This is a genomic window from Bradyrhizobium sp. AUGA SZCCT0176 (assembly GCF_018130145.1).
In the GTDB taxonomy this organism is placed as follows: domain Bacteria; phylum Pseudomonadota; class Alphaproteobacteria; order Rhizobiales; family Xanthobacteraceae; genus Bradyrhizobium.
On sequence record NZ_JAFCMB010000001.1, the window covers coordinates 510,800 to 568,470 of the forward strand.

A 57,671-nucleotide genomic window follows, 5' to 3' on the forward strand; every position below is an offset into this window, starting at 1 on the left:
GTCAGATCGAAGATGCCACCCCACATCAGGACGCCGATCAGCGCCAGCGCGCCGATCCACAGCAGCACGAGCTTGCGGCCCCAGAAGCTGGGGCGGGTTGAAAAATAAAACAGCGCGATGAACGTCAGCGTCGCCAGCGCCGGGCGCCACTGCTCATTGAAGGGATAGGTACCGAACAGGATGAAGCGATATTTTTCCGGGATGACGGCCCAGCAGGCGCCGATGCCGCGGAGCGCCCGGCAGGGGCCGGTCTGGTCGCCCGAGACGATCCAGATCGCGTTCACATAGCCCCATTGCACGAGGCTGATCAGCGCCTTGCCGAGCACCGCGATCAGCAGCAGCGAGATGATGGACGAGGGGATCGACGCAAACAGATTGGCGCGCAGCCATCCGATGAGGCGGCCGGCCAGGGTCCTGCGGTGTTGCGGCCGTCCGAGCGGCAGCGGATTTTCCGGGGCTGATGCTACCGACGTCATGGGATCATCGCTCCACCAGCGCGATGCGCGCATTGTACCAGTTCATGAACAGGCTGATGCCGAGGCTGATGGTGAGGAACACCAGCATGATCAGCGCAATCGCCTCGATCGCCTGCCCGGTCTGGTTCAAGGTCGTGTTCGCGATCGACACGATGTCCTGGTAACCGACCGCGACCGCGAGCGAGGAATTTTTGGTCAGGTTCAGATACTGGCTGGTCATCGGCGGGATGATGACGCGCAGCGCCTGTGGCAGCACGATGTGGCGCAGCATGAAGCTGCGGCGCAGGCCAAGCGCCTTTGCCGCATCCCATTGGCCCACATGGACGGCCTGGATGCCGCTGCGCACGATTTCTGCAATAAAGGCCGAGGTATAGGTGACGAGCGCGATCAGCAGCGCGAAATATTCCGGCGCCAGCGTCAAGCCGCCGACGAAATTGAAGCCGCGGAGTTCAGGGAACGTGACGGTCCAGGATGCACCGAGTGTCCATGACAGCAGCGCTGGCAGCCCGACCACCAGCAGCAGCGCGTAGGGCCAGAGAGGGCGTGTCCGGCCGTCGGCCATCTGCTGCGCGATCAGCCGTCGCCGCAGGAAATACGATGCGATCAGCCCAAGCGTCGCGGCGCCGATGACCCAGAGGTTTGCCCCCTCGATCGGAACCGACGGCAACACTAGCCCCCGGTTGGAAAGAAAGACACCGTCGACCGGCTTCCAGGCGGTGCGCGCCGCTGGAAGGCCCTGCATCAGGACGTACCAGAACAATAATTGCAGCAGCAGCGGGACGTCGCGCAGCACCTCGACGTAAACCGCCGCCAGCCGCGACAGCAGCCAGTTCGAGGACAGCCGGGCAATGCCGATCAATGTTCCGAGCACCGTCGCCAGCACGATGCCGATCACAGCGACCCGCAGCGTATTGACGATGCCGGCGAGGAAGGCGCGCGCGTAGGCATCCTTCGGGCTGTAGGCGATCCAACTGTCGGCAATCGGCATTCCCGCCTCACGGCCGAGAAAAGCAAATCCGGTCGAGATGCGGCGGACCGAGAGGTTGTGCAGTGCGTTCGACCACAGCCAGCCGACGCCGGCGATCACAATCCCCACCACCAATAGCTGCCACAACAATCCGTTCAGGCGCCGCCTGTCCTGCAGAAAGCGCCACAGCGCGCGGCGCGGCGATCGGGGCGTCGATATCGTCACGGCATAAGAATCCTTATTGCAGCAGCGATCTTCGGCTATGCGCCGGGTACGTTTCATATGTTGCACTAAATCGTAAAACATGCAACATATGTTTCATGGCCCAACCGCAACTGAAACCTTCCCCGCTGAATGAGCTGTGCAGCGCCTTGCCGTCATTGCCGGCGCGGCTGCAGCAGGTCGGACGCTTCGTCGCGGCCAATGATTATGACGCCACGACGCGTTCGATGCGCGATCTGGCCTCCGAGGCGGGCGCCGATCCTGCCGCCTTCACCCGGCTCGCAAAAGCGCTCGGCTATTCCGGATGGGACGGCCTGCGCGCCGCCTTGACCGAGGCGCGGCGGCCGGAATCGCCGTCACCGTTTTCGGGCCGCGCCAAGGGGCGCCGCCCCGGGCCGAACTCTGATGTATCGTTGATCGCCGACAAGCTGGAAGCCGAAGCGGCAGGTCTTGCGCGCATCGATATCGGGTCTATCGCAGGTGCCGCGCGCGCGTTGCACACGGCGCAACGGATCTGGATTGCCGGCTTCCGAAGCTGCCGCAGCGTAGCCGAGCTGCTCAACTATCAGCTTCGTCTGTTCCGGCCGCACGAGGTGCAGCTGGTCGGCGGCTCCGGCCCTGAAGATCTCGATCTCGGCGCTTTCCGCAAAGGCGATGCGGTCGTCGTTGTCGGCTTTGCACCCTATTCCACCGCGAGCGTGCTGTCGGCGCGCGCGGCGCATCAGTCCGGCGCCACGCTGATCGCGATTGCCGACACCATGTCGGCGCCGATGGCGGAGGGGGCCGAGCATCTGTTGCTGTTCGAAGCGGCGGCGTCGCCGGGATTCTTTCCAAGCCTGACCGGAGCGATCGCCATTGCGCAGTCGCTTGCCGCGGTCACGTTCGCGCTGGGCGGCGCGGCCGCGAAGCGCCGGCTGGAGGAAACCGAAATCCGCCTCGCCGCGATGTCGCAATATGTTGCCGAGAAGGGTTGAAAGCCATGGCCGGTCAAAAGAGCCGCGTGCTTCATCGTAGTTTGCGTGAGACCCCACCCAAGGCCATTGGCGGCGAAGGCATGTGGCTGATCGCCGAAGACGGACGCCGGATTCTGGATGCGTCCGGCGGTGCTGCGGTCTCATGCCTTGGTCATCAACATCCGCGCGTGCTCGAGGCGATGTCCCGTCAGGCCTCGAAGCTTGCTTACGCCCATACGGGTTTCTTCTCCTCCGAGCCGGCGGAGGCGCTGGCCGAGCATCTGGTCGGCGAGGAGCCCGGCGGTCTGGCCTATGCGTACTTCGTCAGTGGCGGATCGGAAGCGATCGAAGCCGGCATCAAGCTGGCGCGGCAATATTTCATCGAGCGCGGCGAGCCGCAGCGCCAGCGCTTCATCGCCCGCCGGCAGAGCTATCACGGCAATACGCTGGGCGCGCTTGCGGCGGGCGGGAACGCCTGGCGGCGCCAACCTTATGCGCCGCTGCTCTCGGATGCCTTCAGCCATGTAACGCCGGCTTTCGCCTATCATGAAAAGCGCGACAATGAATCCGAGCCGGATTTTGTGGCGCGGCTGGTGGCCGAACTGGAGGCCGAATTCCAGCGTCTCGGCCCCGACACGGTGGCCGCGTTCGTTGCCGAACCGGTGGTAGGCGCCACCGCCGGATGCGTGCCGGCGCCGGAGGGATATTTCCGCGCCGTCCGCGACATCTGCAACCGGCACGGCGCGCTGCTCATTCTCGACGAGGTGATGTGCGGCATGGGGCGTACCGGCACGCTGCATGCGTGGGAGCAGGAAGGCATCGCGCCCGACATCCAGGCCGTCGCCAAGGGATTGGGCGGCGGCTATCAGCCGATCGGCGCCATGCTCGCGAGCGGGGCGCTCATCGATACCATCCGGCAGGGCTCGGGTGCGTTCCAGCACGGCCATACCTATCTCGCGCATCCGATGGCCTGTGCCGCGGCGCTCGGGGTGCAGCAGCTGATCAGCGAGGAGCGATTGCTCGACAGGGTGAAAGTCCTTGGCGCGCATCTCGAGCATCGACTGACCGAGCGCTTCGGCAATCACCGGCATGTCGGCGACATCCGCGGGCGTGGCCTGTTCCAGGCCATCGAGCTGGTGGCCGATCGCGCCACGCGCACGCCGTTCGATCCCGCGCTCAAGCTCAATCAGCGGATCAAGGCCGCGGCGTTCGAGGGCGGGCTGGCCTGCTACCCGGCAGGCGGGACCATGGACGGCCGCAGCGGCGATCATGTTCTGCTCGCGCCGCCCTACATCGCAGCGACTGAAGATATCGACATGATCGTCGACAGATTGGGCCACGCCGTCGACAGCGCATTGAAGTCTGTTGGTCATTAGGAGGAGCAGAGATGAAGAGAATTGTCATCGCGACAGGTTTGCTCGCTATTTCGTTTACGGCCGCGCCGGCGGCCACGCTGGACACGGTCAAGCAACGCGGCGCGCTGGTGTGCGGCGTCAGCGCCGGCTTCGCCGGTTTCTCCACGCCGGACTCCCAGGGCAATTATAAAGGCCTCGATGTCGACTACTGCCGTGCGCTCGCCGCGGGCGTGCTCGGTGATCCCAGCAAGGTTCGCTACGTCGCGCTGACCGCGCAGAACCGGTTCACCGCCCTGCAATCCGGCGAAATCGACGTGCTCTATCGCAATTCCACGCAGACCTATCTGCGCGGTGCCACGCTCGGCCTGCGGCAGGGGCCGATCAATTTCTACGACGGGCAGGGTTTTCTCGTGAAGCGCGACAGCGGCGTCAAGGAGCTGAAGGATCTGAAGGGCGCCACGGTTTGCGTCGCACAGGGCACCACCCATGAGGTGACGCTCGGCGATTACGGCCGCTCCAACGGCATCGACTGGAAGCCGCTGGTGTTCGATCGCACCGATACGATGTACCAGACCTTCTTCGGCGGCCGCTGCGATGTCATGACCCAGGACGCTTCGGCGCTGGCGGGTGCGGTGACGACGGCGGCGCCGAATCCCGCCGACTATGTCGTGCTGCCGCAGACGATCAGCAAGGAGCCGCTCGGCCCGTTCACGCGCAACGGCGACGAAGCATGGTCGGACATTATCACCTGGCTTCATTATGGCCTCGTCGAAGCGGAAGAACTCGGCGTGACATCAGCCAATGCCGACGAAATGGCGAAGTCGGGCGCGCCGGCGACGCAGCGCCTGCTCGGCACCGCCGGCGACCTTGGATCGCGGCTCGGCCTCGACAACAAGTGGATGCTGCAGGCGATTAAGGCGGGCGGCAATTATGCCGAAATCTTCGAACGCAACGTCGGCAAGGCAAGCCCGATGAAGCTCGATCGCGGCTTGAACGCAACCTGGAACAAAGGCGGGCTGATGTACGCCCTCCCGTTCAAGTGAAGTATTGCCTTTGAGGCAAGTATTGCCGTTCAAGAGAAGTCTGTCTCTTTAGGTAAGGCATGGCGGCGCACCGGGTTGACACGGATCGCGCCGCCGCCACACTGATCGGCATGCGCATCACCCTCATCCACGCCCTGAAACACTCGATCGTGCCGATCGAGGCCTCATTTGCAAAACTTTGGCCTGACGCGCGGCTGATGAATTTGCTGGACGACAGCCTGTCGGCCGATCTGGCGCGTGATGGCGGGCTCACCGAGGCCATGACCGAGCGCTTCCTGCAACTTGGGCGCTACGCGGCGGGCACTGGTTCGGATGCGATCCTGTTCACCTGTTCCGCCTTCGGTCCGTGCATCGAAGCGGTGGCACGCGCGCATGCGCCGATGCCGGTGCTCAAGCCGAACGAGGCGATGATCGAGCAGGCCGTCACCAGGGGCCGCAAGATCGGCCTGCTGTCCTCGTTCCCGCCGACGCTGGCGTCGATGCCGCGCGAGTTTCCGGCTTCGATCGAGCTGGTGCCGAAACTGGCTGATGGCGCCATGGCCGCGCTCGACCGCGGCGATCGCGCCGCGCATGATCGTCTGGTGGTGGAGGCGTCCAGGGACCTGCGTGATTGCGACCTGATCGCGCTGGCCCAATACAGCATGGCGCCCGCCGCCGAGATGGTCGCGCAAGCCTCAGGCCGCCCGGTCGTCACCACGCCTGACAGCGCGGTGCTGAAGCTGAAGGAAATGCTGCGCGGCTAGCCGCGCTCAGGCCTTTTTCTTGTCAGCTTTCTTGGCCTTCTTCGCGGCCTTCGCAGGCTGTTTCTCGACCTTCTTCTCGGCCTTCGTCTCAGTTTTCTTGGCGAGCTTCATCGCCGCGATCTCTTCCGCGGCGTTCTTGATCGCCCGCGCGTAGCTGTCGGCGGCGTTGTCGGCGGAGTTCTGCAGCCGTTTCGCCGCCGCGGCGCCATGCAGCATCGCGCTCTGGGCGAGCAGCTTGAACCGCGCCTTGGCCTCCTTGTCCTTGGCCGAGGCGGCCTTGGCCATGAACAGGCCCTGCCGCTTTTTGGCGGCGGCCATCAGGCTCTTGTTCTGTGCTTTGGCGAGTTGCCGGATTACGGCGTCTAGATCAGCTTCAGCCATTCCGGGTCACTCATCACTCCGCTGCGTGACCCCCGGGGAACAAGGATATTGGGGTGCACTTTATTGGCGCACCCGACACGATTCGAACGTGTGACCTTTGCCTTCGGAGGGCAACGCTCTATCCAGCTGAGCTACGGGTGCAGTGGGGCTTCATTTAGCCGATTGGTCTGGCATCGGCAACGGCCTTTGGGGGGCTGGTTGGGGAAGGAGCAAGGCTCCGAGGGCAAAGGTCACACGTTCGAATCGTGTCGGGTGCGCCAGGGAAGGGCTGTTCGGGGTGCGCCGGGATTGTGGCGGGTGGATTTTGCCGGGTCATTGGACGAATTCCCATAATCAAAATGACCACGAAAACGTAGGGCGGAGCATTTGAGCTTGCCCTCCATCTGGGGTTGATGAACACTTCAACTAACTGGACCGGCCTGACCTCGCAATCGACATGCCAGATCGGGCGGAACTCAAAGGGAAACGATGTTCGATAGCGGGTTCTGACGCAAGGTAATGAAGATGCAATCGGAAGCGAGAAGAAGCATTGCTTATATAGCCGCCCGTCTAATTAGCGGGCGGCAAGGAAGTTCTATCTATGATTACTCGGGAAAGGCAGGTTCACGGAAGAGCAGATCATCAAGGTGCTGAAGGAACACGCTGCCGGGATGTCGGCGAGCGATCTCTGTCGCAAGCACGGCATCAGCGATGCGACGTTCTACAAGTGGCGATCGCGCTATGGCGGGATGGAGGTCTCCGACGCCCGCAAGCTGAAAGCGCTGGAAGAAGAGAACCGCAAGCTCAAGAAGTTGCTGGCGGAGACGATGCTGGATGCGTCGACGCTGAAGGAGATGCTCGGAAAAAACTTCTGACGCCCGGCTTGCGGAGACGTGCTGTGACCTGGGCGATCGATCAGAAGGGCTACTCGCAGCGGCGGGCCTGCAAGCTGGTTGGCCTGCAGCCGAAGACTTACCGCTATGCCTCGACGCGACCGGACGATGGCGCGTTGCGGGCTCGGCTGAAGGAATTGGCTTCGCAACGCCGCCGCTTCGGCTACCGTCGCCTGGGGCTGCTATTGGCTCGGCAAGGGGTCCGGATCAATCGGAAGAAGCTGTATCGACTCTACAGGGAGGAGCGGCTGACCGTGCGTAAACGTGGTGGTCGCAAACGGGCTCTGGGCACCCGGGCGCCGATGACGATCCCGCGGGATCAGAACCTGGGCTGGTCACTCGACTTTGTGATGGACACGCTCTCCAGTGGCCGGCGCTTCCGTATCCTGACCCTGGTCGACGACTTCACCCGTGAATGCCTGACCCTGGTCGCCGACACCTCGCTTACCAGCCTGCGTGTCGTGCGCGAACTCGACCGCGTCATCGAGACCCGCGGCTGTCCGCGTGATCGTCAGCGACAACGGCACCGAGTTCACTTCAAATGCGATATTGGCCTGGCAGGAGGAGCTCGGGATTGAGTGGCATTACATCGCACCCGGCAAGCCCATGCAGAACGGCTTTGTCGAAAGCTTCAACGGCCGACTGCGCGACGAGTGCTTGAACGAACATCTGTTCGCAAATCTAAACGAAGCTCGCCAGATCATCGAGGAATGGAGGATCGACTACAACACCAACCGACCGCACACGAGCCTCAATGGGCTCACACCGACCGAGTTCGCGACCCGCCCCAACAGGGCCCAAACCCAGAACAGACTCTACTTATAAACGAGGGCAAATTGGGGAGCAGGTCAGATGGTAGCCCGTATTTGAAACGCCAATGAGCCCACTCCCAAGGTTGAAGCGAATAGCTGCCGAGACACTGAGCAGCCTTACGGTTCAAGCCTAGGTTCTGCAATGACCATTACTATCTTCTGCGGCACCTCATATGACGTTCCATGTGACGCGCCATGCAAACTTGGCGCAGGCACAGGAAGGGTCCAATCTGACAAATTGAGCACAGTTATCACTCGATCCATCGTTCTCACGAATACGAATTGGCTTCGATAAAGCGCGCACTTCCTCGGTAGTGGGCTCATTTTTCAACGAGATTTTGAGCCAGGCGCGCTGCTATTGTAGCGACGGACGAAGTTTGCTCGATCTGCATATGGTAGGTCGCAAGCTTGCTTCGAATGTCGATCTTGAGCGCAAATACGGCTTGCAGCACTTTTCACTTTTCTGGTTTGTGGCTGCAAAGTGGGAAGGTTAATGGTAGGTGGTCGGTATTCGGGTGTTGGATTTTTGAAGAGGGAGTTGCCGATTCGGAAGGTCGAGGGGACATGCAGATGCAGAAAAGACTGTTTCGGTAACTCCGGGCGTCATTGCTGGACATACTAGATACAGACGACCAACGAGGGATCAGACGATCATTTCAACAGTAAGCCGTCCGCCAAGACTTGGCCTGGCCCACCGCAGATGCGAATAGTTGGATCTCAGATATCGAACCGGGGCAATCTCCGTCGGCCGGGAGTGGCGGCTCGGAAATCGAAGTGCATCCCACGAGGGTGCAGGCAGGGAACTAACGGCCGGACGACCAATCTGAAGAGAGCATATCAATCGCGATCGACTCGATTGGTAGCTGCCGCTGGTGAGGGATGAGAGCGCATCGCTTCACGTCGTTCGCAACGGTCCAGCTCGACAATGTCGCGGGTGGAGCTGCGACAGCTCCATACGCGCCGACCGAGGCACCCAAGAAAATGCCGACGACTACGCCGATGATGAATTTCGTCATGAACCTCGCTCCCACTTGAACAGTGAGATTATAGCACGCGAAGGGGAGTCGTTTTCTCGGCGATCGCGTTGGGCTAACCTTGGCGCGCCTGTCCAAACGTGGTTGGACCAAACGCGTCAATTCGCATCGGGCCCAAGGGGCTCTGAGAAGCTCGCTGATGAGTCCGACATCTCTTGAGCTAGGTCGCCCGCGGAGATGTTATTTGGACTCACCAGTGAAGACCTGAGCGCCAAGGAGATGCATTCAGATTTCGTTTCTCGCCATTAGTCATCCCTCGACCCGGCGCGGCAAGTTCTCGGTTGGGGGTGGCTGCGGAGCCGCCTTACGACCGCGGGTGTTCTCGGTGTCTGATCCATACTTCCGGTCGATGTATTATCAGCCGCGAGCGAAGCTCGAGCCGGGCCTTGGCCCGGCCTTTCTTTCTTGCGAGGCGGCGCAGCCGCCGAAGCCTTCGATCGCCGCAGAGTTTTTACCCGAGGCAAAAACGTCACCCATCCGACTCTTACTTTCTTCTTCCTTACTTACTTACTTACTTACTTACTTACTTACTTGTGACTCGGTGACACTTTGACTCGGGTAAGGTTCGCGAGAGCCGCCACGGTTGTGAGATCTCGACGGCCTCAGAATGCCGGCGCAAAAGGTCCACCCGTGGCCTCAAGAACGGCCAGCAGGGCTAGTCGTCTTTGCGCCATCTGCCTTGTCATCGGCTGCTTGAAGCGAGCCGCGAACGTATCGGCAAACGCAGCGAGGGTTGGCTCCCGACCATGAAGGCCGACATAGTCTCGGCGAACCACCCAAGCCCGCATGATATCTGCTGACCGACGACGTAGGTTACGTGAACGATGATCGGGCAGCGCCAGCCATCGTTGGAGGCCCGCTAGTCGGTCAGCGAACTGCTCTCTCGTAATGGCGTGGATGACCACCGCTGCGGCTCGTGTCGCGGACTCGGCAGCCCTCGCGCGCTGATCTTGCTTGTTGCGGGCCTTGCGCGCCCGGAGACGCTCTTCACGAGTCTTAGATTTGAGTTCGCGGTCCGAGATCGGAGACCAACCGCGGTTGGGCCTAGCCAATTTGGCAGCGATCTCCCGGAAAATGCGGTCCTGGGCCTTGGACTTAGCTTTCCCGAGTTTCTCACGATCTTGATAGTCTCTAATGCTCTGCATACGGGCATCAGCCAAGGGGGCGGCCAGCTCGATCGTGGCTTCCTCTGACGGAACTAGAGTGGTTGAAAGTTCTGAGTTAGACTCGGATTTAATCGCCCTACTCATTGGCCAAAACCGGGAGCGCGATCATGAGAAGCCAGTAATATCGGAGTAATTTTCATGATGTGAGCCGTCGAAAATGGTCCATGCTTTCGTGCCAGCTCACGAACGTCCGCCATCCATTCCGGGTCTACGACAACGGTATTGGGAACAGTAGTGTCGTCAGACAAGGACACATCCAGCATCGCTATCGCAGCCGAAATGTCTTCGTCGCCATCTCCTTCGGCCCATAGATCAAGATCGGAAAGGATATCGTCCTCAAAAGCATTCCTGCCGTCTGATTCGTCTTTCATCGTCGATATCCTTGCGCCGAGGCCCGGCAAAACCGGTCAAAGGGATTATAGCAAAAAGAACGAAGGCTCCCTCGGGAATGGTTTTCGCCTTTATGGACGGAGAGATCGCTTCGCGGTTGTCATCCGAAGGGTGTCGGCATCACAGCATTCAACACATTCCGAACACTGCGCCTTTATCTGACCACCTTAGGACCGACGTTGGCCTTATTTCCAACACCACGGACTCATTTAGCGCTAGTCCCAAGGATCCGACCTGAAAGCACTCCCGGACACAGGCGGCATAGGAGTAGGGGTCTCGCATTTTTCTAAGACTTCGACTGCCGCAATCAAATGATGCATCAGCGCAATGGTCAATCAGTCGCCGATGTTGCCCGCACCAGGCAACATCGGACTTATCAGTTTTTCTAGAAGGAATACCCAAAGGCCCGACACATGTCGGCAGTTGAGCCAGGGATAGATCCGGAGTCATTGTCGGGGATATACGACACGATCTTCCCGTTCGTTCGCGTAACTCGCCCAATGACAGCTTTATAACCTGTGTATCCGCCATACGAATTTTTCGCATTGACCTCGAAGCAATAAACGGTCCTTGCATCTTTCTGATTATCGGCGAGTGGGATCGACTGCATTCGATACTGAGCGGAACCTGCATCTTTCAGGATTTGGCCATAAGAGTTCGTGATGAGGGAATGCTCAGCCTTGCTGATCGCTCGGGTTTGGGCGTGACAGATGCTCGCGTTGGCCGCAACCAATGTGCCCGCAGCCAGGATTAATCATGGTAATCCTCAGTGCATGTTGAACGTCAGTCGAGGCGACTGACGAGATCCTCTGCCCGCAGATGCGTGTATCGCATCAGCATGCGCAGTTCCTTGTGGCCCGAGATCGCAGAGACCTCTGCGATATTCAGACCCTTTTCAAACAAACGGCTAATGCCCTCGTGTCGGAGATCGTGAATGCGAAAGTCTTCCATCTGAGCCCGGACACGGAGATGCTCAAAGGCGAGGCGGATCGAGTTACCCGTGACCGGAAACACCCGATCGGCGTCCCGATTCTTCTCATCCAAAAGCCCCTTGAGGATCGCTACGGCACGTCGTGACAGCGGAATGTCGCGGGAATCTCCATTCTTGGTCAGCGGCAAGTGCGCGACACAACGGACAAGATCGACGTGTTGCCATTCGAGGGCGAGTATCTCGCCTCGGCGCATCGCGGTCTCGATCGCAAGTATGATCAGAGGCTTCATCAATGGAGTGCGCCCGCTATCACATGCGGCGAGCAGGCGGCCTTCCTCGCCCGCCTTAAGGCGCCGGGTGCGTCCTCGGGGAACCTGCGGGCGCCTGACGAGTTTCACCGGGTTGCGAGGTAGCCAGAGCCCCCACTCGCGTGTCGCGATTTCGATGGCGTGGGACAAGGTGTTGAGCTCGCGAACTACTGTCGCGGGGGCCACGCTCTTGAGACGCTCGTCTCGATACGTCGCAACGTCAGCACTGGTCAACTTGGCGAGCGTTCGATAGCTCATGGGGCAGCGCAATATCGAGCTGATCCGCGATGCCTCGGACACCGCCCCGCGCTTGGTAGGTGTTACCTCAGCGCAGTAGCGCGTCAGAAGCTCTCGGAGTGTCATTTTCTCGGCAAGTCGCGTATCAGCGACCCAGCCGGACCTATTAGCTTCTGCTTCCAGGTCCTGAGCCCAGCGCTGTGCACCAGCTTTCGTATCGAAAGACTTCGCTCGCGGGGCGACGCCCCGACGTCGGACCTGTGCCTGCCAGCGACCGCGTAGCTTTCTGATGGTCGCCATTGTCTGTTGCTCAAATCACTCGTGTTTACTGAGTGAAGGACGCGGCCGGCTCAAAGCCAAGGTCTATCCCTGTTGGCCCGCAACTAAACCATTGTGCCGCTTATGTGCCGCGTTTGAGCCACGGGCAGAGCCAGAACTCGGAATGACCTATGGGATCAAGGAGGCCCGTCTGTCGCCGAGCAACCGAGCGCCTCGGACGCGTTGCCGTGCTGAGGCAACGCTCCATGTTTCATGGATCGAGCCGTTTTGGGCCGACTTGAGCTTAAAGCGCGTTCGAGAATAGTGTCTCTTGGGTTGAAGCCGATGTCACAATGGGGTCAAGGGGTCTAGGGGTCCGCTGCGATCGAGAGAACGTGGGGCACGAAACCATTCGTCCTCAAATGCGTGTCCCGCACAACAGCGACTAAAGCGTTAAACAATCGAAGGTTGCCGTTGCCCTCCGGTTATGATGGACTAGCCCTTTCACCAAGACTTTGAGGGATCCTCAAAATGGCGACGAATGCCGGCGTAAATCCAATTTTCCAAATGGTGATATTTACGCTTGCGGAACGGCAGGCCATCATGCGGCTAGCACGGCACTTCTACATCACGCGGGCTGCAGACAGTATCCAAGTTGGAAACAGCTCGTATCGCGCATTCTTGATGCGTCCGACGGAAGCCATCTCGACCGTGCTCAATGTGGAACGAGAAATTGTCGTTCTATTCTCCGACTACGAGACATTTGAATCACGCACATTGCAAGCAATAGATATGGTCTGCGACCAGTTCGACGACGTTCGAGTCGATCGGTCACTCAGATTCTTGATTAGCCGAGATAAGAATATCGAAAACAGCATTCGCCACTACCTGTCGCAAGATCCAGAATATCCAATCGTGATCCCGTTTCACTTCGACGATTTTCATGCCTCGAACGAAGACTTCATTTTTAATGCCGTCCGAAGAAATTACCTGATCCGAGATCTGTTCGGTTATCAATCCCCACTCAAACACGAATACTTTTTCTTTGGTCGGCGAAAGCTTGTTGAGAACGTCATTGACCTTCATAAGTCTGGGCAAAACAGCGGCCTCTTCGGTTTAAGGAAGAGCGGAAAAACGTCGACGATTTATGCGATCCAGCGGCGTGCAAAAGCCACAGGATGCAGGACAATATTGGTCGATTGTCAGGATCCGGCAATTCACGCTAGACGCTTCGGACCCCTACTACAGTATTTGGTAATGGAAGTTCGACGAGAGCTTAACCTTCGAAAATTGGAAATAGAGTTAGGTGATAGCCCTGATAAAATTTCAGTAAATTTTCGGAGGTGTATGAATGAAGCCCTGTCTGCGGCGGGCACGGATGTTCTAATAATATTCGATGAGATTGAGAACATTTCGCCGCGCACCGCAGCGTCGAGCCACTGGCGCGAGAACAACGATTCTTTACTGTTCTGGCAGACAGCGAGGGCGTTTTTCCAAAGCCCTCAGAAGCATAAGCTCTCCTTTTGCTTTGTCGGAACAAACCCACACTTGTTCGAAATGGCCAAACTACAAGAAGTCGACAACCCGGTGTATTTGTTCGCGCCGAAGACATTCATTCCGATGCTAACGTCGTCTGAGACGAGTGACCTTGTCACTCGTCTTGGTTATTTTATGGGACTGGACTTCGGACCAGCTGTTGTCTCCTACATTCATCAGAGGTTCGGAGGGCACCCATTCTTTATTCGGCAGTTATGCAGCCAAATTCACAGGAAGATCTCGATAAATCGCCCACGAGAGGTTTCGCTATCCGCTTGCAAAGAAGCGGAGCGGGACGCTGCTGCCGATATCCACGGCTACCTCAGCGAGATACTGAGCACGCTAAAAAGATTCTATCCGGATGAGCATGCAATGCTCGAATACTTGGCAAGAGGCGATAGCTCAACATTTCTAGAGATGTATCAATATAATCCAGCCTACGTTGAACATCTGATCGGCTACGGGCTTGTCGTGCGCAGAGGGGACGACTACGAATTTGGATTCGACGCGATTGCCGAGTCTGTAAAAGCAAATTTTAGCAGTTTGAAATCCCCGGGGTTAAGCGACCGTTGGCGTGAAATAGGCGACCGTCGAAACCGCCTTGAAGAGGAAATTAGGACGGCGCTATATCGGTGGTCTCAGCGCCTGGATGCTGAGCAATGGGCACTAGCTTTGAACGCATGTCTCACGGCAAAACGAAAACAAGAGCTGGCCTCCCTTGGTCGCCGCGAAGCGTTTTCAAGAAATGGAAGTCCCCTGTATTTCATCGAAATACTTCAGTTGGTTCAATTTAGTGATGAATATTCTACCGCATCCGTTTCTAAAAGTGAGATTGCTGCTGCAATGAACGAAGTAAACAAACACCGAGCTGATGCACACGCAAAAGATATTGACGCCCTGACGTTTGATAGGCTCTTAAGGTCGTTTGAGTTGCTGGAGGATATCTTCCTGCCGCCAGCTTAGAGACAGGTTTAGGGCTCTGAGAGAGACTAATATTTTCTAACCAAGTAAGGCTTGAGGAGCCTTGAGTCGTTGATTCAGCAGTCAACGCCGTCGGTGCAATAGCCAAAGCCATCGACATGATAGTTAGCAGCTACAAATGGTCGACATGAAGTGTCGGTGACGGGAGTTCAGGCCCTGATATGTCTTTTTGAGAGTGCGCTTGGACTGGGATGGATTGTTGCCGGTTAGCAAGAGGCAGAGCGTTCAAGAGGTTGAAGTTTCAAACCAAATTTAGATTCACACTGAGCGAATGGATCGCCCGGTGTCCAACGATGAGAGAACGTATGTCGATCAATGCCCAAAACCGAACGCTTCCAGATTGGTTCACGCGTATACGCCTGCGCCAAACTGTTCTTCCGCGGTTTCAACGTTTTGAGGCGTGGTCGCATGCGAATGTCACCCAAATGTTCAACACGGCGCTCCAAGGACTTCCGGTAGGTGCAGTGCTTGTATTGGAGATTGGCGATAAAGAGCCATTCATATCGCGGGTTATCCAAGGTGCGCCTCTAACCGGCGAGCGCATCACGGAACATCTCTTAGATGGTCAGCAGCGGCTGACCGGACTTTGGCGGGGCTTGCACAACAACTACGAGGCGCGAACGTTCTTTATCTACTTGAAGCCTGATGAAGAAACGGAAATGCCCTACTACGTGGATTCCATCGCACGTTGGAAGAAAACATCGGACAAGTCATCTCGACCATTTTGGGCGGACTCGCCGAGTGAGTTGTGGAAGCGCAGGATGATTCCACTTCACCTCTGCGCGCCGGGCGATGAAGCTCAAGAGCGATACAAGGATTGGGCTAAAGAGGCTATCCCAGACGCAGATGAGCGCGAGGAGATTTCTTACATACGGGGAGAAATCCGCCAGAAGTTCGCTACCTTTAATCTCCCATTTCTATCGTTGCCGGTGTCCACGAGAAAGGGAACCGCCCTCGATGTCTTCATCAAAATGAATACCTCGGCCTCTCCCCTTTCGATTTACGACGTTGTCGTTGCTCAAGTCGAAGCCGCGATGGGCACGTCGCTTCATGACCTTGTTGCGACAATTAAGGAAACTTGCCCAATAATCGCAGAATACTATCCGCCAGAGGAATTGGTCCTATACGCCAGCGCTCTTCTCCAAGGCCGCCCGCCAACCAACGCAACATACATGGGAAGCGATTTCGGGGAGAGGATGCTAAAAGATTGGGACTCTTTGGTCGAGGGTATTCGCCGGGCGGCGATTTTCCTCGAAGAGGAGCGCATCTTTGACGCAACGCGCTTGCCTACAGATGTTGTGGTGCCGGTTCTGTCAGCGTTGTGGGCGATAGCTCCCGATGGCCTTGATGCGGAGGGCCGTGCCCGTTCAATAATGCGCAAATATCTGTGGCGCGCGTTCTTCACCAATCGTTACGAGAAATCAACGAATTCGCGGGCGGCGGTCGATTTCAATGAGTTGAAGCCCTTGATCCTCGGTTCTAGTGCTCCGAATCCGATAGTCTTCGAAGAGGTCCAGCATCCTCTACCGCCGATGCAGGAATTGATCGAAGCAGCGTGGCCAAAGCAGAAGGACCGTGTAGCACGAGCGATTTTAGCTATTGCACTCAAGCACGGTGGTATTGATCTGGCTGACGGCAGCACAGTAAGCCGCGCCAACCTGGCCAAGCGCGAGTATCACCACCTCTTTCCTGACGCCCACCTCAAACGGCGAGGTTATGAAGACCAGCGTATCTACCGCTCGCTAAACTGCGCAGTGGTAACCTGGAAGACTAACCGCAATATCTCAGACAAAGACCCCGAGAAATACCTGGCCGAACGGCGCGAGGGATCTAACCTCGGTGAACCCGAGGTGCGCGCCAGATTAGCCAGCCACCTCATCCCTTTCGACGAATTAGTTGCTGGCGACTACGAGGCGTTTCTAACGGCGCGGGCTGAGCTGGTGCACAATGCGATGAATGAGCTATGTGGCGTGGAAACCTAGTCGTCGCAATGCGATTAGGCGACACTCGGTGAGTTTTGAGCGATCCTGTCGACAGCTACCCCGCAGTCTCTGTGGATTTTGAAGGATGCGCCGCGATATGCCGCGGTAATGAAAGGCCTTGAGGATGAGTGTTGCATTGCTGGCCCCTGTCCCCGAGGAGCATCTCATATCAGGGCAGGAGACCTTGAGGGAGGTGGGCAAGGTTGCATTTGGGAGCAAGAACTGGGAGCTGTTCAACAAGCTGGCCGAGTTCCTGAAGGGCGATGAATGCGACGCTCTCCTCTATGCGTCGGATGCGACACGCTCACTCAATCCACCGACGGTGACTTGGTCGGCAAGATTTGTAGGTTTTAGCGTAGCGCGGAACGGCGCACACAAAGACGGCATGAAATATCGTCCGGCGAGCACGACGAAATATCCCCTAGACAATCAGGGAAGCTGGACGATTTTTTGGGAAGTTACAAACCTGAAGCCCATTTCACCGGGTGTTAAGATCAGCCTACTGCGTGGGTTTCAAAAGCCTCACTCCTATCTCTTGAATTTCATTCCGAGAGGACCAGTCTTGGTTCAAGCTGTGTAATATCGTTTCAATTGTCTAAGTGAGGAGGTAGACGTCCATTTCATTGAACAGCGATCACGCAAGAATCGCTGGTTAAACGAGCGTTCGCGACGAGTTGGGCGTGCGGTAATCCTTAGTAAAATTGGAGCGCATTGTGACATTCACCATCCAAGCACCGTCCGAGTTTTTCAGACACATTGTTACGGTGGACGTGTTGGAGTTCTTGAATAATCAGCCGAACCACCGTGCGGCTTACCATGCTTGCACGTCTCTCCTAAGCTATCGCGACTGGATTCTGACCGCTAACAGGGGGAAGGTATGGTCGAGTGCTGGAGCATCGAATCCAGCATTGAACAAAACGAATGAGTTTCAAGCGGCACTTGAAAGCTATCAGCCCAGTTTTGCTATCGTAACTGACGTTGCCAACGCCTCTAAACACATGTTGTTAGAGACTGGTCGGGCTCGCACTAAGATGCAGGGAAATGCTAGCACTGAAGTTGTGGACGGCCCAGGCGCGTTTAACACAGCTGTCCTCAACAGCGTCGCGTTCAACGAAATTCTACGATGCATTAACGTGAAGGATGGCGACTTAATTCGGGACGTTCGGTCGTGCGTCCGGGACGTATACGACGCGTGGCGCGAACTGAATATCGAGAATGGCTGGTAACGAGACGTATTCTTGGTTGATTTGCAGTAGGATTGCAGGTGGCGGGGTGCGCCGCTTATCGTTACGCATTCATTTCCTCTAACAGTTTCAGTTGATGGGCACGCTGCATCTTCCTGTGCCGTCATTGTGCCGATACGTAATCCCCGCATGTTCTTACTGCACATTATGATTGATACTGCTGCTGATTCCAGAGTGGAGAACTTTGCTCTGCCAGGGCCACGGTCCATTCTTTGGAATGGACACCTTGGAGCAGGTGCGCAAGCACTATAAATCTACATACCCGACCGAACCAGAATGTGAGGGCTGGCTATGGGCGGTGTCGTTCCTCCTTTTCTAACCGGAGCCGCACGTGAAAGCACCGACGAAATCTGACAATCTCATCATGGCAGCTTGGCAAAAGTCACCCGGCTTTGTCTATTTTCTAAAGGGAGGAAACGCCATAAAAATAGGTGTTGCGGCGGTGCCTACGGGGAAGTCCATGGCCCAGGCGATTCAAAGGCGCTTTAACCAAATTCAATCTTCGAATCACGAGCGCCTCGAATTACTTGGCGTGATCAGATTTCAAGAAGGCGAGCGGCCTACATTGCTTGCGGAAAAACGAGAGCGAGAACTCCACATTCAATTCGAATCGTCACTCCGATTCAAGATGCACTCGCTAGCCGCCGAATGGTTCAACTCTTCTGACGAACTGTTGGAGTTTGTGCGGAACAATACTGAGTCTCCAGAGGTTCTCGGTGTGCCACCCTTGATATCGTAGCGAGCTGAGCCAACTAGCCGATCAGGCACGCATGATGTTTGCACTGTCGCGCGCTTGCGGATGAGTCATGCCATCGGAAGAGTGGCTGATTTCATGCAAAAGAAAAATGCTTAAGTCTCTGCTCTTTTACATAGGTCCGCCACGGATGGGCGGACTTTCCTCCGTCGGCGATTAGAGCGCGTTCAGTCAGTTCGGGCGTCCACGACTCGCCCAATCTAAGGCTCAGGGCCTCCACAATCTGACAGAACGCTTCGTAATCCTGGCCCGTATTTACGTTGCTTACGATAGAGTCGACAACTTGTTTTGCTTGGCCATCCCTTACTTGCCATTTTACTTGCTGGTCGAGCTTCACGACTTGCCTGCCTGTCAGCAGATTGACCGAGCAGCCCAGCCACTGATCCATGATGTAGCCCTTGGGAGATCCGGGAGTTCCGGGCGCAAGGAAATAAAGTAGCTTAGTGAGATAGGCGGGGCCCATTCCAGCGATCGGATTGCCGTCGCCATTCGCTCTTAGCGCTGCGAATGAATCGTAGGCTCTGGAGCGGCTTAGCTGATTGCGGCGCACGTGATCGGCGATCGCAATCCAAGGGTCAAGCGGACGTGCGAAGAGGAGGTCTCGGTGATTTCCTCGCATTCCTCCCCAGGCGAAAATGCTTATGCATACTTCCGCGGTCCCGATACCGCCATCTGCCGCCATGGCCAATAGTGAGGTGCGATTTACGGCGAGGGGGAGTGCGCCAATCGTCGACCCGAGCTTCGTCCGGTCTACATTACTGAACCAAGCCGCGGGGCTTTTCCCTTCTTGGTTGTTGCCGTCGACGAAAGCAAGCGGGGACGGAAAACACGCCTTAAATCTCGCAAAATGCTCGATGGCAAACATGTGGAAACCTTTGCTTTGTTGAAACACTAGGCCCATCGCCAAGATGGTCCGGACACAATTGCCCTGTCGCGAACGCCTCGACGAGTGCTCGTAATCTACTGTCCTCTATAGCAATGAACCTGAATTTGAATCCCTGGCGCCGCATAGCGTCCTTCCCATTCAGGAATTTGATTACGACGGAAAGATCGGCCGTGAAGATGGCTGTTGATTCGCTGGTGCAGGCCGCGTTTGCCTCGGCTGGTTCTTCCGACATGTGCTACCCGGCCCTTTGGATCGTAGATTATGTAGACAGCCTGCAGATGAGGGACGGCTAGCATAACGTCTGTTACCGCTGCGTTGAGAAGCACGTCTATGGAATCTATCACCAGCCGCGCGCCCATATCGGAGGGACGGGATGTGTTGATGCTCAGGAGCAGGGCTTCCTCGCGAAGTGGGAGGCAGCTAGCGCGCTGGTCCGGGTGCCACGATAACGTTCCGCTTCTTGGCTTTAACCGATGTCTTTCCTGCAAACACAATTTTCTCCACTTCGACGATTTCGATTTGCGCCCCGCTGTAGCGTAAATTGGGCTCGCCCTTGGTGTGGTGCTTGTTCTTCGTCAGCATTTCGTTTTCCGCTGTAGTAATCGTCACCAAGGGATGTGAGCTCAGTATTTCAATGGCGCTCTCTCTATCTAATCCAATTCTTGAGCTTAGTTGCTCACGAAGTTGTTTTATTGTCATCTGATGCTCAAGGATTGTTCCTGTTTCAAACTCACGTCTTGACGACCTTCCCATTAAATCGGCGGCTGCACGGCTCATGCGCCGGTTGATCGATTTTGCTTTGGTGCTATCACAATATTTCTCCGGCTTCCCATTTTCGCAATATTTGCCGAATGAGAGGGCTTCCGTCACAGTTCTAACAATTCTAGCCATTCGAGAGCCGCCTGTTATCTTTGCTTTAGCCATCGCAATCAACGCATCAACTTCGATCAACGTGATTTCGTCGATAGAATACTTCATCATATAACTTTCGTCGGAAGTCTCTTCGATCAATTTAGCCTCCACTTTGCTCGTGATTGGAGCAGACGAGTTCAATAGACAAACGATTCGAGTAAACGGGAGTGGCTATCCAAGTTTGCTAAAGCCGACTTTTGCATGATTGATGAGGGTGGAAAAGACAGTCAGCGTGAGCGGCATAAGCGAGATGCCACAGCGATCATTGCTTGGGTATCACGACCGCAATAGGCACGGAGTGCTTGGTCAATCACTTGTCGGCGATCCGCGGTAGTGTCCGTTGAAACTGACTCAAGATAAGCCAACTGAGCGGCTTTCCCGTCTCTAACGTCAAGTCCATCATAGTTGAGGCCTGGGTCCACTGTTGGCAGGACAGCCTTAATTGACCAGCTGCCTCGTTGATCGCGATGATACCAGTTAGCTCGAGTGACGGGCAGAAGGTCGACAAGTCGGTCCGCAATTGAACTAAGCTCACCCTTGAGATCTGGAAAATTGGTTGCCAATTCGAGAATGCAGCGCTTTTCAAAACTTGCATTGTAGGCGATCACAGCACCTGTCAGTGGGATCAATTTAACTAGCGCCTCGGCACACGGCCTCCGCGGATCGGCGCCGTCGATACTCAGGAAATCTCCGTGGTCTAGAGCGCCTTCGATTGTCTCTACGTGAGCAGAGAACTGGAAGGGGACCTGCTGATAGGGTCGCGTGCCGATCCAACGCGGAACAGCGAAGGCTATCGTCTCGAAATCGAGCCAAGTTCGTGGATAGGCCCATCCCGCCATCGCCAGTCGGGCGCCCTCGACATCGTGAAATGGTTCGCCAGTTGTCGTTGCTTGATGCACGCGTCGCTGCAATTCATTGGTGAGATCCTCGGGATTAATTGTAAGCAAGTCGGTAACGTTCTGTGCCAACCACCGCTTGCCGCCTCCGTGAGGCAAAACGGTCACGGGCCAGTCAGGCTCGGGCGGCAGCGAGGCGTGGCAATAGCCAACGAATTCGCAGGTGACGGGTGCGTTGCATTGGAACCCTGGCTGCGTGTCCGGCTCAGCGTTAGCAACGACAGAGCGCGCAGCCCTAACAATCTTAATGCGCTTCGCGGCAACTTTCGTAAGGTCGGCTTTTATCTCGGTATCTTTGAACAAACCTATGTATTCACCTTCGCTTTCCAATACGAAGCTGCTGTCGATGTGACGGATCGCTGCGCTTGAAATCGTAAGCTGGGAATTGTCTGCGACCCACAGGATCGTGGCAACATTGCTGAGATAATGGCGTTTCGATCGTGTGGAGCTTTTCACCTCAACTATTCGCCAAGCACCGTTGCCGGTCGGCTCGAGGATATCGATTCGAACAATAACTCCATCATGCTCCAATGCCGCTGCAAAAATGGGACGATCGTAACCATTATCCAGAAGGCCACGCGTCGTTTCTACTGCCGCACGAAGGTCCGGATCTGCCTCAATTCTTTTCCCGCCGGGCATAAGTCTGCGCGTGAGCGCGCGAACCTCGTCATCTGAGTTGAAGGATGGTCCTACGCCTTCATTTTGGTCACCGAGCTCTGGGTGGTGCTCCGACAGCCAGAGCCGCTTGGGGCACTGTTCAAACATCGCGATTTTTGACGGGGACAAATTAGAGCGTTGAGATCTTGTATTCATTTTGGTCAGAAAGCTCCGCAAATGCTACTATTCGCTCGGCGTTAATATCTCACCGGAATCCCTGATAAAGAACAGCGGAGTGACTATCTCGTCAGAAAAAACCGCAGCTGTGAGCGGGCCACCGAAGCACGCGCCGGTATCAATATTTATCCGATTTGGCTTCAGATCGGGCTTCTGATTGCGTGTTGGCGTATGGCCGTGCACCACAAGGATGCCGTGATCTTCTTCGGACGACAGGAACGGCTCTCGAATCCACAGAAGATCTTCACCTGATTGGGATGAAAGTGATATTCCGGGCCGAATCCCAGCATGAACGAACATCCGATGATCGTCGCTTGTCTTCAGGGGCAGGCTACGCAACCAGGCCAGATGTTCAACGGGCAAATCGCTGGGGTCGTCCACACCGTAGCTCTCTAGCGTTGCTTCGCCGCCATTGCCCCACCACGTCATGAGATCGCGATCCGATCGATCCCGATTGGCGGCGCGGATCAGCATCTCCTCGTGGTTGCCGCGAAGGCAAACGAAATCACGATCTCGCCCCCCGCCACCCTTGATCAGCAAATCCAGAACGTCCTTGCTCCGTGGTCCGCGGTCGATGAAATCGCCGAGGAAAATGAACCGGGCGCTCCGACTGCCGCGAACGGTGTCGCACGCAGCCAAAAGTGATTCCAGTTTTTCGAGGCAGCCATGGATGTCCCCGATAGCAAATATCATGGGCTTATTCACGGAGTTTCTTTGGCACGGAGGCTTCGGATTGAGACGTCAAGTTCAGACTGGTGGCGGCGTCGAATTCAGTTCCTTGCCCCAGGTCTTGAGGAGTCCGATGAATTGATCGAGCCGAAGCATGCACGCTTCATGCATTCCGTAACCTGCAAAGCTGGCATTGAAAAAGCGCAAATCAAATTCGACGGGATCTTCGATGGTCTGGAGGATACTAAGGAGCCTTTCACTGCGCGGATTGTGATTGGCCAGAAGCATAACGACTTCCGGCTTGCCGGCCGTGCCGAATGTTGCCCTGTCCCCATTTGCCATGGCTTGTCTTATAGTGGCGTTCGGATTGAATTTGACAAGTTCCAGGTCGACTAGTTGATTGAACTGCGAAGCAATAAGCTCGTTCAGCTTCTGCTTTTTGTCCTCGTCGCCCAAGATCGCCTGCAGGTGCTTGATGTGGCCCTTTATCCCCGAGTCGCCATCATAAGCGTTTATCCCGTATTTCATCTCGATGAAGACGGGTCTGCATCGATCGTTGAACTTGCGGTCCTTGCTGAGCCACTTTAGCCCAAGCATGTCGAGGCGTGTTCCCTGTTCGACATCGGCGAATTCGACGTCCGTGATAAAATATTCGGTGTCGTTGGCAATTGCCGACCTATTGTTCTCCCACGCAACGAGTTGCTGGAACTCGCGCTCGGACTTTCGATTGCCCGCGAAATGGAAGTTCATGGTTTCCTTGAGTGTTGGCAAAAATCTAAGCCAATCCTCGCAATGCTCGATCGTGGATATGGGGGATTCGGGAAGATCCAGCTTCTTGCTTTTCGAGTAATTCTCGTCGAAAGAAACCTTATAAGACTGGCCGCTCTGCGGGGTCAGGTGAAGAATGCGTCCGCCGCGGTAGTAAACATCAATGGATTTCCCACGGATTGCGAGCAGTAGCGTGTCATCCTGACGGACTCTCCTTGTTAGGCCTGCGAGTATCCCGTCCTTCAGGTCTTTGGAAATCTGGTCAGGTATCGATGCGTTCATTCTAGGTCTCCAGTGGTGGCAGGTAGCTTCCGAGAAGCTATACATCCCACCATTCGCCATCGCTGCGTCGCGTGACATTGCTAAAATATTTCGAAAAGCTGTCGCCATCGAACGTGTGAATCGGAATCAGTCTGTCTGGCCGCAAGGCCTTCGCAAACCGCTTGAGATCGAAGATGCTGGCGTGTCCCGAGGTGTGGATGATTTCGAGCGGAACGCCGCGCGTCGCAAGATCGGCCTTCAGCTTCGCTCCCGGGCCTTCCCTCAGGTATCCGTCCCATTGCGACCAGATCGCTCTGGCGTTTCCCCAGAGATTGGCGGCCTCCACGTCGCGCGCCATCGCAGGCCGGAATAACATCACGGTGCGATCGGCAACTTCGGTGATGTGCTCGCGGTAGATCCGCGCGGACTTGTATGGCTCAAGCAGGTCGAAGCGCTTGCTCTTGGCGATCTGTCGCCGCTGATACTCCGGCACATAGACCGAGAGGTTGGGCCAGCCGACATTCGGCAGGTTTGCGTTGCCGGTGGCCCGCAACATCTCCATCGCGTAAATGTCCAGCAACAGCGTTCGGCCGTTGCGTTTGCAGGCACGATAGATGCTGACGATGCGATCGATGTTCTGCGCCGAGGCGGAGATCATGACGAACCCCGGCAGCTTGAAGTTCTCGGCCAGCCGTGCCTCGATCTCCGCTTCCGTCGGGAATTGCGCGTGTTCATCGAGACGCCCAAGGCTCGAACCTTCCATCAACATCGTATTGATGTCTTGTGGCGGGTTGTTCACCAGTCGCTCGAACAGGGCACCCTTGCGGCCATGCGCACGAATGTCGCCGCTGTAGAGGAGACGTCGGCCAGCGGCTTCGATCAACAGCGCATAGGCGTCATAGGCTGAATGATCGACGAGATAGGGCGTAATGCTGAACGAACCGATCTGGATGGTCTTTCGATCGCTCAGCTCAAAAGCAACGTTCGGCACGAAGAAATTGGGCACGAACGGCGCTGCCGCACCCATGATTCGTGCCGTTGCGGCGCCCATGGCGAGAGAGACATTGGGCTTGCACAGAGGCAGCAAACCCCAATGGTCGCCATGTCCATGTGAAATGACGATCGCGCTCAAGGTTGGGTCTTCGATGCGAAGCCCGCTCACGTCCGGGAGAAGATCGTCGGATACGTCGTCGGCGTCAAGCGGAAGCCCGAGGTCGAGAAGTATTCTTTCGCCCGCGGCGTCAAGCTCAATGCACGTGCCACCGATCTGCTGCGTTCCGCGGTGGATGCGCCCGCGAAACGAACCTGTTGTTTCCATCATCAGCGAGTGGCCTTGCTTGCCGGTGCCCTGCGGGCCTGCAGAAGCAAGCGGATTCGGCTTTCGAGTTCTGGTCCCCACGCCAGTTGCTTGAGCCATCGCTGGGGAATGCCGGCCCGGCCATAGAGCGCGCCGGCAAGCTGGCCTGTCACGGCGGCCACCGTGTCGGAGTCGTCGGCGAGGTTGGCCGCCAGAACGATGGCGTCCTCGAATGAAGAGGTGCGATGCACACACCACAGCGCCGCCTCCAGTGTGGAAACCACGTAGCCGGAGGAGGAGATCTCGTCGCGTGTCTTTCCAACCCAGTTTCCTGCAGCGATGGCATTCACGGCGGGATGACTGAACCAGAAGCGTGACCGCAGCACTGTCTCCTTGTCCAAACCCCTCATGGCCTCGACCAAAAGAGTCGCAAAAAACTCGCAAGCACTCGCGGCGAGCTTGTTGGCGTGGGTCAGCATGCTCTGCTGATGAGCCAACCGCACCGCCTCGCCGAGGTCGCGTGCGGCGAAAATGGTCACTGGTGCCAGGCGCATCAGGGATCCGTTGCCTGCATGCCTCTCGTTATGCACTCCATGGCCGGCAGGCGTTCCAAGCCTGACGAATCGCTCCAGCGATTCTCTCGTCGTGATTCCAATATCGAAGCAGTGCCCGTTGACACTATTCTCGCCATTCTCGAACCAGCGGACGAACCGGTTCATGATGTCGATTCCGTCAAAGCATTTTAGCGCGGCGAGCGAGTCTGCAAGGCAGAGAGCCATGCTGGTGTCGTCGGTCCATTCCCCAGGCAGCAGCCCGAACGGGCCGCCGCCGACCATCTCGGACACGTGCGGATGCGTATCGCGCTCTGAAAATTCGAGGGGGACGCCAAGAGCGTCGCCGACCGCCAGCCCAAGCATGGCGCCATAAGCGCGATCGTCGATGAGCGCGCCGAGCTGAGGTTTGGGCTTTTCCTCGGCGGTGGTGGTGAAGGCCACCGCCGCGTCGTAGTCCGCCGCGACAGGCGATCCGATCCGCGCCAGAGCGCGTTCGTCGTTGACGCTAGTCGTTGCTTTTGCGAGGTCCGTGCCAGTTTGGGCGGCAATAACATCCAGAAAGACCGGCGTATTGAGCATAGGATCTATGGAGTAATAGGCGGAACCGTCCTCGCGGCAGCTGACACGGCCGCCCGGGAAATAGGACTGGTCGCGATATCCGATGAAGTCGAAGGCGGCCGCGACCTTGGGCCATACCTCGTCACTGTAGAGCGGGAATTGGTAATAGCCGTCTGGTGACGGCTTCTGATTGGCGGTTTTTTCAGCGAACAAGCCGGCCATGCGAGAAGGCTGCGGTTCAGCTTCTGGTTGGGCAACAAACCAGAAAATGCCGCTTCGAGGTAAGCGAGGGATCATCAAGGCGAAAGCAACTCCGGCGAACGATTATCTATATTCAGGTGAGGGTCCTAGATTCAATTGAGGGCCCGAGAAATTGCGGCCTTTTCGAAAGAAAGATGGGGTGTGGCTTAATTGTAACGGCCGAATGATTCTCCGCTTGCCTGATGAGGTCTGCAAAGGCTCCGACACCAGGCGTCTCGGCTCAAATCGTCAGTGGAGCCAAGGGATATGGCCCGGTCGTGCCTATCCAATCGACGGGGGGCAGCCGTCGTCGAAGGCGTTCGAAACCATTGATTTTCAAGGAGATCCGAGCAGAGCGTGCTCTGCAGGAAGTCCAGCTTCGGAGGGCAGTGGTCCATTATGTTGCGCCGCTACTGTGACGGATTGTGACTCCAAGTGTCTTTCGAGCTAAGTCGCTTTGATCATAAAGGGATATTCAGCGACAGAGCGTTGCCTTGCCGGGGCCCTGGTCTATCTGACGAGGAGCAACGGAGTGGGCATGCCCCGGGGTCAGCGGAGAGCATGCCCGAACTCCTGCCGATGAAATTCATCGGTGCTAGCCAGTGAAAACTCACCGACCTGATGGGCCCCGGACGGGTTCGCCGCCATCCCCATCACCACGATTGATCCGCCCCGGTGTGCGGCTTCTCCCGTGGTCCCCGCGCTTTTGGGTCCGGGTCCCCATTCTCGCGCCGTCAGTCAGCCGGTAGCGTCGAGGTCATCTGCACAATGGTCCGAAATTCGCTCAAAAATTCCGGTTGGCGCTTTTCAAGATATTTGGCGACTTTGGCGTTCCCAACGAGCTTTGCGAGGTAGCCTTTCACGACCGTCAGATGGAGGTGATCTTGACCATAAGTATCTTGGACGGATGTAATTGACTGCTGCAGTCTAGATAACTCGACCTCCATCCGTGCTAACGCTTCTGCGGTCATACCTTTCAAACGTTTCGGCGTCGTAGAATTCGTCAGTTGCGCTTGTGGTGTTCCGGCGAGGATCGCTGTTGCGTAGCTGATCGAATAGTTATTTGCGTTTAGAAGAAGTTCGGCTGCTTCAATCTGGCGAATAGGGTTCATTTTTCGTAGAACATCGAAAACTGCCATCGGGCAGAACTTGTCCTTGAGCAAGCCGACAGCTTCTTCGCAAATGCCATCTATCAAGTTGGCTTTGCGCACGAGGCTTCGGACGTTTATGTCGAGGGCCTTTGCGATCTTTTCCTTGGGAACGTTTCGCGCAATCGCCTTTGCTATCATTCGCTGTTCTTGGATTGCCGACAGGCGACTTATGCGCTTGTTGTAGGTGAATGCTTCGTCGTCGGTCGAAAGTAAGCATTCGACTTCTGATTGGCCCATGTCCTTGAGCGCTTCTATCCTGAGGTGGCCGTCCAGAAGCAGATAGCTTTCCGTCTGCCCGTCTCGGCAAACAACTGGTGGTTCGACTAGTCCTATCTCTGCAATTGAAGAGGCTATTTGCCTATACTTGTGACTCGACTTCACGGTCTTGCCGATGGCCCGCACCGGAAGAATTGCGTCGATTGCGATGATTAGGGTGTCCGAACTAAACGCCTGAATGACGTCATCCAGCGCCTCTGGTTTGACAAACCGGTTCATTGCGATGGTCTCGCAGAAAGTTGCTCTTCTAAGAATGCGGGCATTAAGCCGAGTTCTTCAGCTTGAAGTAGGCGGGCAAATTCGGTGTCCGCCTGCAAAGCCCGCATGGCCTCCACTACAAAGAGAAGCCGATTTTGAGTGACTTCCGCCTTCTTAATTAGCAGGCGTTGGCGGTCCGCTTCTTGGCGATAGACACGGATCATTGATTCGCTCGTTAGCGGCCTCTTAGGAGTATCGCGTCGGCCGTAGATTGCGCCGTGTAGATGCTTACCGCGCCTTCTGCGTTGATCGATCAAGCGCCGAACGGCTACGAGCTTTCTGCCTCGCAATTTCTTTTCAGTATAAGCTTGAGTAAGGGCACGCTGAACCTCATCATCGTCGGACTTCGCGATCTCTATGGCCATGTTGAGAGGCAAAATGCCGATCTCGACGGCATTCACCAAACGCTCCTCGCCCTTGCTGAGCAACGTGCTGATCATACGGATATAGTCCTGGCTAACCCCAATTTTTTCGGCGATCTCTCGGTCGTCGTATCCTCGCTTTCGTAGTGTGCCGATGTCGGCCAAAAGATCTATCGCGCGGTGTTGCCTACGAGCACAATTCTCGACCAGACTCATAACGAGGCAATCGCTCTCTTCTGCTTCTATAACTAAAGCGGGAATTTCCGTTTGGCCAAGTTGGACGAATGCTTCAATGCGACCCTGCCCGCACACCAGGTCGAACTCGAAAGAATCCACCTCAGATGCCCGCGGGCTTACGGTGATCGGGCGCTTCAATCCTACCTGAGCGATACTCTTAACGATCTCACCAAAATTTCGTTGATTTCTGGCACGTGGATTTAGGATACGGATCTTCTCGATCAGGATGCTTCTTAGTTTGCGTTGTTCTGGGGATGCATGCGTTGGGATGTTCATGCTGCGTCTCCGAAAGAACATTGCTGGGCCAGAGAATAGAGAAAATCCAACGTTTCGAACCGGTAAGCGTCCAAAGATAGGGAATTGTTCTCCGCCAACTTTAAGCGCGGAAGCGCCATGTCGATGCTGGGAAAGACGTAGTAGTCGAGCGGCTCACAGTCCGTAGCACGTAGCCGCACCGCAACTGTAATGTCCGGCAATAAGCCGGTATCGAGCCTGATGCGCCATCGCAGAGAACCGCTAACGGTCGTAAAGGCTCGGGCGAGAACCAACGCCACCGTGAACCCGCCATTCACTGTTAGCAGCTGGCTCTCTTCGTTGCGAATGACGTCGCCACCTGCGAGTTTAAGCCCTGAGATGATGTTGCTCAGGACCTCCGGATAAGTTTTGCGGATACGACGATTAATTTCGATGTATCGAAAGTCTCTTTCGGGCGCATAGCCAATCAATTGATAGGCTCGTATCAAGCTGCCAAAGCGATGCCGATATGCACTTGACGAGGGCATGTCAGCTCGCTCGTCGATAATGATGCCGGAAAGGTAACCCTCCTGTTCGAGAGTGGTTTGTAGCATGGAAAGAAGCTGCTCATCAGAGTAGTGATTGCTGCGCGCGTCGATTATCGTTCTGGCTCTCTCGAAGAGCACTTGCGGGACGACTGATGGATAAACGCCTTCAGCGCGGACCCAAGTTTCGCGACTATTAACTACACGTTTTTGCTTAAGTTTGAATGAGACGCGATTGAAGACATTGTTCCCGATGTATTTCTCGTTTGTCAGGATTTGGTGCACAGTTGATCGCGTCCATGGTCGAGCCAGGTCTGTGAGCAACCCAATATCATTAAAGTGCGATGCTATTTGCAGCTCGGAAAGACCGTCATCGACGAACATGCCGTATATCTGACGGACCCGATCGACCTCATCTTGGGGGCCGAGTGTAAGGACCACCCGATCTGTCTGAAGGCTCTTCCGATCACCGCGCTGCAGTTCGCCTTTTGATACGTGGTTCTCGTCAATTAGCTCTCGTCGCAAACCGTAACCGGGGGTGCCACCCTGTCTAAAGCCAAGTTCAACTAAGCGACACTGCCCAGCAAAGACTTTGACGGACAGTTCACGGCTATATTCTCCAGCCATAACTCGCTTTACGCTTTTCAGCAAAATTGAACCGATGCTGCCGTCGTTGTCGAACTGCTCTTCGCAATAATGGACTCGAATACCGGCACGCGAGCAAAGATGCTCGTAGTAGGCAGCCTCATCAGCATCTTGGAAACGACCCCAGCGGCTCACATCGTAGACAAGGATGGCATTAAAATCGCGAACGTTCGACTGCACGTCCTTCATCAGTTGCTGTAACCCGTCCCGGCCGCCGACTGTCAGCCCGCTGCGGCCCGCGTCTTCGTAAATCCGACAGATTTCGAGACCACGTTTGTCGGCGTAGCGCCGGATTGCTTCAAGTTGGTTCTCTGTCGAGTATTTTTGAAGGTCCGTAGACATCCTGACGTAGGCAGCTGCTGGCGCCAGCCTATCGGCGAAGTCGTTGATCGAATATGGGCGACTGATTCGCCTAATCAATTGCGGACGCCTTTTACTAGTGACGATTTTTGCGCTCGGAGTTTCGAACTCTCGTCGCCGCTAGTTTAGGTAATGAAACGGTGGAAAGTCGTTTCCAAATAAGTGCAAGTTCTTTCCGGCAGCAAGGCACATCTCGTGGAGAACAGGGCGAACCGATTCTCGAGGGAGATAGCTGCAGCTCTTCAAAGAGCGGCTGCACGAAGCGGTTTGCAGATTAAGACGGTTGCCGGATGGACCGGAGCAAACGAGCGGACGGTCAAGAACTGGTTTTCTGGACACTACGGTCCGAGCGGCGAGCACTTACTTGTCTTGGCTCGACATAGTCCCGAGGTGTTTGAGACCGTTCTCGGGATAATGCAGCGGCAAGATTTGCTCATAGCTTTAGAGGTCGGTGAGATCGAGCAGCGGATCGCACGATTAGCTACCCTTGTGCAACATCTGCAAACTAAGGGTGGCCCCTAGTCGGGCTGTCCATGTGGATTGCCGTTTCGCTATGGTTCGTGTCGCCCAGAGCGCGCATGGTTATTGACTCTCTCCTACAACTATAAATAGTTTAAGTGGCGCCTGCGGTGCCTGCTAATTGATCCGTGCAGGTTGCCGAGCAGTGGAGGTGGAAGTGGCAAAAACAATCATATTCCTCTTGGATGGAACGGCCAATGACGCAACAGTAGATTCGTTCTCAAACGTTTATGCGATCAATCAACTGATAGACGAAAGTAAGCGAGTAAAGTCTGGCAAGAGCTACAAGCGGCAAGCACAGGTTACATTCTATATGCCCGGGGTTGGCACCAAATTTACCGTAAAGCGGGCGATTGAAAGAGAAAAGAAGGGCATCCTATCTATAGGTGCTCGCACAGACACTGTAAGACAGCAAATATTTGGAGATGATTTAGAGCAACTGATTCTTAGAGCCTACGTCAATTTGTGCGCCAATTACCGCGAAGGCGACGACGTGATCATAGTCGGGTTTTCAAGGGGCGCGGCGGCTGCCCGCATATTTTCAAGACTGATATCTGATTTTGGAATTCTTACATCTGATCTTTTGCTTTTCCTAGACCGGCTTTGGAACGAGTTTGTCGATATATCTAATGCAAGAACGGATGCAGAATATCGACGCTTGATCTCAGAGCTGAAGGCGAAGTTGAATACGGAGGCTGGTCGGGAAGTATTCCACGCAGTTAATAGTAAAGGCGTCGACAGTGTTGGCTCGAAGCAAACGCAAATTAGATTTCTTGGATTGTTTGATACCGTTATTGGTCCATTGGACGCAGACGTTTCCAAAAATTTGAATCTCCGCGATCAGTATCCTGCGTCCTCTGTCAAACACATTGTGCATCTCTTGAGCATGCATGATGTAAGGAGTGAGTATGAACTAAAGAGATTCATAAGGCCGCAGAATCTTCCAGAAACGTTACGCGAGATCTGGCTTCCAGGAGTGCATGCTGACGTCGGCGGCGGATACACGGAAGATCTCCTATCGAGCATAAGCTTGCTCACAATGGCAGATCTTCTCGAGGAGCTGGGTGGGGTCGCCATCAACCGGACCGCTTACAACTCTATTGCAGAGAAAATAATGAGGAGAGTTGCAGACCAAAGATACGTAATCAATAAGGAGCCGTTGGTAGCCAGCCGTAAACCGCGTAGCGTCAAAGATGAAGATGAGCTGCACCCGGCCCATTGGTATCTCGTCGGGAAGCCCGTGTTCTGGAAGCAGCTGGATAAGACGCGTGTTTATGAGAATAGGACGGCACAAAAGCCGGGAGCCGTCGATCGCGTGTTGAGTAAGCAGTTTCAGGCATGGGTAGTAGCTACAAAGAAGAAGGCCTCTAAAAAAAAAAGTTAAAAGCGCAAAACCTAGAAAGCCGTAGCTGGTAGGCCTTCGCGAGCTCGCTGCGCACCAATAGACTAGGCCCTTGCTGTTATGATCGTGCTTGACTCACCGCTTGAGCTTAGCCGTCAGCGCGGTAACGTCTTTGCCATCCCTATTGCCGCCGTCTCGTATCGCTGCCACCACCGTTGCCGCGTCGTTGCAACACGCAAAGCCAATCTCGAATCGTGCGGAATCGAGCGTATCAACTCGCAGGAAGTGATTTTTCCCCAATACCGGCGGCCTGCTATGATGGGTTTCAATCGGAAGGACTTCCAATGCGGCGCATTGCGAGTATCATCGTAGTTTCGGCTTTGAGCGCGTCTGCGCCGAGCGCACTGGCGGCCCCTAAAAACCCGCAGCAAGCTGAATTTGAGAAGAGGTTCGATCGGGAGGCGGTTTTGGTCCGAACCTGCCCAGGGGATCCGGCCTATGCGTCCGGCCCAACATCCAACACACAGCGCGTTTATCGCTTTGAAAAGGAGCTGTGGGTAAGGACCGTCAAGGGCTACCAGCGCGTGGACGGCGCGCCCGATACGGTTTGCGAGCTGCTGATACCAGCCTCGAAGAAGTGACAGGTCGCAGCGCCTTTGCTCTAACGGAGAGATGTAGATGGCCGCGCCGAAGTATGGCGACCTCGTTAAAGGCGAAGAATACCTCACCGTCATTTGCCCAAATGAAGTCTGCAAAAACGTCATCCCGATCGCGCCGGCTGGCGTTGTCCACACTCCCAAAGTCGATCGCGCGATAACGATCGGCTGCCCCTTCTGCGGCAAGTCAGCGGATCACTTTCCGCGCGACGCGGGAATCCGCCCGCTGGATATCCTCCCGCCAACCGCGCAATAACGGCCACTTGGAGCCGAGGATCGTCTTTTGATGATTGGGGTGGGCTCGAACCCTGCGAAACGTGGCCCGGGTGTGCCTTTAACGTGGAAACTGCGCAGCGGTCCCACAAAATGCTTAGTTTTGAAGGGATTGAAAAGGCACCGGTCCAGCTTCGGAGGGCAACGCTCTATCCAGCTGAGCTACGGGTGCAGTGGGGCTTCATTTAGCCGATTGGTCTGGCATCGGCAACGGCCTTTGGGGCACCTTGAGGCGCCCGGCAATACGAAGGTGGCAGGACGGCGGGCCTCATCCCCGTCAAAAATCTGATCCGTTCCGCCGGATTGGTGCTAGTCTTGGTTCGTTGATCTTCTCGACCATCGATGGGGACGTCCGATGTATAAGAAGGTTCTTCTGGCCTATGACGGGTCTGTAGAGGGCCGGCGCGCCCTGCGGGAGGGCGCCAAGCTCGCGCAAATGTGCCGTGCCGAGGTCTTCCTGCTGGCGGTTGTCGAGGTTTCCTCGATCATGACGCCGGAGGCCGGGCTCACCATTCCGATCGAGCTGCAAACCGAAGACTACAAGGCGATCCTGGCCGAAGGCACGGAGCGGCTGAAGGCGGTGGGCTTTACGCCGACCTCGCGGCTGGAGGTGGGAGATGCCGGGCAAAAGATCGCGGAAGTGGCCGAGGAAATCGGCGCGCATCTCGTGGTCGTCGGGCATCGCCCGCAAGGGCCGCTGGCGCGGTGGTTCGGTTCCGTCGGCAGCTATCTGGTCAAGCGGCTGCGCTGCAGCGTGCTGGTCGCCCAGACCGAGATCAGCGACGATGAATTCGAGCGGCTGAAGCCGCCGGCCGAGACCGCAGCCTAGGCTCAGTTTTGCACCGCGCCGGATCGATCGGAGAGATCGTTACGCCGGAACGATGATCTTGCCGATCGGCCATAGCGCGATGCCGGCGAGTTTGAGGTGTGCCCAGGCGAAGGGAATGCCGATGATGGTCACGGCCAGCACAACCGCCGTGACGACATGCGCGAGCGCCAGCCACCATCCCGCCAGCACCAGCCAGATGATGTTGCCGACGACGCCGAGCGGCCCGGTGCCGATATCCTCCTCACCGGTATAGAGGTCGCGCGACACCGCCCTGAACCCGAACGGAAACAGCGTGTAGGCCGCGATATTGAACGCCGCCCGTGCCCAGGGCAGGCCGATGATGGTGATGGCCATGATCACGGCGGCCACCAGCCAGCCGAATGCCATCCACGCGCCGCCAAGCACGATCCAGACAATATTCAGAAGTAGCGAGACCGGTGACATGGCCCATCTCTACCGTGCCGGGGACGCCATTGAAACTCAAAAAGCCCGCTGCGGCAGGAATTGGCTTGTGCGCGTCGGCATCCGGAACTCGATTGCCGCAGGCCGTTCAGGCGCTAAACTGCTTTCCAATACGATCCGAACAACAGGCGTCCTTTAGGGAGAAGCGTCGATGCGTCCGCTCGAATTCGGCTGGTATCTGCCCACGCATGGCGACACCACGGCCTATGGGCTGATGGAGGCGCAGGTCGCAGGTTCCCCTGAACTCTGTGATCGCGTGGTGCAGGCGGCGGAAGCGGCCGGGTTCGAATATTTGCTGATACCGGTGGGCTCGGTGTGCTGGGAGGCATGGATCACGGGCGCGTTCATGGCGGCGCGGTCGCGGACGATCAAGCCGCTGATTGCAGCAAGGCCCGGCTACATCAATCCGGTGCTGCTGGCCAAGATGATCTCGACCTTCGACCAGATGTCGGGCGGCCGCATCTGCATCAATCTGATTGCGGGCCAAAACGAGAGCGAGGTCGAAGGCGAGGGCGTGCGTTACGCCAAGGAGGAGCGCTACGCGCTGATGGAGGAGGAGGTCTCGATCCTCAAGGCGCTGTGGACCACGCGCGGCCCGGTGACGTTCGAAGGCAAGTTCCACAAACTGTCGGGCGCGCATATCAGGCCGCGTCCCTTGCAGCACCCATTTCCAAAATTCTATCTCGGCGGCGGGTCGCGCCAGGCCTGGGAATTGTCGGCGAAACATTCCGACGTGCATCTGTTCTGGGGCGACCTGCCGGAACGGATCGCCGGAAACATCGCCGAGATCAGGCAGATGGCCCGCGCCCATGACCGCGAGAACGACATCGGATTCGGCATGCGGCTGCAGGTGATCTGCCGTGAAAACGAAGCGGACGCCTGGGAGGCCGCGGATCAGCTGGTGCGTCACGCCACCGACCGGCAGAAGCAGGAGATGAAGACGCTCTACAACAAGTCAGAGGCGAACCTGCGCGTGCAGCAGCTTGCCCGCGACCATGGCGACCTGCTGCTGCCGCATCTATGGACCGGCATCACCAAGGTTCGCCCGGGTGCCGGCATCGCCGTCGTCGGCAATCCCGCGCAATGCGCGGATACGCTGCAGCAATTCATCGATGCTGGCTGCCATTCGTTCTGCCTGTCCGGCTATTTGCACGACGAGGAGGCCGAGCGTTTCGGCCGGATGATCCGCCCCATCCTCGCCGAGAACAATCGGGGTCGCTGGGCTGCGTAGGGCCGCGCGGGTCGACATCGCGGGTCAGGCCGAGGCGAGCGCGGCTTCGCTGCCAACGCCGATCAACCGCCGCACCTCGGCAGCCGGCTTGGGGGCACTGAACAGGTAGCCCTGCATCTGGGTGCAGCCGAGCCTCTTCAGCAAGGCCTTCTGCTGTTCGGTTTCGACGCCCTCGGCGGTCGTGATCATGTTGCGCGAAGTCGCGATGTTCACCACCGCCTGCACGATCGTCTCCGAGCCGTCGACCTCGATGTCGCTGACGAAGCAGCGGTCGATCTTGATCTTGTCGAACGGGAAGCGCTTCAGATAGCTCAGCGAGGAGAAGCCGGTGCCGAAATCGTCGAGCGCGATGCGCACGCCGATGGCGCGGAGCTGATGCAGGATCGCCAGCGCGGTCTCGTCGTCATGGATCAGGACCGCCTCGGTGATTTCGATTTCCAGCCGATCTGGCGGCAGGCGGGAGGTGGCAAGTGCGCCCATGATCCGAAGTGCGAGTGTCTGGGATCTCAACTGGACTGGCGAGACGTTGACGGCGAGTCGCACATGGGCCGGCCAGCTGGCGGCCTCGATGCACGCCGTCTGCAGCACCCAATCGCCGAGCTCGTTGATCAGGCCGATATCTTCCGCCAGCGGGATGAATTCCGCCGGTGAGACCATGCCGCGTTCGGGGTGGCGCCAGCGCAGCAGCGCCTCGCAGCCCACCACCTCGTTGCTGCCGAGGTCGAGCAGCGGCTGATAGTGAATTTCGAAACCGCGATCGACCATCGCCTGCCGCAGGTCCTGCTCCATGGTCAGCCGCGCCTTGGCGCGGGCATCCATGACCGGCTCGAAGAAACGATGGGTGCGGCGGCCTTCGGCCTTGGCGCCGTACATCGCCAGATCGGCGCTCTTGATCAGCTGGTCGAGATCGGTGCCGTCCTGCGGCGCCAGCGCGATGCCGATGCTGGCGTCGGTCGAGAGTTGATGGCCGAGGCAATGATGGGGTTGCCGGATCGCCTCCTGGATCCGCGTCACGAATTCGACGACGTCGTCGCGGTCGCCGGCCGCGGTCTGGATTACGGCGAATTCGTCGCCGCCGAGCCGCGCAATCAGATCGGTCGGCTTGAGGCAGTCCTTGATACGGGAGGCGACGGCCTTCAACAGTTCGTCGCCGACATGATGCCCGAGCGAGTCGTTGATGCCCTTGAATTCGTCGATATCGATATAGAGCAGCGCGAATTGTTCGCCGCCGACGGCCTTCTGCAACTCGCGCTCGATCTGTTCGCGGAACAACACCCGGTTCGGCAAGTCGGTCAGCGCGTCGTAATGCGCGAGATGGGCGATCTTTTCATCGGCGCGGCGACGCTCGGTAACATCCTCGACGACATGGACGATGTAGCTGGGCTCGCCGGCCTGATTGCGAATTCCGAGCCGTCTGGAGGTGATGTAGCGACGGCCCATCGCCTGGGTTTCCCAGAGATGCTCGTCCTTGAACAGGCCGTCGGCGGATCGCAGCGCCTTGTCGTCGTCGGCCGTGACGATCTCGGCGGATGCTTGCGGAAATATGTCGAAGGCGGTTTTGCCGATGATGCTGTCGCGGGAAATGCCGAATTGAGTCTCGGCCACGCGGTTGGCCAGAAGATAGCGGCGATCCCGGGCGCCCTTCACGGTGATCTGCGAGGGGATGTGATCGATGATCTGGCTCAGGAAAGCATGGTTGCGGTCGCGTTCCTGCTCGAGTTTGCGACGCTCGGTGACGTCCTCGATGGTGGCGATCCAGCAGCCATGCGCCAGCGGCCGGCTGATGGCCAGGAAGCTTCGCCCGTCCGGGCACTGCATCATGCTGTGGTCGGCCTCACCCCGTGCGATATTCCGCAAAACGCCGGAACAGAATTCCTTGACGTCGCCGCTAAAGGCTCCCTTGTCCTTGCGGTGCTGGATCAGGTCGGAGAAATGACAGCCGGGCTTTACGATGTCCGGCGACAGGTTGAACATGTCGATGTAGCGCTGGTTGACGGTGACGATGCACGCGGAGGCGTCGTACATCACCAGGCCCTGGATCATGTTGTTGAGCGCGGTGTCGAGCCGGTGCCGTTGCGATTCCAGCCGTTGCTGCGCCTCTTTGCTTTGCCGGGTCATCTGCCGGATGATGAGGAACAGGATCAACGCGATCGTCGATGCCGACAAGATGGCGGCGCTGACCAGGAACCTGGTCTGGGCCTCCCAGTCGGCCAGCGCGGCGGTCATCGAATTGGTCGCGACGACAATGATCGGGAAGCGGCTCAACTGGGCCGCGGACCCGAGCCGTTCCCTGCTGTCGATCGGGCTTTTGACGCGCAGCGTCTGCTGACCGCCCTGCGTCAGGACACGCTGCAGCAGCGGCGCCGATTTGAATTTTTGTCCGACCAGGTGTTCGGCGCGCGGATGTCGCGCCAGCAGGGTGCCGTCGGCGTGAAACATCGAAACGGCGGCGTCCGCTCCGATCGCGACGGAAGCAAAGAACTTCACGTAATTGGAAGGATCGATGCGCCGCGTCATCACGCCGAGAAAGACACCATCTTCGCCGGTCAGCCGATGGGCAACGACCGTGTTCAGACTGCCGCTGACAAGGCTGCGAAGCGCCTCGGTCTGGATCGAAGGTGATTGCGGATTGAATTTGAAGGAATTGAAGTAGGCGCGTTCGGAGATGTTGAGGGCCGGCGTCGGTAACGGCCGCGACCAATTGATGATGTTGCCGTCGGCGTCATAGATCGAAATGTCGCCGAGATAGGACAGGACGCCGGCTTTGGATCTGAGGATTTCGTGAGCTTCCAAACTCGACATCAATTTCCGGAACGCCTGCGGCGAAGCGATGCCGGGAATGTGCAACCGCGCTATCACGTCGGCGGCGATGGTGTCGGAGTCCTCGAATTGCTGGTCGAAGTGACGGGTGAGCAGCAGTACGGTGTTTTGCAATTCGCGTTCGCTGTTAGCCAGCGCGCGCTCGCGGAATTCCGCGACCATCATGATCGTGCCGGCAAAAATCGCCGCAACCAGCAGGGCCCCGCAAACGGTCAGCCACAGCACCGGACCACGGATCGTCGTGCCGAGACGCCGACTGGCCGCCGCGGCTCGGGACACCATGCTTTTCAGGTCGCGAAACAGAACGCGCATTCCCCTTCTCCCCGGGAACTACATACGATGCGCTCATGTCATAAGCCGTTAGGAAATCCGGTTACCTAAGGTTTAATCCAGCCCTCTAGGCACCGTTTGCGGCCGCACTGCGCGCATGGCCGGCTGCGCGGTGCGCAAGGTGGTATCTGTCTGATTTTACAACTTTCGGGATTGGGGTCGGCGGGGGCGATGCGCGGACGCTAAGCTGCCTCAGCGGCGATAGCCGCTGGCGCGGGAAAAGGCCGGGCGGGTTTCCTGTGCCGGGCGGCTCGACAGGCTGGCGCGCGTTTCGCTGGCGAGCGGTGCGGCCGGCCTGAGATCTTCCAGGAAGATCGGCTTGGAGAAGTAATAGCCCTGCGCATAGCGGATCTTGGTCGCGGCCTGCAGATAGGCCAGTTCCTCGAAGGTTTCGAGGCCTTCGGCGATCACGGTCATGCCGAGCGCTTCGCTCAGCGATTCGATCGCCCGCAAAATGCCCTGGCTGCGCGGCCGCAGATGGATGTCGGTGATGAAGGAACGATCGATCTTGATTTCGTCGGCGGTGATGTCGGCCAGCGCCGACAGCGACGAATAGCCGATGCCGAAATCGTCGATCGAGATGCCGACGCCGAGCTTGCGGAAGATCGGCAGGATTTCATCCTGGAAATGCGTCTTGGTGACGAAAGCGTCTTCGGTCACCTCGATCATGAAGCGCTTCGGAAACCCGGTCGCCTCCAGCGCCTGCGCGAACGGCCGCATGAATTCGGGATTGCCGGCCTGCTTGGCCGCGACGTTGATGCTGATCGTGGTATCGGGACCGAAGGTCTCGTTGATCAGGTCGATCGACTTGACGATCTCCGCCAGCACCAGATGGGTCAGTTCGTCGATCAACCCCAGTTCGACGGCGAGCTTGATGAAGGTGCCGGGGGCCTGAATCACGCCCTCATCGTCCCTGAGCCGCACCAGCGCTTCGATGCCCTTGACGGCCTTGGTGCGGATGTCGACCTTGGTCTGGAACGCACAGCAGAAGCGCTTTTCCAGGATTGCCAGCCGCAGCGATTGTTCGACCTTCATCCGCGCCAGCGCCTCGCGTTCCATGCTGGAGTCGAAGAACGCTGCCCCGCCCTTGGCTCCGTTCTTGACGCGGTACATCGCGATATCGGCATTTTGGCGCAGCGTGTCGTAGGTCTTGCCGTGCTCGGGATAAAGGCTGACGCCGATCGACGTCGAAGCGAATATCTCCGATTCGTCGATGAAGAACGGCGCCTTCAGCCGTTGCAGCATGAAATGGATGTATTCGGCGACTTCGCTCTCGCTCTGGACCGGATTGAGCAGCAGCATGAACTCGTCGCCGCTGATCCGCGACAGGATGTCGGATTCGCGCAAATCCATGCCCAGCCGCTTGGCCATTTCGACCAGCAAGGCGTCGCCGATCGCGTGGCCGTAATAGTCGTTGATGTGCTTGAAATTATCGACGTCGAGAAACGCGAGCGCGAAGTGGCCGTGGACATTGCCTTGTTGCAAATTGCCTTGTTGCAAATTGCCTTGGGCGCTGTCGCGCGCGAGCAGCGTGTTGACGCGGTGTTCGATCACCCGCCGGGTCGGCAATCCCGTTAGTTCGTCATAATAGGCCGAGCGGAACAACGAATCCTCGAACGCCTTTTGTTCGGTGATATCGGCGGAACTCGAGAGCAGCAAGTTGCGTCCGGCGATCTGGATCGGCCGGTGTGAGGTGAGAAATACGTGCTTGGCCGGACCGGAGGTCACGGCCTCTTCCAGTGTGGCCGCGTGGCCGCTGCGGAGCAAATCGAGACAGGTCTCCTGGCGATCGCTCAATTGCGAGGGCGCAGGCGCGGCCGCGGCCATCTGCAGTAACGCCGCGGCGGCGTCGTTCACCAGCAGGAACTCGCCTTGCTCGTCCTGAACCGTCACGCCGGTCGGAAGCAATCTGAGGACATCCCGCAGAATGCTCAATTCGGTACCAAAAGCGCCTTCGTTACCGGCGCCAGTCGCTGCCGCCTGAAGGTCATGTTTATAGGGACTATGCATGCAGCGGAGCTTGCCAAAGTCCCTTCTAATTTTGGTTAAGTGGAACTGTGAAAAACCGCGACACTCCTAGAAGTTGGCGCTTTCGGACCACACGGCCGCAATCGTCATTAACAGAATCTCAATTCGGAATGCGGCCGCGTGCGATAATTGCGAATTGTGCCTTCAGGTTGTGCAGCCGCGTTCAGCTCGCGGGGATGCGACACTGCATCGTGCAGTGAACGCCGGTCTTCAGGAAACTGACTTCGGTCTTGCCGTCGAACGAGCGGAGTGCCGATTGCAACAGCTTGGTGCCGAAGCCCGGCGCTCCGATTTTTTCAACCGCAGGCCCCTCGGTTTCGTCCCAGGTGATCTTGAGCCAAGCCACATTGAGTTTGTCGTCTGACACCGTCCACGACACCTGCAACATGCCATTCGCAGCGGAAAACGCGCCGTACTTCCCGGCATTGGTGGCCAATTCGTGGAAGATCAGCGCCAGGCTGACCGCCAGTTTGGCCGGAAGGAATAGCGGATCGCCGTTCAGGTTGAATCGGACATGGCCGTAAGGCCCGAGTTCGGAGCGCAGCAAGTCCTTGATATCGCAGCCGCTGCCATCGACCCGTGCGATCAGATCGTCGGTTGCCGACAGCGCGCGGATCCGGTGATCGATGCTGTTCCAGACCTGCGGTTCATCATGCAAGACCTGGTGCAGAACGGCGTGAATCGTCGATGTCTTGTTCTTCAGCCGGTGCTGCAGCTCGTCGACGATCAGCTTGCGGTATTCCTCTTCCTCGGTCAGGCGTTTGGCGATCTGCCGCTGTTGTACGACGATGGTCCGGTAGTGCTCGACGCCCCATATTGTGAGGCCGCAGACCGCCCAGAAAATCAGCAGCAACGCCAGGCGCGCGGAATCGGCCACGGTGCCGCTGAAATTGATGGCGACGCCAAGCGTGCCGCCGGCAAGCGCCGTTGCGATCCCGATCCGGAAGCCGCCAAAGGCGGTGGCAAAGAACACGGCCGGAAAATACGGCGTGAAGAATACGTCGGGGCGGATCTGGGCCAGTCCCCACCGCGCCAGGGTCGCCAAAACGAGGCAACAGACCGCAAAGGCGGTGCTGAATAGCGGTGAGGGCTGGGAAATTCCCTGCCAGCCATGCCTGAACTCGTCGATCAATTTCGTCATCGGTGTTGTCACTTCACGTGATCAGCGAATCCAAAATAAGGCCGACCCTAACGGAAATCGGGGATATCGAGCCCGCCGGCAACGACGAGGCGGTCCTGCCATGGCGATGTCAGCGCGATAAGCTCGCTTGCGTTGTTCCCGGCGGGCGGGAATATTGGCATCAACAAAAACGGGAGGAATGGATGAACCGTCTCATTCGCGCGTTCGGCGCATCGGCCCTCTTTGTCCTTGCGGCCACCGGGAACAGTTGGGCGGACCCGGTGCTCCCCATGGCTGTGACGCCCGAAGACGTCGGCCTGTCCTCCAGCCAGCTGGCGCGCATCGAGGCGGTGACCCAGAAATACGTCGAAACCGGGCTGGTGCCGGGCGCCGTGATGCTGGTGGCGCGGCGCGGCAAGATCGCCTGGCACAAGACCATGGGGTTCCGCGACCGCGCGGCGAAAGACCCGATGCGACCGGACTCGATCTTCCGCATCTATTCCATGACCAAGCCGATCGTCTCGGTCGCGGCCATGATGCTGGTCGAGGAGGGAAAGATGCAGGTCAGCGACCCCGTATCGAAATTTATTCCGGAAATCGGCCGCATGAAGGTGGGCAATGAGACCACCGAGAACGGCAAGCCGGTGCTGCAATTGACCGATCCCGCCCGCGAGATGACGGTGCAGGACCTGTTGCGGCACACCTCCGGGCTGATCTACGGCGCGCGCGGCAAATCGCTGATCAATGCGGCCTATGTCGAGGCCAGGATCGGCGGCCGTGATGCCAGCAATGAGGAGTTTGTCGCGAAATTATCGAAGCTGCCGCTGCGGTTCTCCCCCGGCGAGCGCTGGGAATACGGGGTGTCGACCGACGTGCTGGGGCGCGTGGTCGAAGTCGTCTCGGGCAAGACGCTGGGCGAATTCCTGAACGAGAGCATTCTGACGCCGCTCGGCATGACCGACACGGGCTTCTCTGTGCCGTCCGACAAGCTCAATCGCGCCGCCCAGCCCTGGCAAATGCCCGAATCGCCGCCGATGACGCCACGCTTCGACGTAGCGCAAAAGCCCCGTTTCGAATCCGGCGGCGGCGGCCTTACCAGCACGATGGACGACTACCTGCGCTTTGCGATCATGCTCGCCGATAGCGGCGAATTCGCCGGCAAGCGCCTGCTCGGCAACAAGACCGTCGATTTCATGACGGCGGATCATACTTTGGCGCGGCCGGGCCGGCCGCCGGGGCTGGGTTTTGGCCTCGGCTTCGAGGTTCGGACCAGCGTTGGGGATGCCGCCTTGCCGGGCTCGCTCGGGGAATATGGCTGGGCCGGCAACGCCGGCACGCTGTTCTGGATCGATCCCAAGGAACAGTTGATCGCGATCTACATGGTGCAGGTCGATGACGGCGTGCGGATCATGCTGCGCAATCAGTTCCGGACCATGGTCCAGTCCGCGATCATCAACTAGGATTTCTCAGGTTTCGCAAAGGGGATGGTGAAATGGGACGGCTGGACGGCAAGGTCGCGGTGATCACGGGCGCGACCAGCGGCATCGGACTGCATACGGCGGAAATTTTCGTCGCCGAAGGCGCGAAGATCGTCATCGCCGGACGCCGCGCGCCGGAGGGCGAGGCGCTGGCCAAAAAACTCGGCGCTACTTGCATCTTTCGTCAGACCGATGTCACGGTCGAGGAGCAGATGAAGGCGCTGATCGGGCTTTGCGTGGAAAAGTTCGGCAGGATCGACTGTCTGTTCAACAACGCCGGCGGTCCGGCCCAGACCGGCGGCATCGAAGGCCTTGAGGTCGATCGCTTCGATGCGGCGATGGCGACGCTGGTGCGCAGCGTGATGCTCGGCATGAAGCACGCAGCACCCCAGATGCGCAAGCAAGGCTCCGGCAGCATCATCAACAATGGCAGTATCGCAGGGCGGCTTGCCGGCTTCTCGTCATCGATGGTCTACGGCGCGGCCAAGGCCGCCGTCATCCACCTCACCAAATGCACGGCGATGGAGCTCGGCGAATCCAACATCCGCGTCAATTCGATCTCGCCGGGTGCAATCGCGACCGGCATCTTCGGCAAGGCGCTGGGCCTTTCGGTGGAAGCCGCCGAAAAGACCCCGAGCGTGATGCGTGAGGTCTACAAGACCGCGCAGCCGATCCCGCGCGCCGGATTGCCTGAGGATATCGCGCATGCCGCGGTGTTCCTCGCCAGCGACGAATCCTCTTTCATCAACGGCCACGATCTCGTTGTCGACGGCGCCATCACCGGCGGCCGCAACTGGACCCAGCAGCAGCAGGGCTATGTCGCGCTGCGCAAGGCATTCGATCAGGGATAGGTATGGGGAGTTAACCGTCATTGCGAGCGCAGCGAAGCAATCCATTCTTCCTTCGTTGCGCCATGGATTGCTTCGCTGCGCTCGCTTGCACAAACGCTTTGCGTTTGTTGCAGGCAATGACGACGAGATAGTGGAAGGAGAAGAAGAAATGTCTGCAACACTTGGTTTGTCACCCGCCAGTCCCCAAGGGCGGCCGTATTATCTCGCCGTGATCGCCGGCCTCGCCTGCGCCTTCGTGATCGGAAAGACGCTGCCATCCACGATGGATGCGATCTCGGCGATTATCGAGCCGCTTTGTTCGAACGCTGCGGCCGCAGGCTCGCCGCTCGATACCGTCGAGCCGATCGGCTCGTACGCGCTCCCGAACGTGCCGGGCAAGAGGGTGACGATCGTGCGCGTGTTCTACGGGCCCGGCGGGTTCACCCGCGCGCACCGGCATGCCGGCTCCGTCACCGCCTATGTCACCAAGGGCGAAATCCGCTCGCAGCTTGCCGGCGGTGTCGTCGAGACGTTCAAGGTGGGGCAGTCGTTCTTCGAACCGCCCGGTGCCGTGCACCTGGTTTCGGCCAATGCCAGCATGACAGAGCCCGCGGAATTGATCGCGGTATTCGTCGCCGATGAAGGCGCGCAGCTCACGACGTTTGTGGAGTAGCTGGAGATCGTAGATCGTAGGGTAGGCAAAGCGAAGCGTGCCCACCATTCTGCCAACGGCCTCGGATAGATGGTGGGCACGGCGCGAAGTGCGCCTTTGCCCACCCTACGCATTCCTCTGTCACACTGCCTTCAGCACGACCTTCAGTCCGTCCCGCGGTTTTGGGATCGGCCACATCTGCCAGTCCGGCTTGTAGCCGGGCTCCAGCGAGACACTGAGATTCTGCAGGAAATGCCGTGCAAAGCATTTCGCCTGCATATAGGCAAAATGCAGCCCGAGGCACATATGCGCGCCGCCGCCGAACGGCACCCAGGCGAAGCGATGACGGTTGCGCTGCGCCTCGTCGGTGAAACGCATCGGATCGAATTTGTCCGGATCGGGCCAGATCTCGGCCATGTGATGGGTGAACAGCGGATTGACGCCGACCAGGGTGCCGGCCGGGATCGCATAGCCCTTGAAGGTGAAATCGCGGACGGCGCGGCGCGGCATCGAGGGTACCGGCGGCTTCAGCCGCAACGCCTCCTTGAACGCCATCTCGCTCAGCGGCATTTTCTCAAGATTGTCGATGCTGGAGGGGTCGTTGGCCTCGATGCCGAGCCCTTTGACTTCCTCGCGCAGCCGCGCCTGCCATTCTGGATGCGCGGCAAGCTCGCCGACAAAGGAGGTCAACGACGACGTTAGCGTGTCATGCGCCGCCATCATCAGGAAACTCATATGATCGATGACGTCCTGGGTCGACAGCAGCGCGCCGTCCTCATGGGTGGCCTGGCAAAGCTGCGAGAACAAATCGTCGGCGCCGCCGCGCGCGCGGCGGATCGGAATTTGTTCGGAGAAATAGGCGACGATCCGCTTGCGCCCCGCGACGCCGCGGCCCATCTGCGTGAACGGCAGCGGGTATCGGATCGGCGCCACGGCCGCCGCCACCATGTCGACGAAGGCGCGCGTGATCTCGTCCACCTCGGGACCGATCTCGGCGCCGAGAAACGATGTTGCCGCCAGATCGAGCGTGAGCTGCTTCATCGCGGGATAGACCAGCATCTCGCCGGGTTGCGCCTTCCATTGCTTGACGCGCACGGCAATGCCGCGGTCGAGATCAGTGAGGTAGGATTTCATCGGTCCCGACTTGAACGCAACCGACAGCGCACGGCGGTGCAAACGATGTTCCTCGAAGTCCAGCAGCATCAGCCCGCGCGGAAACAGCCGGCCGAGGATCATGCCCCAGCCATGGGTCGAGGAAAATTGCTTGGCCTGGTCGAACAGCAGCAGTTCGTTGGCCTCGGGGCCGAGCAGGTTGATGCTGGTCTCGCCGAACACGTGGCTGCGATAGACCGGGCCAAATTTGGCGTGCATCCGCTCGACCTGCCCTTTGGGATCGGCGAGCACCTCCAGCGTCTTTCCGATCACCGGCCAGCCTTCGTCGCCAGGTATGTGCTTGAGTGAATTACGCTTCGGCGGTGTAAGGGTGATCGCGGGGGAGGCCACATTCTGCATCGACATGGCGATTTGCTCCGGTTCGGCTCTGGCCCATTATGTGGGATCATCGGCATAACCAAGGCTGGAAAATAACGCTTTGTTGCGTCGATGCAAAGCCAATAGCTCCGGTCGCGCGCCGGCTCATCCAAGCCGCGCCACAAGGCCGCGGGCCGTGCTAGGGTGCGGCAAAATAAAGCCGGTCAGGGAGAACTGATATGTCGAGAATATTGGGTGTGATTGCCGTCACGCTGGCGGCGATGGTCGCCGGACCAATCGCCGCACAGGCGCAGACCATGCCCGCCATCACCAGCTTTGGTCCGGATTTCCCCAAAACCGGAATCTTCATCGGCAACAGCTTCTTCTATTACAACAACGGCCTGCCGGGTCATCTGTCGTTGATGGAAAAGGCCGCCGACCCCGAGAACGTGCAGGCCTACCGCAACACCATGGTGACGATCGGCGGTTCCGGCTTCGACTGGCATGATATCGAAAGCTATTTCCGGCCCAATGCGATCGGCAGCTATTCCTTCGACCCGAACAACAATGTCGTCTTCAACAAGCTCGACCGGCTGTTCGACGTCGCCGTCATGATGGATTGCAGCCAGTGCCCGATCCATCCCACGCTCAAAACCGTATTCACCGACTATGCGAAGAAGAACAGCACCATCGTGCGCGCCAGGGGCGCCAAGCCCGCGTTCTTCATGTCCTGGGCCTATGCCGACAAGCCGGAGATGACGGCGCAATTGGCCGAGGCCTACACGATTGCCGGCAACGAGAACAACGCGCTGGTGATTCCCGCAGGCCTTGCCTTCGCACGCGCCATCAGCAAGCAGCCCGAGCTCAACCTCTATGCGCCGGACAAGCGTCATCCGTCGTTGGCCGGCACGTATCTCGCGACTTGCGTGGTGTTTGCGTCGCTGACCGGGCGCTCGCCGGTCGGCAACCCGTATCTCGCCGGCATCGATGCGCCGACCGCGAAATTCCTGCAAACCGTGGCGTGGGAAACCGTGCAGAGCTATTACGCGAAGTAGAAATTCTGGAGTGAGGCGCCGCGGAGAGCATCCGCGGCGCTCGAAACGTCAGGCCTTGCGCTTGGCGGCTTCCTTTTGCAGGTCCGGCGCATTGATGGTGGGGATCGCCACCCGTCCGGGGCCGGTGACCGCGAGGGCCGCGGCGGCCTTGTCGTTTTCCATGATCTTGGCCATCACGGCTTGTCCTGCGCGCTCGAACACCGCGCGGTTTTCGACCAGGAATTTCTGCGACTCGCGCAGTCCCTTCACGTAGCCGTTGATCTCCGGGATCACGTAGCGCGCCACCATGTCCCAGCTGCGTCGGGTGTTTTCCGGATTGGCCCAGTCATGCACGAAGCCGACGATGGTGCCGACGCCGCCGGAAACCGCCATCAGATTCTTGATGGTCTTGATCAGGTCGTCAGGCGTGCCGATGGTGGAAGCGGCGGCTTCGCCGCCCGCGGTTTTCTCAAGCGCGTCCTCGGGTGACTTGAACGGCTCGAGGCCCGGCCGCTGCAGCGTGCCGACATTATATTCATTGTGCCACTTCATCAGGCCCGGGCCGGCCTCGCGATAGGCCTGTTCGCGCGTTTCGGCGATGTGCCAGGAGAGCAGCACGCGCCAGTCGGCGCGGCTCACGGTGGTGCCGGCCTTCTTGGCGGCGTCTTCCGCAAAGCCCCATTGCGTCGGCAGTGCCATCAGGCCCTGCGTCGACATCGAACCCAGCGAGATGATGCCGATGCCGTATTTGCCCGCCAGCGTCATGCCCGAGGGCGAAATCTGCGACGCCACCACGAACGGCATCTCTTCCTGCAGCGGCAGCAATTGCAGCGCGGCGTCGTTCATCTGAAACCAGTCGCTCTTGGCGGTGACGCGCTCGCCCTTGAACAGCCGGCGGATGACCGCGATCGCTTCGTCCTGGCGGTCGCGCTGCGTCATCGGATCGATGCCGAGGGTATGCGCGTCGGAGGCCAGCGCGCCCGGACCGGAGCCGAAGATGGCGCGGCCGCCGGTCATCCAGTCGAGCTGCACCATGCGCTGCGCGACATTGTAGGGATGGTGATACGGCAGCGACACCACGCCGGTGCCGAGCTTGATGCGCTTGGTGCGCTCGCCGGCGGCGGCCAGGAACATTTCCGGCGAGGCGATCATCTCCCAGCCCGAAGAATGGTGCTCGCCGCACCAGAATTCGTCGAAGCCGAGCGCGTCGATCTGCTCGACGAAGTCTAGGTCGCGGCGGAATTGCAGCAGCGGATTCTCGCCGATCGGATGATGCGGGGCGAGAAAGGCTCCGAATTTGAGGCGCGCCATGGGGTTTTCTCTCCGGATTTATTGTTCTTTGGAATTGCTCGGTGCCAAACTACGGGGTGGGGCAGGGCAAGGCAATCCTCCAAGCCCGCCGCTGGCGCATGGTTGTCGCGCAAGTTTGGCTGACATACCGTCGGCCGGAATTACTGCCACTCACCTCAGGGACCACCATGAATCGCATCCTCGCCCGATGAATCTGGCAAAACCCCGCATCGACATCGGCTTTGCCACCAATCACGCTCCGGCAGCGCTTGCGTTCTGGCAGAACGAGATCGGCCTACGGTTCGACCACACCCAACCGATCCGCCGCGGCTACAAGCAGCACCGCCACGATCTCTGCGGCTCGATCCTGAAGATCAATCAGGTCTATGAACCGCTGCCGGACAATCCGCCGTCGGGTTACCTCGAACTGCTGATAGCACGCGATGGCCTGACTGCGCCGCAGCCGATGGCCGATCCCGAGGGCAACCGCGTCTCGCTGGTGCCGAGAGGCATGTACGGCATCGAGCGCATCGGCATTCGCCTTGGCGTTCGCGACGTCGCGGCGCATCGCCGTTTCTACACCGAAGCACTGGGATTGCCGTTAGGTGAAGCCAACGCCAATGGCGCCGAGACGTTCCTCGCCGGCGACACGGTGCTAATCGTCGAGCCCGCGGCCGACGCGCCGCATGATGCTGCTTTTGAAGGCAAGGGTTGGCGCTACATCACGTTCCAGGTCTTCGAAGTCGACCGCGAGCACGCTCACGTGCTGTCCCATGGTGGCCGCGAAGCCCGCGCGCCGGTGACGCTGGGGACCACGGCGCGGATCTCGATGGTGCGCGATCCCGACGGCAACTGGATCGAGCTGTCGCAGCGGGCGTCGCTCACTGGTTCGCTGGAGCCTTCGCATGGATAGGTTTATGTGACGATGATCCGTAGGGCGCATCAGCAGATTTTGGGATACGCGTCGCCAAGTATCGCCTTGCCGGGCGCAGCCATCGATGGCATGCTCGGCAGATGACGCCCAAATGCATTTCGCTCAAGGCACCTTGGTGGCGCTCCTTTTAAGGAGCGGCACGGCGTTACTATTTTCAACGACCTTCGCCGCCGTGATCGGGTGAGCCAAGGTCGTTTTCCGGCAAGTCTCCAATCGCGGCGGCTCCAATCAGGAGAAGCCATATGCTTGTCGAGACTGTGCGACCAATCATTCTCACCGGTGATCGCACCACCGGACCCCTTCACCTTGGCCACTATGCAGGCTCGCTGAGAAATCGGGTTGCGCTTCAGCGCACGCATCGACAGTTTGTTTTGCTGGCCGATGCACAAGCCTTGACGGACAATATCGACGATCCCGAAAAAGTGCGCAGCAATGTGATGGAAGTGGCCCTCGATTACCTGGCCGTCGGCATCGATCCGGGCGAAACGACCATTTGCGTGCAATCTGCATTGCCGGCGCTTGCCGAACTTGCCCAACTGTATCTCAATTTTGTTTCCGTGGCCCGGTTGGAGCGCAATCCGACGATCAAGGATGAAATTCAGATGCGGGGCTTTGAGCGGGACATTCCCGCGGGCTTCCTGTGCTATCCGGTGGCGCAGGCCGCAGATATTACGGCATTCAAGGCGACCGTCGTGCCGGTGGGGTTGGATCAAGCTCCGATGATCGAACAGACGAATGAAATCGTTCGTCGGATCAATCGGCAGGTCGGTCGTGAGCTGTTGGTGGAGGCAAAGGCGCTCATTCCGGCAACGGGACGACTTCCCGGCGCTGATGGAAAGGCGAAAATGAGCAAATCCCAGGGGAATGCGATTTCGCTTTCAGCTTCGCCCAACGAGATCAGGGCTTTTGTAAATCGCATGTACACGGACCCGAATCACTTGCGCGCATCCGATCCCGGGGTCGTTGAAGGCAATGTTGTCTTTGCATACCTTGATGCGTTCGACACCGACCAAGCCGCCGTTGATGAACTGAAAGCGCGCTATCGGCGCGGAGGGCTTGGCGACGTGACGGTCAAGCGTCGCCTTGAAGACGTGTTGCAAGAGCTGTTGAAGCCGATCCGCGAACGTCGCCAGGCTGTGTCCAATGATCTCGGCTACGTGCTTGATGTGCTGCGTTCCGGCACGTCCAGGGCGCGCGCGATCACTCAAGCCACCTTCGATGAATTGCGCGATGGCTTGGGCCTGTTTTCGTTAGCCGGAACAAGATGAGATCGGCTGCCTGCGCCATCGTAGTTCTACGGAGAGCGATGCATAAAGGCTTAAGGAACTTTGACTAGGTCTGTCATCAGCATTCCAGAACAGAACGCGAAGGTCCCGGTCCTTCTGTGGCGGTCGAGCCGGGCTCTTCTCTCTAGCCTCCAATGAATCAGCTACCCGCAGGCGGCGCCGTGCTCAGCGGCGTCGCCTGTTATTTCATGACCGATCCATTTCGATGGCTGGGCTGATCACCCTTGCCTTACTGCACCGGCACGTTCAGCGCGCGCACCACGCGAAAACTGTAGCCGCCGCCGCCGACGATGCCGTTTTCGCGGTAGCCCGCGCGAACCATGTTGGCCATCCAGTCCCAGGTGCCGCCGCGTAGCATGCGCCGCTCGCAATTGCCCTCGAGCCAGGGTGAGCCATCGACCGGCGTATCTTCATTGTAGCGCTTGTTGAAGCAGTCCTCGGTCCACTCGAACACGTTGCCGTGCACCTGATACAGGCCGAACGGGTTGGGCGGATAGGAGTCCACCACCACGGGCCCCTTGCTGTCCGCACCGCGCGGCCCGGCGCCATAGGGGATCGATGCCTTGTAGTTGGCGTCCTGCGCGCTGATGGTGTTGCCGAACCAGAACGTCGTCGAGGTGCCGGCGCGGGTGAAATATTCGCGCTCGGATTCGCTCGGCAGCCGGTAGGTGCGGCCGACCTTCTTCGACAGCCACGCCAGATAGGATTTCGCGGCCACGAAATTGATGCCCTGCGCCGGCATGCGGCCGCGGCCAAAACCCTTGTCGTCGCCCTTGTCGCGGCCGCAGCCGCCGTCGGCGAGACAGGCGTCCCATTCGTCGAACGAAATGGTGAAGCGGCCCACTGCGAACGGCTTTGCAAAACTGACGCGATGAATCGGATCCTCGCCCTTGAAGCGGTCCGGCTCATCCGCGGGCGTCCCCATCATGAACGAGCCCTTCGGCACCACCACCATTTCAGGACAAACATCGCATTCCTTGAAACTGTCCTTTGGAATGAGCGACTGCTCGATCTCGGGCGTCAGCGGCTGGACGCGCTTTTCCGGAAAGAACTGCCGGGGCGCGCGCGGGGGCGGGGTCTGGCCTTCTTCCGCGACCGGTACCGGCGTCTGCATGCCCGGTGGCCACGGTTTTGTTGCCGACGCGCTGCCAGTGAATGAAACGGCGAGCACTGCGGCCATCGGCGCAAGGAGAAGCTTCGACACGAATTCCATAGGTCATCCCTTGCGCGGACCGGTAATGGTGCTTGGTCGCGGGCCAAGGGATTCGCGTTCACGGTAAATTTGAAGTCGTCGGGCGCCTAAGCTAGAGCAAGCCATGAGCTATTTTCCCGACGAATCCACCGGCCGCGCATGGGCACGATACGCAGTATTGGCATTGCCGCTGCTCTACCTGATCGTCGCCCTGACCTATTCGGCATACATGGCGCCGTGGGGGCGTCAGGTCGATCCCGAGTCGGCTTATGCGATGAACGGCCTTGCCTGGGCGGCGGGCTATCCCATGATGAAGAACGATCATCCCGGCACGACGACGATCCTGCTCGGCGGGATCGTCATGAAGCTCTATGCATTCATCAGCGGCCGTTCCGACATCATCGAATTCGGGCTGAAGAACTACGACGCATTCATCTACGCGTCGCGGGCCGTCGAAGCCCTGCTGATGTCGCTCGCCTTGCTGGCCTCCGGCCTCATGGTGCAGCGCGTGACGCGAAGCGCGATTGCCGCTGTTCTGTTACAGGTCGGGCCATTCGTCCATTTCGAGTTGATGCACTTCGAACTGATGCTGACCCCCGAAAGCCTGATGATTTCATGTGTCGTTCTGGGAACCGGGCTGGTGCTCAAGTCGGCGCTCGGCCGGGAGCCGCCGACCGCAGGTCTCGGCGTTGCGCAAGGCCTCGTGTTCGCACTCGGGCTGTCGTCCAAATATTTGTATGCGCCGCTGGCTATTCTTTCCGTGGCGCTGCTGCGAAGCTGGCGGGCGTATGTGCTGGCGACGCTGGTCGGCGCGTTCGGATTTTTTGTCTTCAACAGGATATTGAATCCGTACGTCTTCACGAGCGGATTCCATTGGCTTGTGAGCATCGCAACGCACAAGGGTATCTACGGCGCCGGCGAGCCGGGCTTCATCGACTTCAACCTGTTCTGGTCGAACATGGGCCAGATCATCGCGGCGAGCCTTCTGATCTCAGCGGTGTTCGTCCTTGGCGGGTGCGTTGCGCTGGCGCGAATGCTGACCAGCCGCGATTACCTGAATCCGGTCAGCCTGACGCTGCTGGCGTGTTTCGTCGCCTTTGCGGCGCAGCTGCTCGCGACGTCCAAGCATTTCAACCTGCATTACATGGTTGCGTCATGGACGCTGACCGGCGGCGTTCTCGTGCTGAGCATCATTGAGATGCGAAGACTGTGGCCCGCGCTGTCGCCACGCCTGCTTGCCGGCGCGGCAGGATTGATTTGCATCGCCCTTTTTTCGACGAGCCTGATCAGGCTCAAGGACGAAGCGGTGACATGGAGCGGCCTCAACAGGACCGGCGCCAGGCTGTCGCAAGCCGTTGTCTCCGTCGCGCCGACCTGCGCCAATGTCTCCAGCATGTTCGTGCGCGCGCCTGAGAACGAGTTGAACCACGGCGCGGACATGACACTCGGCACCCCGAAAATGACGGCCGACTTCTCGGAAGCCTATGCGCGGGCTTTCAAGGAGCCGTTGCTGGATCACAACTTCTACCGCAATGTCCTGCTGCGGAATTTCATCGTTCACGGCTACGATCAGCTCGCCCGTGAGTATCCGTGCATCGTCGTGCGGACCTCGCAGGAACTCAACGCCAGTACGTCGAGTGGTCTTCTGGAGTTGCGGCCCGATCATTGTGTCGTCGAGAGCATCCACGTTTACACGGTCGGGATGACGTGCAGGAAAATCCAGGACGCCATGGCGAAGTGAGCGTGTTCTGGGCGCCAGTCGGAGCGCCGCGAAGCAGTCCTACCGCGTCATCCTGTTCCACGCATCGAGCCCGGCGATTTTGTAGGCTTCCGCCAGCGTCGGGTAATTAAAAGTGTTCTGGATGAAATAGTCGATCGTGCCTTTGAGGTTGAGCACGGCCTGGCCGATATGGATCAGCTCGGTGGCGCCTTCGCCGAGGATATGCACGCCGAGCAGGCGGCGGGTCTTGGTCGAGAAGATCATCTTCATCATGCCGCTGTTCAGCCCCATGATGTGACCGCGCGACGTCTCGCGAAACCGCGCGACGCCGACCTCATATGGAATGCCGCGCGTGCGCACCTCTTCTTCGGTCAGCCCGGTGGTCGAAATCTCCGGCACCGAATAGATGCCGTAGGGAAAAAATTCCGGCGGTGCCAGCGGCTCCATGCCGAGCGCATGGCAGGCCGCGACGCGGCCTTGCTCCATCGAGGTCGAGGCCAGGCTCGGAAATCCGATCACGTCGCCGGCAGCGTAGATATGCGGCACGCAGGTTTGCAGTGTCAGTGGATCGACCGTGATGCGGCCGCGATGATCGACCTCGATCCCGGCGGAGCCGAGATTGAGCCGGTCGGTGGCGCCGACGCGCCCGGCTGCGAACAACAGCATCTCCGACGTCACGACGCGGCCGTCGGCAAGCTTGGTCTGGATGCCGCCGCCCGCGCTGTGTTCGATCGAGTTCACCGCGGAGCCGAGGCGCAATGCGACATTGCGGTCGCGCAGCTCGTGCATGAATTCCTCGATCAGTTCCTTGTCGATGAAATCGAGAAACGTCGGGCGCGGTTCGATCAAGGTCACGGCAACGTCGAGCGCGGAGAAGATGGTGGCGTATTCGACCCCGATCACGCCGGCGCCGATCACGGCCAGGCTGCGCGGCAGTTTCGGCAGGTCGATGATCTCGTCCGAGTCGAACACGGTCTTGCCGTCGAACGGTACGTAATCGGGGCGGAACGGCCGCGTGCCGCAGGCGATCAGGATGTGCGCGGCGGACACGGTTCGGGTCTCGCCATTGGCTGCCGTTATCTCGATCTGGTGCGGGCCGACAAAGCGGCCTTCGCCGGCGGCGGTGCGCACCAGATTGCGGCTGAACTGATGTTCGAGCACCTCGACCTCGTGATCGAGCGTCTTCTGCAGCCGCACGATCAGGTCCTGGGCGGCGATGTCCTGTTTCACCCGGTAGGACCGGCCATAGAAGCCGCGCTCGCGCCAGCCGGACAGATTGAGCACGGTCTCGCGCAGGGTTTTGGAGGGGATGGTGCCGGTATGGACGGAAACGCCGCCGACCCGGCGGCCCTTTTCCACCACCAGCACCGATTTGCCGAGCTTGGCGAATTGCACGGCGGCGCGGCGCCCGGAAGGGCCGGACCCGATCACCAGCATGTCATAGTCGTACATCTAGGCCGTCCCGAACTCACAAGCGCCTGAAAAAGCTGCAGGAAGCCTCAATCGCCATGCAGCAATCGGGCCAAATCCCCGGGACCTTTACCTCCCGGGTAATCGCTCGCATGACCGAAAGCTGTAACGGATGCGTGCAACAGATTTCGGACAAGGCCGCTGCCAATGCACCAGATCGTCACAAACCCCGTCGATAACTCAGTCGATTCCTGGCGCCGCTGGTGGGTGCTCGCGATCGTGGTATCCGCGCAATTCATGTTCGGGGTCGACGCCTTCATCGTCAACGTCGCGATCCCGACCATCGCGGCCGAGCTGCAGGCGAGCGCAGCGCAGATCGAGGCCGTGATCGTGGTCTATCTGATCGCCTACGCCACGCTGGTGGTTACCGGCGGCCGGCTTGGCGACATCTACGGCACGCGCAACGTGTTCATGTCGGGTGTGTTCGGCTTCACCGTCACCTCGCTGTGGTGCGGACTGGCGCAGTCCGGCCCCGAACTCATCCTGGCGCGGCTGGCGCAGGGGGCCACCGCGGCGCTGATGGTGCCGCAGGTGCTTGCGACCATTCATCTGCTGTTTGCCGATAGCTCGCGCGACCGCGCCTTTGCCATCTACGGCATCGTGCTGGGGCTGGCCGGTGCGGCGGGCTTTCTGCTCGGCGGCATTCTGGTGACATCAGATCTCGCCGGTCTCGGCTGGCGCGCAGTGTTTTTCGTCAACGTGCCATTTGGCGCGGTCATCATCGCCGCTGCTATGAAGCTGATGCCGGTGGCGCCGCGGCGCGCGGGCACGCGGCTGGATATTCCCGGCGCGATCGTGCTGTTCGTGGGCTTGCTGTGCCTGATCGGCCCGCTGCTGTTCGGCCATGATCTGCACTGGTCGCCTTGGGTCTGGCTGGTGATGGCAGCCGGAGTCGTCATCATCGCCGCGTTCCTGCGGCTCGAACGCTTCGTCGCGCAAAAGGGCGGCATGCCGCTGATCGATCTTTCGCTGCTGTCGGACCCCGCGTTCATGCGCGGGCTAGCAGCGGTGTTCTTTTTCTTCTTCGCCAATCTGTCGTTCTATCTGGTCATGACCATGTTCATGCAGAAGGCGTTGCAGATTCCGCCGCTGCAGGCCGGGCTCGTCTTCATCCCGCTGGCGCTGACCTTTGTGATCGCTTCGCGCCACAGCGGCGTGCGCGCAAGGCATCGCGGCACGCTGGTGCTGATCGAAGGCTGCGCGGTACAGCTCGCAGGTCTTGCCGCGCTGTTAGCTGTGATCGAATGGGGCAGCGCGCCATCAGCCATTGTGCTGGCGTTGGTGCTGACGATCTTCGGCTACGGCCAGGGATTGGTGATGGCGCCGTTGTCGAGCGCGGTGCTATCGACTGTAAAACCTTCGAGTGCGGGCGCGGGCTCTGGCATGTACGGCACCATTGCGCAGATCGCCAACGCTGCCGGTGTTGCCGCGATCGGCGCGGTGTTCTTTGCGATCGAAGCCGCGGGCGCGGCGCGACCGGCGCTTCTTGTCGCGTGCGCACTGTTCGCACTGTCGATCATGGCATGTGCCGCATTCCTGACATGGATGCGGCGCGCGACCTTGGGATGACAAATTAACGTCAATAACGAAAATTCAATTCTGGGGAACGACAGTGCACGGTCTTTTTATTTTGCACTGCAGCAACTATCTGGTTGAGGTGACGTTGTATGGACGATCACCTCCAGGAGCTGCCAGTTGTCCCTTACCAAGAACGTCGACTTTCTCCGCCATCTTCCTAAGCTGAGTGCCTTCAATGGCTTGCCGGGGTATGGCCGGAGCATTGTGCACAGCCCCCTGGTCGAAATTAACGATTTCGGCTCGAATCCGGGCGCGCTCCGGATGTTTTCATTCGTACCTGAACACCTCCCGCGCGCGCCTGCGCTGGTCGTCGTGCTGCACGGCTGCGGCCAGACCGCGGCCGGCTACGATCGCGGCGCCGGCTGGTCGACGCTTGCGACGCGCTACGGCTTTGCGTTGCTGATGCCCGAACAACAGGCATCGAACAACGGCAACACCTGCTTCAACTGGTTTAATCCGGAAGACATTTCGCGCGATGGTGGCGAAGCCGGTTCGATCCGGCAAATGATCGCGCGCATGGTCGACGATCACAACATCGA

General features: G+C 58.6%; 47 protein-coding genes, 1 tRNA gene and 1 pseudogene (2 of these 49 running past the window's edge). 23 read left to right on the forward strand and 26 right to left on the reverse strand.

Features of this window, described 5'->3' with window-relative positions:
* On the reverse strand, positions 1-476 hold the beginning of the coding sequence (locus tag JQ600_RS02430) for an amino acid ABC transporter permease (RefSeq protein WP_212268703.1). 646 nt of this gene lie to the left of the window's left edge; the window shows 476 of its 1,122 coding nt (coding positions 1-476); its start codon is at positions 474-476; its stop codon lies off the left edge, out of view.
* 4 nt (positions 477-480) lie between these two features.
* The gene (locus JQ600_RS02435; protein ID WP_409363346.1) at positions 481-1,668 is read right to left on the reverse strand and encodes an amino acid ABC transporter permease; all 1,188 of its coding nucleotides are present in this window, start codon (positions 1,666-1,668) and stop codon (positions 481-483) included.
* A 95-nt stretch (positions 1,669-1,763) separates the two neighbouring features.
* Between JQ600_RS02435 and JQ600_RS02440 the strand changes: the two genes are divergently transcribed.
* From JQ600_RS02440 to JQ600_RS02455, 4 genes are all read left to right on the forward strand, one after another.
* Entirely contained in the window at positions 1,764-2,639 is an 876-nt protein-coding gene (locus tag JQ600_RS02440; protein WP_212467576.1) for a MurR/RpiR family transcriptional regulator, read from the forward strand.
* A gap of 5 nt (positions 2,640-2,644) precedes the next feature.
* Positions 2,645-3,994 carry an aspartate aminotransferase family protein gene (locus JQ600_RS02445; RefSeq protein WP_212268706.1) on the forward strand — a complete coding sequence of 450 codons (1,350 nt, stop codon included), beginning with the start codon at positions 2,645-2,647 and terminating at the stop codon, positions 3,992-3,994.
* Between the two features lie 11 nt (positions 3,995-4,005).
* On the forward strand, positions 4,006-5,016 hold the full coding sequence (locus JQ600_RS02450; protein ID WP_212391463.1) for an amino acid ABC transporter substrate-binding protein: 1,011 nt from the start codon (positions 4,006-4,008) through the stop codon (positions 5,014-5,016).
* A gap of 110 nt (positions 5,017-5,126) precedes the next feature.
* Positions 5,127-5,759, forward strand: coding sequence for an aspartate/glutamate racemase family protein (locus JQ600_RS02455; RefSeq protein WP_212391528.1), 633 nt, complete (start codon positions 5,127-5,129; stop codon positions 5,757-5,759).
* Between the two features lie 6 nt (positions 5,760-5,765).
* On the opposite strand, the gene JQ600_RS02460 is transcribed toward JQ600_RS02455, so the two are convergent.
* Together JQ600_RS02460 and JQ600_RS02465 are read right to left on the reverse strand one after the other, a co-directional pair.
* Positions 5,766-6,140: a hypothetical protein gene (locus tag JQ600_RS02460; RefSeq protein ID WP_212391465.1), complete on the reverse strand. Its 375-nt coding sequence runs from the start codon at positions 6,138-6,140 to the stop codon at positions 5,766-5,768.
* A 64-nt stretch (positions 6,141-6,204) separates the two neighbouring features.
* A tRNA-Arg gene (locus JQ600_RS02465) sits at positions 6,205-6,281 on the reverse strand.
* A 452-nt stretch (positions 6,282-6,733) separates the two neighbouring features.
* Between JQ600_RS02465 and JQ600_RS02470 the strand changes: the two are divergent.
* Positions 6,734-7,837, forward strand: a pseudogene (locus JQ600_RS02470) (IS3 family transposase); the annotation flags it as partial.
* A 307-nt stretch (positions 7,838-8,144) separates the two neighbouring features.
* Here the strand turns inward: JQ600_RS02470 and JQ600_RS37165 are convergent.
* From JQ600_RS37165 to JQ600_RS02485, 4 genes are all read right to left on the reverse strand, one after another.
* Positions 8,145-8,276: a hypothetical protein gene (locus JQ600_RS37165; RefSeq protein WP_283815716.1), complete on the reverse strand. Its 132-nt coding sequence runs from the start codon at positions 8,274-8,276 to the stop codon at positions 8,145-8,147.
* 351 nt (positions 8,277-8,627) lie between these two features.
* On the reverse strand, positions 8,628-8,840 hold the full coding sequence (locus JQ600_RS02475; RefSeq protein WP_212489649.1) for a hypothetical protein: 213 nt from the start codon (positions 8,838-8,840) through the stop codon (positions 8,628-8,630).
* A gap of 1,264 nt (positions 8,841-10,104) precedes the next feature.
* Positions 10,105-10,395, reverse strand: coding sequence for a hypothetical protein (locus JQ600_RS02480; RefSeq protein ID WP_212489650.1), 291 nt, complete (start codon positions 10,393-10,395; stop codon positions 10,105-10,107).
* A gap of 802 nt (positions 10,396-11,197) precedes the next feature.
* Entirely contained in the window at positions 11,198-11,911 is a 714-nt protein-coding gene (locus JQ600_RS02485) for a site-specific integrase (RefSeq protein ID WP_312017237.1), read from the reverse strand.
* Between the two features lie 768 nt (positions 11,912-12,679).
* Here JQ600_RS02485 and JQ600_RS02490 point away from each other — a divergent pair.
* From JQ600_RS02490 to JQ600_RS02505, 4 genes are all read left to right on the forward strand, one after another.
* A complete protein-coding gene (locus JQ600_RS02490) occupies positions 12,680-14,647 on the forward strand; it encodes a hypothetical protein (protein WP_212489652.1) in 1,968 nt (655 codons plus the stop codon).
* A gap of 323 nt (positions 14,648-14,970) precedes the next feature.
* The gene (locus JQ600_RS02495) at positions 14,971-16,647 is read left to right on the forward strand and encodes a DUF262 domain-containing protein (RefSeq protein WP_212489653.1); all 1,677 of its coding nucleotides are present in this window, start codon (positions 14,971-14,973) and stop codon (positions 16,645-16,647) included.
* A 124-nt stretch (positions 16,648-16,771) separates the two neighbouring features.
* Positions 16,772-17,227: a hypothetical protein gene (locus tag JQ600_RS02500; protein ID WP_212489654.1), complete on the forward strand. Its 456-nt coding sequence runs from the start codon at positions 16,772-16,774 to the stop codon at positions 17,225-17,227.
* Between the two features lie 995 nt (positions 17,228-18,222).
* Entirely contained in the window at positions 18,223-18,630 is a 408-nt protein-coding gene (locus JQ600_RS02505) for a hypothetical protein (RefSeq protein WP_212489655.1), read from the forward strand.
* Between the two features lie 91 nt (positions 18,631-18,721).
* Here JQ600_RS02505 and JQ600_RS02510 read toward each other — a convergent pair whose 3' ends face one another.
* The 10 genes from JQ600_RS02510 to JQ600_RS02555 all read right to left on the reverse strand — a co-directional run bounded on the left by JQ600_RS02510 (position 18,722) and on the right by JQ600_RS02555 (position 30,648).
* Positions 18,722-19,510 (reverse strand): hypothetical protein, encoded by a 789-nt coding sequence (locus JQ600_RS02510; protein ID WP_212489656.1) that lies wholly within the window; start codon positions 19,508-19,510, stop codon positions 18,722-18,724.
* Between the two features lie 441 nt (positions 19,511-19,951).
* Positions 19,952-20,542 (reverse strand): hypothetical protein, encoded by a 591-nt coding sequence (locus JQ600_RS02515; protein ID WP_212489657.1) that lies wholly within the window; start codon positions 20,540-20,542, stop codon positions 19,952-19,954.
* A gap of 128 nt (positions 20,543-20,670) precedes the next feature.
* Positions 20,671-22,152: a DUF2779 domain-containing protein gene (locus JQ600_RS36665; RefSeq protein ID WP_249135647.1), complete on the reverse strand. Its 1,482-nt coding sequence runs from the start codon at positions 22,150-22,152 to the stop codon at positions 20,671-20,673.
* 27 nt (positions 22,153-22,179) lie between these two features.
* On the reverse strand, positions 22,180-22,878 hold the full coding sequence (locus tag JQ600_RS02525) for a metallophosphoesterase family protein (RefSeq protein WP_312017238.1): 699 nt from the start codon (positions 22,876-22,878) through the stop codon (positions 22,180-22,182).
* A gap of 42 nt (positions 22,879-22,920) precedes the next feature.
* The gene (locus JQ600_RS02530; protein WP_212489658.1) at positions 22,921-23,892 is read right to left on the reverse strand and encodes a hypothetical protein; all 972 of its coding nucleotides are present in this window, start codon (positions 23,890-23,892) and stop codon (positions 22,921-22,923) included.
* Between the two features lie 37 nt (positions 23,893-23,929).
* Positions 23,930-25,192 carry an MBL fold metallo-hydrolase gene (locus tag JQ600_RS02535; RefSeq protein WP_212489659.1) on the reverse strand — a complete coding sequence of 421 codons (1,263 nt, stop codon included), beginning with the start codon at positions 25,190-25,192 and terminating at the stop codon, positions 23,930-23,932.
* Positions 25,192-26,577: an ADP-ribosylglycohydrolase family protein gene (locus tag JQ600_RS36670; protein ID WP_249135690.1), complete on the reverse strand. Its 1,386-nt coding sequence runs from the start codon at positions 26,575-26,577 to the stop codon at positions 25,192-25,194. The genes JQ600_RS02535 and JQ600_RS36670 overlap by 1 nt, the downstream gene beginning before the upstream one ends.
* Before the next feature lie 677 nt (positions 26,578-27,254).
* Positions 27,255-28,166 carry a plasmid partitioning protein RepB C-terminal domain-containing protein gene (locus JQ600_RS02545; protein WP_212489660.1) on the reverse strand — a complete coding sequence of 304 codons (912 nt, stop codon included), beginning with the start codon at positions 28,164-28,166 and terminating at the stop codon, positions 27,255-27,257.
* Positions 28,163-29,080 (reverse strand): plasmid partitioning protein RepB C-terminal domain-containing protein, encoded by a 918-nt coding sequence (locus JQ600_RS02550; protein WP_212489661.1) that lies wholly within the window; start codon positions 29,078-29,080, stop codon positions 28,163-28,165. Before JQ600_RS02550 ends, JQ600_RS02545 begins: the two co-directional genes overlap by 4 nt.
* Positions 29,077-30,648 carry a recombinase family protein gene (locus JQ600_RS02555; RefSeq protein ID WP_212489662.1) on the reverse strand — a complete coding sequence of 524 codons (1,572 nt, stop codon included), beginning with the start codon at positions 30,646-30,648 and terminating at the stop codon, positions 29,077-29,079. Before JQ600_RS02555 ends, JQ600_RS02550 begins: the two co-directional genes overlap by 4 nt.
* Positions 30,649-31,264: 616 nt before the next feature.
* Between JQ600_RS02555 and JQ600_RS02560 the strand changes: the two genes are divergently transcribed.
* From JQ600_RS02560 to JQ600_RS02575, 4 genes are all read left to right on the forward strand, one after another.
* Positions 31,265-32,491, forward strand: coding sequence for a DUF2235 domain-containing protein (locus JQ600_RS02560; protein WP_212489663.1), 1,227 nt, complete (start codon positions 31,265-31,267; stop codon positions 32,489-32,491).
* Between the two features lie 302 nt (positions 32,492-32,793).
* A complete protein-coding gene (locus tag JQ600_RS02565; protein WP_212489664.1) occupies positions 32,794-33,090 on the forward strand; it encodes a hypothetical protein in 297 nt (98 codons plus the stop codon).
* Positions 33,091-33,127: 37 nt separating this feature from the next.
* The gene (locus JQ600_RS02570; protein WP_212489665.1) at positions 33,128-33,361 is read left to right on the forward strand and encodes a hypothetical protein; all 234 of its coding nucleotides are present in this window, start codon (positions 33,128-33,130) and stop codon (positions 33,359-33,361) included.
* A gap of 372 nt (positions 33,362-33,733) precedes the next feature.
* Positions 33,734-34,207 carry a universal stress protein gene (locus JQ600_RS02575; RefSeq protein ID WP_192736345.1) on the forward strand — a complete coding sequence of 158 codons (474 nt, stop codon included), beginning with the start codon at positions 33,734-33,736 and terminating at the stop codon, positions 34,205-34,207.
* Positions 34,208-34,246: 39 nt separating this feature from the next.
* Here JQ600_RS02575 and JQ600_RS02580 read toward each other — a convergent pair whose 3' ends face one another.
* Positions 34,247-34,651, reverse strand: coding sequence for a YccF domain-containing protein (locus JQ600_RS02580; protein WP_211995477.1), 405 nt, complete (start codon positions 34,649-34,651; stop codon positions 34,247-34,249).
* A gap of 169 nt (positions 34,652-34,820) precedes the next feature.
* Between JQ600_RS02580 and JQ600_RS02585 the strand changes: the two genes are divergently transcribed.
* Complete coding sequence (locus JQ600_RS02585) at positions 34,821-35,900, forward strand: LLM class flavin-dependent oxidoreductase (RefSeq protein ID WP_212391467.1); 1,080 nt, start codon at positions 34,821-34,823, stop codon at positions 35,898-35,900.
* Between the two features lie 24 nt (positions 35,901-35,924).
* On the opposite strand, the gene JQ600_RS02590 is transcribed toward JQ600_RS02585, so the two are convergent.
* From JQ600_RS02590 to JQ600_RS02600, 3 genes are all read right to left on the reverse strand, one after another.
* Complete coding sequence (locus JQ600_RS02590; RefSeq protein ID WP_212391469.1) at positions 35,925-39,032, reverse strand: EAL domain-containing protein; 3,108 nt, start codon at positions 39,030-39,032, stop codon at positions 35,925-35,927.
* A gap of 210 nt (positions 39,033-39,242) precedes the next feature.
* The gene (locus JQ600_RS02595; protein WP_212391471.1) at positions 39,243-41,060 is read right to left on the reverse strand and encodes a bifunctional diguanylate cyclase/phosphodiesterase; all 1,818 of its coding nucleotides are present in this window, start codon (positions 41,058-41,060) and stop codon (positions 39,243-39,245) included.
* Positions 41,061-41,241: 181 nt separating this feature from the next.
* Positions 41,242-42,219 (reverse strand): sensor histidine kinase, encoded by a 978-nt coding sequence (locus tag JQ600_RS02600; RefSeq protein ID WP_212268713.1) that lies wholly within the window; start codon positions 42,217-42,219, stop codon positions 41,242-41,244.
* A 182-nt stretch (positions 42,220-42,401) separates the two neighbouring features.
* Between JQ600_RS02600 and JQ600_RS02605 the strand changes: the two genes are divergently transcribed.
* From JQ600_RS02605 to JQ600_RS02615, 3 genes are all read left to right on the forward strand, one after another.
* A complete protein-coding gene (locus JQ600_RS02605) occupies positions 42,402-43,658 on the forward strand; it encodes a serine hydrolase (RefSeq protein ID WP_212391474.1) in 1,257 nt (418 codons plus the stop codon).
* Between the two features lie 32 nt (positions 43,659-43,690).
* The gene (locus JQ600_RS02610) at positions 43,691-44,527 is read left to right on the forward strand and encodes an SDR family NAD(P)-dependent oxidoreductase (RefSeq protein WP_212391476.1); all 837 of its coding nucleotides are present in this window, start codon (positions 43,691-43,693) and stop codon (positions 44,525-44,527) included.
* Between the two features lie 148 nt (positions 44,528-44,675).
* Positions 44,676-45,179, forward strand: a complete 504-nt coding sequence (locus tag JQ600_RS02615) for a cupin domain-containing protein (protein ID WP_212391478.1) — start codon at positions 44,676-44,678, stop codon at positions 45,177-45,179.
* Between the two features lie 120 nt (positions 45,180-45,299).
* Here the strand turns inward: JQ600_RS02615 and JQ600_RS02620 are convergent, their stop codons facing one another.
* Complete coding sequence (locus JQ600_RS02620; protein ID WP_212391480.1) at positions 45,300-46,676, reverse strand: cytochrome P450; 1,377 nt, start codon at positions 46,674-46,676, stop codon at positions 45,300-45,302.
* A 191-nt stretch (positions 46,677-46,867) separates the two neighbouring features.
* On the opposite strand from JQ600_RS02620, the gene JQ600_RS02625 reads away from it, so the two are divergent.
* Positions 46,868-47,683 (forward strand): hypothetical protein, encoded by an 816-nt coding sequence (locus JQ600_RS02625; RefSeq protein WP_212391482.1) that lies wholly within the window; start codon positions 46,868-46,870, stop codon positions 47,681-47,683.
* 48 nt (positions 47,684-47,731) lie between these two features.
* Here JQ600_RS02625 and JQ600_RS02630 read toward each other — a convergent pair whose 3' ends face one another.
* Positions 47,732-48,973, reverse strand: coding sequence for an LLM class flavin-dependent oxidoreductase (locus JQ600_RS02630; protein WP_212391484.1), 1,242 nt, complete (start codon positions 48,971-48,973; stop codon positions 47,732-47,734).
* A 187-nt stretch (positions 48,974-49,160) separates the two neighbouring features.
* Between JQ600_RS02630 and JQ600_RS02635 the strand changes: the two genes are divergently transcribed.
* Positions 49,161-49,865 carry a VOC family protein gene (locus JQ600_RS02635; RefSeq protein WP_212268720.1) on the forward strand — a complete coding sequence of 235 codons (705 nt, stop codon included), beginning with the start codon at positions 49,161-49,163 and terminating at the stop codon, positions 49,863-49,865.
* A gap of 263 nt (positions 49,866-50,128) precedes the next feature.
* The gene (gene trpS, locus JQ600_RS02640; RefSeq protein ID WP_212391486.1) at positions 50,129-51,154 is read left to right on the forward strand and encodes a tryptophan--tRNA ligase; all 1,026 of its coding nucleotides are present in this window, start codon (positions 50,129-50,131) and stop codon (positions 51,152-51,154) included.
* 247 nt (positions 51,155-51,401) lie between these two features.
* Here the strand turns inward: trpS and JQ600_RS02645 are convergent, their stop codons facing one another.
* Positions 51,402-52,385, reverse strand: a complete 984-nt coding sequence (locus JQ600_RS02645; RefSeq protein ID WP_212489666.1) for a formylglycine-generating enzyme family protein — start codon at positions 52,383-52,385, stop codon at positions 51,402-51,404.
* A gap of 103 nt (positions 52,386-52,488) precedes the next feature.
* On the opposite strand from JQ600_RS02645, the gene JQ600_RS02650 reads away from it, so the two are divergent.
* Positions 52,489-54,105 (forward strand): hypothetical protein, encoded by a 1,617-nt coding sequence (locus JQ600_RS02650; RefSeq protein WP_212391490.1) that lies wholly within the window; start codon positions 52,489-52,491, stop codon positions 54,103-54,105.
* 39 nt (positions 54,106-54,144) lie between these two features.
* Here the strand turns inward: JQ600_RS02650 and sthA are convergent, their stop codons facing one another.
* Positions 54,145-55,536 carry a Si-specific NAD(P)(+) transhydrogenase gene (gene sthA / locus JQ600_RS02655; RefSeq protein ID WP_212391492.1) on the reverse strand — a complete coding sequence of 464 codons (1,392 nt, stop codon included), beginning with the start codon at positions 55,534-55,536 and terminating at the stop codon, positions 54,145-54,147.
* Between the two features lie 165 nt (positions 55,537-55,701).
* On the opposite strand from sthA, the gene JQ600_RS02660 reads away from it, so the two are divergent.
* Both JQ600_RS02660 and JQ600_RS02665 read left to right on the forward strand, forming a co-directional pair.
* Positions 55,702-57,123: an MFS transporter gene (locus JQ600_RS02660; protein ID WP_212391494.1), complete on the forward strand. Its 1,422-nt coding sequence runs from the start codon at positions 55,702-55,704 to the stop codon at positions 57,121-57,123.
* Positions 57,124-57,249: 126 nt separating this feature from the next.
* A protein-coding gene (locus JQ600_RS02665; protein WP_212391496.1) for a PHB depolymerase family esterase crosses the window boundary here: on the forward strand, positions 57,250-57,671 show its beginning. 826 nt of this gene lie beyond the right edge of the window; 422 of the gene's 1,248 nt are visible here — the first part of the coding sequence; its start codon is at positions 57,250-57,252; its stop codon lies off the right edge, out of view.

Coding starts and splice junctions, on each gene's coding strand:
- JQ600_RS36665 (WP_249135647.1), bottom strand. CDS start 22,152: ATGAATACAAGATCTCAACGCTCTAATTTGTCCCCGTCAAAAATCGCG.
- JQ600_RS02600 (WP_212268713.1), bottom strand. CDS start 42,219: ATGACGAAATTGATCGACGAGTTCAGGCATGGCTGGCAGGGAATTTCC.
- JQ600_RS02605 (WP_212391474.1), top strand. CDS start 42,402: ATGAACCGTCTCATTCGCGCGTTCGGCGCATCGGCCCTCTTTGTCCTT.
- JQ600_RS02495 (WP_212489653.1), top strand. CDS start 14,971: ATGTCGATCAATGCCCAAAACCGAACGCTTCCAGATTGGTTCACGCGT.
- JQ600_RS02455 (WP_212391528.1), top strand. CDS start 5,127: ATGCGCATCACCCTCATCCACGCCCTGAAACACTCGATCGTGCCGATC.
- JQ600_RS02645 (WP_212489666.1), bottom strand. CDS start 52,385: ATGGAATTCGTGTCGAAGCTTCTCCTTGCGCCGATGGCCGCAGTGCTC.
- JQ600_RS02445 (WP_212268706.1), top strand. CDS start 2,645: ATGGCCGGTCAAAAGAGCCGCGTGCTTCATCGTAGTTTGCGTGAGACC.
- JQ600_RS02475 (WP_212489649.1), bottom strand. CDS start 8,840: ATGACGAAATTCATCATCGGCGTAGTCGTCGGCATTTTCTTGGGTGCC.
- JQ600_RS02535 (WP_212489659.1), bottom strand. CDS start 25,192: ATGATGGAAACAACAGGTTCGTTTCGCGGGCGCATCCACCGCGGAACG.
- JQ600_RS02565 (WP_212489664.1), top strand. CDS start 32,794: ATGCGGCGCATTGCGAGTATCATCGTAGTTTCGGCTTTGAGCGCGTCT.
- JQ600_RS02575 (WP_192736345.1), top strand. CDS start 33,734: ATGTATAAGAAGGTTCTTCTGGCCTATGACGGGTCTGTAGAGGGCCGG.
- JQ600_RS02635 (WP_212268720.1), top strand. CDS start 49,161: ATGAATCTGGCAAAACCCCGCATCGACATCGGCTTTGCCACCAATCAC.
- JQ600_RS02550 (WP_212489661.1), bottom strand. CDS start 29,080: ATGAACATCCCAACGCATGCATCCCCAGAACAACGCAAACTAAGAAGC.
- JQ600_RS02460 (WP_212391465.1), bottom strand. CDS start 6,140: ATGGCTGAAGCTGATCTAGACGCCGTAATCCGGCAACTCGCCAAAGCA.
- JQ600_RS02490 (WP_212489652.1), top strand. CDS start 12,680: ATGGCGACGAATGCCGGCGTAAATCCAATTTTCCAAATGGTGATATTT.
- JQ600_RS02660 (WP_212391494.1), top strand. CDS start 55,702: ATGCACCAGATCGTCACAAACCCCGTCGATAACTCAGTCGATTCCTGG.
- JQ600_RS02545 (WP_212489660.1), bottom strand. CDS start 28,166: ATGAACCGGTTTGTCAAACCAGAGGCGCTGGATGACGTCATTCAGGCG.
- JQ600_RS02480 (WP_212489650.1), bottom strand. CDS start 10,395: ATGAAAGACGAATCAGACGGCAGGAATGCTTTTGAGGACGATATCCTT.
- JQ600_RS02450 (WP_212391463.1), top strand. CDS start 4,006: ATGAAGAGAATTGTCATCGCGACAGGTTTGCTCGCTATTTCGTTTACG.
- trpS (WP_212391486.1), top strand. CDS start 50,129: ATGCTTGTCGAGACTGTGCGACCAATCATTCTCACCGGTGATCGCACC.
- JQ600_RS02630 (WP_212391484.1), bottom strand. CDS start 48,973: ATGGCGCGCCTCAAATTCGGAGCCTTTCTCGCCCCGCATCATCCGATC.
- JQ600_RS02500 (WP_212489654.1), top strand. CDS start 16,772: ATGAGTGTTGCATTGCTGGCCCCTGTCCCCGAGGAGCATCTCATATCA.
- JQ600_RS02595 (WP_212391471.1), bottom strand. CDS start 41,060: ATGCATAGTCCCTATAAACATGACCTTCAGGCGGCAGCGACTGGCGCC.
- sthA (WP_212391492.1), bottom strand. CDS start 55,536: ATGTACGACTATGACATGCTGGTGATCGGGTCCGGCCCTTCCGGGCGC.
- JQ600_RS02625 (WP_212391482.1), top strand. CDS start 46,868: ATGTCGAGAATATTGGGTGTGATTGCCGTCACGCTGGCGGCGATGGTC.
- JQ600_RS36670 (WP_249135690.1), bottom strand. CDS start 26,577: ATGATCCCTCGCTTACCTCGAAGCGGCATTTTCTGGTTTGTTGCCCAA.
- JQ600_RS02440 (WP_212467576.1), top strand. CDS start 1,764: ATGGCCCAACCGCAACTGAAACCTTCCCCGCTGAATGAGCTGTGCAGC.
- JQ600_RS02580 (WP_211995477.1), bottom strand. CDS start 34,651: ATGTCACCGGTCTCGCTACTTCTGAATATTGTCTGGATCGTGCTTGGC.
- JQ600_RS02610 (WP_212391476.1), top strand. CDS start 43,691: ATGGGACGGCTGGACGGCAAGGTCGCGGTGATCACGGGCGCGACCAGC.
- JQ600_RS02570 (WP_212489665.1), top strand. CDS start 33,128: ATGGCCGCGCCGAAGTATGGCGACCTCGTTAAAGGCGAAGAATACCTC.
- JQ600_RS02620 (WP_212391480.1), bottom strand. CDS start 46,676: ATGTCGATGCAGAATGTGGCCTCCCCCGCGATCACCCTTACACCGCCG.
- JQ600_RS02585 (WP_212391467.1), top strand. CDS start 34,821: ATGCGTCCGCTCGAATTCGGCTGGTATCTGCCCACGCATGGCGACACC.
- JQ600_RS02530 (WP_212489658.1), bottom strand. CDS start 23,892: ATGAACGCATCGATACCTGACCAGATTTCCAAAGACCTGAAGGACGGG.
- JQ600_RS02590 (WP_212391469.1), bottom strand. CDS start 39,032: ATGCGCGTTCTGTTTCGCGACCTGAAAAGCATGGTGTCCCGAGCCGCG.
- JQ600_RS02615 (WP_212391478.1), top strand. CDS start 44,676: ATGTCTGCAACACTTGGTTTGTCACCCGCCAGTCCCCAAGGGCGGCCG.
- JQ600_RS02485 (WP_312017237.1), bottom strand. CDS start 11,911: ATGAGCTATCGAACGCTCGCCAAGTTGACCAGTGCTGACGTTGCGACG.
- JQ600_RS02510 (WP_212489656.1), bottom strand. CDS start 19,510: ATGTTTGCCATCGAGCATTTTGCGAGATTTAAGGCGTGTTTTCCGTCC.
- JQ600_RS02650 (WP_212391490.1), top strand. CDS start 52,489: ATGAGCTATTTTCCCGACGAATCCACCGGCCGCGCATGGGCACGATAC.